Origin of the sequence: Methylobacter sp., from assembly GCF_023227905.1 — a bacterium.
GTDB lineage: Bacteria > Pseudomonadota > Gammaproteobacteria > Methylococcales > Methylomonadaceae > Methylobacter_A.
Genome location: NZ_JALOCF010000038.1, coordinates 1 through 45762 on the forward strand (window position 1 = coordinate 1; position 45762 = coordinate 45762).

At 48.7% G+C, this 45762-nt stretch carries 40 protein-coding genes; 25 read left to right on the top strand and 15 right to left on the bottom strand.

What is annotated here, in order from left to right; translation table 11 throughout:
- The first annotated feature begins 2 nt into the window (after positions 1 to 2).
- The 9 genes from M0R47_RS14590 (at position 3) to M0R47_RS14630 (ending at position 9225) form a co-directional block, all read left to right on the top strand.
- Complete coding sequence (locus M0R47_RS14590) at positions 3 to 476, top strand: F0F1 ATP synthase subunit B (protein ID WP_292556111.1); 474 nt, start codon at positions 3 to 5, stop codon at positions 474 to 476.
- A 5-nt stretch (positions 477 to 481) separates the two neighbouring features.
- Positions 482 to 1012: a F0F1 ATP synthase subunit delta gene (locus M0R47_RS14595; protein ID WP_292556113.1), complete on the top strand. Its 531-nt coding sequence runs from the start codon at positions 482 to 484 to the stop codon at positions 1010 to 1012.
- Between the two features lie 19 nt (positions 1013 to 1031).
- Positions 1032 to 2573 (top strand): F0F1 ATP synthase subunit alpha, encoded by a 1542-nt coding sequence (gene atpA / locus M0R47_RS14600; protein ID WP_292556115.1) that lies wholly within the window; start codon positions 1032 to 1034, stop codon positions 2571 to 2573.
- 35 nt (positions 2574 to 2608) lie between these two features.
- Positions 2609 to 3472, top strand: coding sequence for a F0F1 ATP synthase subunit gamma (gene atpG, locus M0R47_RS14605; protein ID WP_292556117.1), 864 nt, complete (start codon positions 2609 to 2611; stop codon positions 3470 to 3472).
- Positions 3473 to 3510: 38 nt separating this feature from the next.
- Positions 3511 to 4890 carry a F0F1 ATP synthase subunit beta gene (gene atpD / locus M0R47_RS14610; protein WP_292556119.1) on the top strand — a complete coding sequence of 460 codons (1380 nt, stop codon included), beginning with the start codon at positions 3511 to 3513 and terminating at the stop codon, positions 4888 to 4890.
- Between the two features lie 25 nt (positions 4891 to 4915).
- On the top strand, positions 4916 to 5338 hold the full coding sequence (locus tag M0R47_RS14615) for a F0F1 ATP synthase subunit epsilon (RefSeq protein ID WP_292556121.1): 423 nt from the start codon (positions 4916 to 4918) through the stop codon (positions 5336 to 5338).
- Positions 5339 to 5427: 89 nt separating this feature from the next.
- The gene (glmU, locus tag M0R47_RS14620; RefSeq protein ID WP_292556123.1) at positions 5428 to 6846 is read left to right on the top strand and encodes a bifunctional UDP-N-acetylglucosamine diphosphorylase/glucosamine-1-phosphate N-acetyltransferase GlmU; all 1419 of its coding nucleotides are present in this window, start codon (positions 5428 to 5430) and stop codon (positions 6844 to 6846) included.
- A 1-nt stretch (position 6847) separates the two neighbouring features.
- On the top strand, positions 6848 to 8677 hold the full coding sequence (glmS, locus tag M0R47_RS14625) for a glutamine--fructose-6-phosphate transaminase (isomerizing) (RefSeq protein WP_292556125.1): 1830 nt from the start codon (positions 6848 to 6850) through the stop codon (positions 8675 to 8677).
- A 2-nt stretch (positions 8678 to 8679) separates the two neighbouring features.
- Positions 8680 to 9225 carry a DUF2058 domain-containing protein gene (locus M0R47_RS14630; RefSeq protein ID WP_292556127.1) on the top strand — a complete coding sequence of 182 codons (546 nt, stop codon included), beginning with the start codon at positions 8680 to 8682 and terminating at the stop codon, positions 9223 to 9225.
- A 55-nt stretch (positions 9226 to 9280) separates the two neighbouring features.
- Here M0R47_RS14630 and M0R47_RS14635 read toward each other — a convergent pair whose 3' ends face one another.
- From M0R47_RS14635 to M0R47_RS14645, 3 genes are all read right to left on the bottom strand, one after another.
- Positions 9281 to 10819 carry a GGDEF domain-containing protein gene (locus tag M0R47_RS14635; RefSeq protein ID WP_292556129.1) on the bottom strand — a complete coding sequence of 513 codons (1539 nt, stop codon included), beginning with the start codon at positions 10817 to 10819 and terminating at the stop codon, positions 9281 to 9283.
- Between the two features lie 146 nt (positions 10820 to 10965).
- Positions 10966 to 11586: a thiol:disulfide interchange protein DsbA/DsbL gene (locus M0R47_RS14640; protein ID WP_292556130.1), complete on the bottom strand. Its 621-nt coding sequence runs from the start codon at positions 11584 to 11586 to the stop codon at positions 10966 to 10968.
- Between the two features lie 179 nt (positions 11587 to 11765).
- A complete protein-coding gene (locus tag M0R47_RS14645) occupies positions 11766 to 12431 on the bottom strand; it encodes a c-type cytochrome (protein ID WP_292556132.1) in 666 nt (221 codons plus the stop codon).
- A gap of 106 nt (positions 12432 to 12537) precedes the next feature.
- Here M0R47_RS14645 and yihA point away from each other — a divergent pair, with 106 nt between their 5' ends.
- Entirely contained in the window at positions 12538 to 13170 is a 633-nt protein-coding gene (gene yihA / locus M0R47_RS14650) for a ribosome biogenesis GTP-binding protein YihA/YsxC (protein ID WP_292556134.1), read from the top strand.
- Here the strand turns inward: yihA and M0R47_RS14655 are convergent.
- The 4 genes from M0R47_RS14655 to M0R47_RS14670 all read right to left on the bottom strand — a co-directional run bounded on the left by M0R47_RS14655 (position 13143) and on the right by M0R47_RS14670 (position 20148).
- A complete protein-coding gene (locus M0R47_RS14655; RefSeq protein ID WP_292556136.1) occupies positions 13143 to 14024 on the bottom strand; it encodes an MBL fold metallo-hydrolase in 882 nt (293 codons plus the stop codon). The two genes, yihA and M0R47_RS14655, sit on opposite strands and share 28 nt — an antisense overlap.
- Positions 14025 to 14089: 65 nt before the next feature.
- Entirely contained in the window at positions 14090 to 14938 is an 849-nt protein-coding gene (locus M0R47_RS14660; protein ID WP_292556137.1) for an HDOD domain-containing protein, read from the bottom strand.
- A gap of 132 nt (positions 14939 to 15070) precedes the next feature.
- A complete protein-coding gene (gene polA, locus M0R47_RS14665) occupies positions 15071 to 17857 on the bottom strand; it encodes a DNA polymerase I (protein ID WP_292556139.1) in 2787 nt (928 codons plus the stop codon).
- Between the two features lie 158 nt (positions 17858 to 18015).
- Positions 18016 to 20148, bottom strand: coding sequence for a bifunctional (p)ppGpp synthetase/guanosine-3',5'-bis(diphosphate) 3'-pyrophosphohydrolase (locus M0R47_RS14670; RefSeq protein WP_292556141.1), 2133 nt, complete (start codon positions 20146 to 20148; stop codon positions 18016 to 18018).
- Positions 20149 to 20418: 270 nt separating this feature from the next.
- On the opposite strand from M0R47_RS14670, the gene M0R47_RS14675 reads away from it, so the two are divergent.
- The 3 genes from M0R47_RS14675 to yjgA all read left to right on the top strand — a co-directional run bounded on the left by M0R47_RS14675 (position 20419) and on the right by yjgA (position 23283).
- Positions 20419 to 21738, top strand: coding sequence for a UDP-glucose/GDP-mannose dehydrogenase family protein (locus M0R47_RS14675; protein ID WP_292556143.1), 1320 nt, complete (start codon positions 20419 to 20421; stop codon positions 21736 to 21738).
- A 122-nt stretch (positions 21739 to 21860) separates the two neighbouring features.
- Positions 21861 to 22190 carry a helix-hairpin-helix domain-containing protein gene (locus M0R47_RS14680; RefSeq protein WP_292556145.1) on the top strand — a complete coding sequence of 110 codons (330 nt, stop codon included), beginning with the start codon at positions 21861 to 21863 and terminating at the stop codon, positions 22188 to 22190.
- A 508-nt stretch (positions 22191 to 22698) separates the two neighbouring features.
- The gene (yjgA, locus tag M0R47_RS14685; RefSeq protein ID WP_292556146.1) at positions 22699 to 23283 is read left to right on the top strand and encodes a ribosome biogenesis factor YjgA; all 585 of its coding nucleotides are present in this window, start codon (positions 22699 to 22701) and stop codon (positions 23281 to 23283) included.
- Positions 23284 to 23307: 24 nt separating this feature from the next.
- Here the strand turns inward: yjgA and dinB are convergent, their stop codons facing one another.
- From dinB to lysA, 7 genes are all read right to left on the bottom strand, one after another.
- Positions 23308 to 24390, bottom strand: coding sequence for a DNA polymerase IV (dinB, locus tag M0R47_RS14690; RefSeq protein ID WP_292556147.1), 1083 nt, complete (start codon positions 24388 to 24390; stop codon positions 23308 to 23310).
- A 6-nt stretch (positions 24391 to 24396) separates the two neighbouring features.
- Complete coding sequence (locus tag M0R47_RS14695; protein WP_292556149.1) at positions 24397 to 24711, bottom strand: DUF4389 domain-containing protein; 315 nt, start codon at positions 24709 to 24711, stop codon at positions 24397 to 24399.
- Positions 24712 to 24716: 5 nt separating this feature from the next.
- Complete coding sequence (locus M0R47_RS14700; protein ID WP_292556151.1) at positions 24717 to 25748, bottom strand: DUF2333 family protein; 1032 nt, start codon at positions 25746 to 25748, stop codon at positions 24717 to 24719.
- Positions 25749 to 25868: 120 nt separating this feature from the next.
- Positions 25869 to 26777: a tyrosine recombinase XerC gene (gene xerC / locus M0R47_RS14705; RefSeq protein ID WP_292556153.1), complete on the bottom strand. Its 909-nt coding sequence runs from the start codon at positions 26775 to 26777 to the stop codon at positions 25869 to 25871.
- A gap of 4 nt (positions 26778 to 26781) precedes the next feature.
- Positions 26782 to 27456 (bottom strand): DUF484 family protein, encoded by a 675-nt coding sequence (locus tag M0R47_RS14710; RefSeq protein WP_292556177.1) that lies wholly within the window; start codon positions 27454 to 27456, stop codon positions 26782 to 26784.
- A 77-nt stretch (positions 27457 to 27533) separates the two neighbouring features.
- Positions 27534 to 28361, bottom strand: a complete 828-nt coding sequence (gene dapF / locus M0R47_RS14715) for a diaminopimelate epimerase (RefSeq protein ID WP_366513229.1) — start codon at positions 28359 to 28361, stop codon at positions 27534 to 27536.
- Positions 28362 to 28406: 45 nt separating this feature from the next.
- A complete protein-coding gene (gene lysA, locus M0R47_RS14720) occupies positions 28407 to 29654 on the bottom strand; it encodes a diaminopimelate decarboxylase (RefSeq protein ID WP_292556155.1) in 1248 nt (415 codons plus the stop codon).
- 484 nt (positions 29655 to 30138) lie between these two features.
- On the opposite strand from lysA, the gene M0R47_RS14725 reads away from it, so the two are divergent.
- From M0R47_RS14725 to M0R47_RS14780, 12 genes are all read left to right on the top strand, one after another.
- On the top strand, positions 30139 to 30633 hold the full coding sequence (locus M0R47_RS14725; protein WP_292556156.1) for a cyclic nucleotide-binding domain-containing protein: 495 nt from the start codon (positions 30139 to 30141) through the stop codon (positions 30631 to 30633).
- A gap of 351 nt (positions 30634 to 30984) precedes the next feature.
- The gene (locus M0R47_RS14730; protein ID WP_292556181.1) at positions 30985 to 31119 is read left to right on the top strand and encodes a DUF2292 domain-containing protein; all 135 of its coding nucleotides are present in this window, start codon (positions 30985 to 30987) and stop codon (positions 31117 to 31119) included.
- A gap of 115 nt (positions 31120 to 31234) precedes the next feature.
- A complete protein-coding gene (locus M0R47_RS14735) occupies positions 31235 to 32755 on the top strand; it encodes an alginate export family protein (protein ID WP_292556158.1) in 1521 nt (506 codons plus the stop codon).
- A 401-nt stretch (positions 32756 to 33156) separates the two neighbouring features.
- Positions 33157 to 34161 (top strand): sulfate ABC transporter substrate-binding protein, encoded by a 1005-nt coding sequence (locus tag M0R47_RS14740; protein WP_292556160.1) that lies wholly within the window; start codon positions 33157 to 33159, stop codon positions 34159 to 34161.
- A gap of 131 nt (positions 34162 to 34292) precedes the next feature.
- Positions 34293 to 35120 carry a sulfate ABC transporter permease subunit CysT gene (cysT, locus tag M0R47_RS14745; protein WP_292556161.1) on the top strand — a complete coding sequence of 276 codons (828 nt, stop codon included), beginning with the start codon at positions 34293 to 34295 and terminating at the stop codon, positions 35118 to 35120.
- 10 nt (positions 35121 to 35130) lie between these two features.
- Positions 35131 to 36006, top strand: a complete 876-nt coding sequence (gene cysW, locus M0R47_RS14750; RefSeq protein WP_292556183.1) for a sulfate ABC transporter permease subunit CysW — start codon at positions 35131 to 35133, stop codon at positions 36004 to 36006.
- Positions 36007 to 36099: 93 nt separating this feature from the next.
- On the top strand, positions 36100 to 37137 hold the full coding sequence (locus M0R47_RS14755) for a sulfate/molybdate ABC transporter ATP-binding protein (protein WP_292556163.1): 1038 nt from the start codon (positions 36100 to 36102) through the stop codon (positions 37135 to 37137).
- A gap of 336 nt (positions 37138 to 37473) precedes the next feature.
- Positions 37474 to 38376: a LysR substrate-binding domain-containing protein gene (locus tag M0R47_RS14760; RefSeq protein ID WP_292556165.1), complete on the top strand. Its 903-nt coding sequence runs from the start codon at positions 37474 to 37476 to the stop codon at positions 38374 to 38376.
- 105 nt (positions 38377 to 38481) lie between these two features.
- A complete protein-coding gene (gene chrA / locus M0R47_RS14765) occupies positions 38482 to 39837 on the top strand; it encodes a chromate efflux transporter (protein ID WP_292556167.1) in 1356 nt (451 codons plus the stop codon).
- A gap of 360 nt (positions 39838 to 40197) precedes the next feature.
- Positions 40198 to 41556, top strand: a complete 1359-nt coding sequence (nhaD, locus tag M0R47_RS14770) for a sodium:proton antiporter NhaD (protein WP_292556169.1) — start codon at positions 40198 to 40200, stop codon at positions 41554 to 41556.
- Positions 41557 to 41753: 197 nt separating this feature from the next.
- The gene (locus M0R47_RS14775; protein WP_292556171.1) at positions 41754 to 43247 is read left to right on the top strand and encodes a SulP family inorganic anion transporter; all 1494 of its coding nucleotides are present in this window, start codon (positions 41754 to 41756) and stop codon (positions 43245 to 43247) included.
- Positions 43247 to 44116 (top strand): universal stress protein, encoded by an 870-nt coding sequence (locus M0R47_RS14780; protein ID WP_292556173.1) that lies wholly within the window; start codon positions 43247 to 43249, stop codon positions 44114 to 44116. The genes M0R47_RS14775 and M0R47_RS14780 overlap by 1 nt, the downstream gene beginning before the upstream one ends.
- A gap of 365 nt (positions 44117 to 44481) precedes the next feature.
- On the opposite strand, the gene M0R47_RS14785 is transcribed toward M0R47_RS14780, so the two are convergent.
- On the bottom strand, positions 44482 to 45762 hold a 1281-nt coding region (locus M0R47_RS14785; RefSeq protein ID WP_292556174.1), incomplete at its 5' end, for an alpha-amylase family glycosyl hydrolase.

Genomic DNA, 45762 nt, shown 5'->3' on the forward strand with positions numbered 1-45762 from the left:
TCGTGAGTATCAATGCTACTCTGATTGGGCAAATGATTACCTTTGCACTTCTGGTATGGTTTACCATGAAGTACATCTGGCCGCCTTTATTTGACTCTTTAGAAGAACGTAAAAAGAAAATTGCTGACGGTTTGGCTGCGGCTGAAAAAGGTCAGGAAGAAATGCAGTTGGCAGAGAAAAAAGCCAAGAGTGTTTTGAAAGAAGCCAAAGAGCAATCTTCCGAGATTGTAAATCTGGCTCAAAAACGCGCCAATGAAATTGTTGAAGCATCAAAAGACACCGCTAAAAAAGAAGGTGAGCGTTTGATTCTTGTGGCAAAGGCGCAAATTGAGCAAGAGAAACAGCAGGCTCAAGAAAATTTGCGTAAGGAAGTGTCAGCCTTGGCTTTGCGGGCAGCGGAACAGATTCTGAGTGCGGAAATCGATAAAACCAAGCACCAGGACCTCCTGAGCAGAATCTCTAATCAATTGGGTTAAGCGAAATGAGCGAACTGGCAACATTGGCAAGACCTTATGCAGCAGCGGTGTTCAAGCGATCCAAAGAAACTGGTACAACTGAAAAGTGGTCGAAAAGTTTGGCGTTTATCTCGGCTGTCCTGAAAGATAAAGAAATTTCTGTCGTAGTGGACAACCCGAAAGTAAGTAAAGAGCGGTTATCAGGGCTGCTGCTTGATATTTGCCAAGGGCAAGTAGATGACGAAGGTGCAAATTTTCTGAAATTACTGGTTCAAAATAACCGGCTAAACCTGGCTCCGGCTATTGCGGAGCAGTTCGAAGCCTATAAGGCGGAAAGTGAAGGTTATGTCGATGTCGAAGTGGCTACAGCCTATGCCTTCTCTAAAGAAGAAAAGCAAAGTTTCGCTTCAACGCTGGAAAAAACGCTAAGCAAAAAAGTCCATATGAATGTGACCGTGGATAAATCATTAATCGGTGGCGTACTGGTACGTGCAGGCGACAGAGTGATCGACGGTTCCATAAAAGGCCAGCTTCAACAATTAGCAAAACGACTCTAACCAGAGCGAGAAACAGAATATGCAATTAAACCCATCTGAAATAAGTGATCTGATTAAAAAGAAGATCGAAAACTTCGACCTGAGCGCCGAGGCCCATACAGAAGGTACCGTAGTTAGTGTGACTGATGGTATTGTTCGTGTACATGGTCTTTCGGAAGTTATGCAAGGGGAAATGCTGGAATTTCCCGGCAACACCTTTGGCATGGCGCTTAACCTTGAAAGAGATTCCGTGGGTGTGGTGGTATTAGGTTCATACCAACACATCTCTGAAGGCGACACTGTAAAATGCACCGGAAAAATTCTGGAAGTGCCTGTTGGCGAAGCGTTGCTGGGTCGTGTTGTTGACGCGCTGGGTAATCCTATTGACGGCAAGGGCGCTATCGAAGCAACTGAAACTTCACCCATTGAAAAAATTGCGCCCGGCGTAATTGCCCGTCAGTCAGTTGATCAACCTGTGCAATTGGGTTTGAAATCTATTGATGCGATGATTCCGGTAGGCCGTGGTCAGCGCGAGTTGATCATTGGCGACAGACAAACCGGTAAAACGGCTATTGCGATTGATGCGATTATCAATCAAAAAGGTACAGGCATTAAATGTATCTATGTGGCTATCGGTCAAAAACGTTCATCGATTGCCAACGTGGTGCGTAAGCTCGAAGAACACGGCGCGATGGCTCACACTATTATTGTGTCAGCATCAGCTTCAGAATCGGCGGCGTTACAGTTTATCGCGCCTTATACCGGTTGCTCAATGGGCGAGTTCTTTAGAGATCGCGGCGAAGATGCCTTGATTATTTATGATGACTTAACCAAACAAGCTTGGGCTTATCGCCAGATTTCCTTGTTATTACGTCGTCCACCAGGTCGTGAAGCATACCCCGGTGACGTGTTCTATTTGCATTCCCGTTTGCTGGAAAGAGCGGCGCGAATCAATGCGGCTGAAGTTGAAAAACTGACTGGCGGCAAAGTAAAAGGTAAAACAGGATCATTAACCGCATTGCCTATTATTGAAACCCAAGGCGGCGACGTATCAGCATTCGTACCAACTAACGTAATTTCTATTACCGATGGCCAGATATTTCTGGAAAGCAACTTGTTTAACTCCGGCATACGCCCAGCAGTGAACGCGGGTTTATCGGTATCGCGTGTAGGTGGTGCCGCTCAAACCAAGATCATCAAGAAATTAGGTGGCGGTACGCGTCTTGATTTGGCGCAATACCGTGAATTGGCGGCTTTTGCCCAGTTTGCATCCGACTTGGATGAAAACACTCGTAAGCAGATTGAGCGCGGTCAACGTGTAACCGAATTGATGAAGCAAAATCAATATTCACCAATGTCAGTCGCACAAATGTCGGTTTCCTTGTTTGCTGCCAATGAAGGTTTCTTGGATAGCGTGGAAGTTAACAAAGTACTTGATTTTGAGGCAGCCTTACAGTCGTACATGACGTCAGAACATTCTGAATTAATGAACAACATTAATGCAACAGGCGATTTCAGCGATGACATAAGAAAGGGTATGCTGACAGCAATCCAGACTTTCGTCAAAACTCATAGCTGGTAACCAAAAGTAGGCGCCTCTAGGCGAAGGGTCTTAAGATGGCTGTTGGTAAAGAAATACGCAGCAAGATCGGGAGTATTAAAAATACTCAAAAAATTACTCGCGCAATGGAAATGGTTGCTGCGAGTAAAATGCGCAAAACAAAAGACAGAATGATGGCGACACGCCCATACTCTAAAAAAATTGGCCGGATTATCAAGCATCTGGCTCAAGCAAATCCAGAGTATAAACATTCTTTTCTTATTGAACGTCCGGTCAAGCGGGTTGGTATTATTGTAATTAGTTCTGACCGAGGGTTGTGCGGAGGACTGAATTCAAACTTGTTCAGAAAAACGCTGATCCAGATGGCGCAATGGGATAAGACAAATATTGATGTGGATATTTGTACAATCGGCACCAAGGCGTTTGGCTTTTTTGGTAATCTGAAAGCTAATCTGGTTGGTCAGGTTTCAAAATTGGGCGATACCCCGCACCAGCATGACATTATCGGCATCATTAAAATCATGTTGGATGCATACGTACAAGGTCAAATCGATGAGTTGCATGTAGTCAGCAATGAGTTTGTTAATACCATGACTCAAAAGCCTACCATCGAAAAATTACTGCCTGTCGTAGCTGGTGAGCTCGAGGAAGGCCTGAGCGGTCATTGGGATTATATTTATGAACCTGATGCCAAGGAAGTCTTGGATCATCTGCTAACTCGATATGTCGAGTCCATTGTCTATCAGGGGTTGGTTGAAAATAATGCCTGTGAACAAGCGGCCAGAATGGTAGCCATGAAGAGCGCTTCGGATAATGCCGGAAATATTATCAACGAATTGCAGCTGGTCTATAACAAAGCTCGACAAGCCGCTATCACTCAGGAAATTTCAGAAATTGTTGCCGGTGCCGCAGCTGTTTAAGCCCAAGTAAAAATGACACAACACAAGAGGACAACTCAATGAGTTCGGGTAAAATCGTTCAGATTATCGGCGCGGTCGTTGACGTGGAATTCCCACGTGCAGACTTGCCCAAAGTATATGATGCCTTAAATGTAGAAGGCAAAGGCTTGGTGCTGGAAGTTCAGCAGCAATTAGGCGATGGTGTCGTCAGAACTATTGCTATGGGTACAACCGATGGCTTAAGCCGAGGCTTGGACGTCAGCAATACCAATGCACCTATTGCGGTACCGGTCGGACAGGAAACTTTAGGACGCATTATGAACGTGCTGGGCGAGCCTATCGATGAGAAAGGCCCTATCGGCGAAAAAGTAAAGTGGGGTATTCACCGTGAAGCGCCTAGCTATGCTGAGCAAGCTGCGGCAACCGAACTGCTGGAAACCGGTATCAAAGTTATCGATTTGGTCTGCCCGTTCACCAAGGGTGGTAAAGTCGGTTTGTTTGGCGGTGCGGGTGTAGGTAAAACCGTTAACATGATGGAACTGATCCGTAATATCGCAATCGAGCACAGTGGTTACTCAGTGTTTGCCGGTGTGGGTGAGCGTACTCGTGAGGGAAACGATTTCTATCACGAAATGACCGATTCAAACGTAATCGACAAAGTATCGCTGGTTTACGGTCAAATGAACGAGCCGCCAGGAAACAGATTGCGCGTTGCGTTGACCGGCTTGACCATGGCGGAATATTTCCGTGATGAAGGCCGTGACGTTCTGTTCTTCGTTGACAATATTTACCGTTACACTTTGGCAGGTACAGAAGTATCGGCATTGTTAGGCCGTATGCCTTCAGCGGTGGGTTACCAGCCTACGCTCGCTGAAGAAATGGGCGTGTTGCAGGAACGTATTACTTCAACAAAAACCGGTTCTATTACGTCTATCCAGGCTGTTTATGTACCAGCGGATGACTTGACCGATCCATCGCCTGCGACCACTTTTGCGCATTTGGATGCGACTGTTGTATTGTCTCGTCAAATTGCCGAATTAGGTATTTATCCTGCGATTGACCCTTTGGATTCTACCAGCCGTCAATTGGATCCGTTGGTAATTGGTCAGGAGCATTACGACGTGGCTCGTAAGGTTCAAGGTATCTTGCAACGCTACAAAGAATTGCGCGACATTATTGCGATTCTGGGTATGGATGAATTATCAGAAGAAGATAAATTGACCGTGTCGAGAGCGCGTAAAATGCAACGGTTCTTGTCTCAGCCTTTCTTCGTTGCCGAAGTATTTACCGGTTCACCTGGTAAATATGTATCTTTAAAAGATACGATTGCCGGATTTAAAGGCATTATCGACGGCGAATACGATGCTATTCCTGAGCAAGCTTTTTATATGGTAGGTACCATAGACGAAGCGCTTGAGAAAGCAAAAGGCATGAAATAAGTTATAAAACTGTTAGGTAATAATAATGACCATGACCGTACATGTAGACATCGTTAGTGCAGAAAAGGAAATATTTTCCGGATTAGCGGAAATGGTATTTGCTCCTGCTGAAATGGGTGAAGTAGGCATTTCGCCCCGGCATGCGCCATTAATATCCAGACTTAAGCCCGGAGAAGTCCGGGTAAAAGTCAGCGACAAGGAAGTATATCCGTTCTATGTGTCAGGAGGTATGCTGGAAATTCAACCGAATCAGGTTACCATTCTGGCAGACACGGCGATAAGAGCGAAGGATATTGACGAGGCGGCCGCAATTGAGGCCAAGACCAGAGCTGAAGAAGCGTTGACAGATAAGTCAGGCAAGATTGATCTTGCGACTGCTCAGGCACAATTGCAGGAAGCTATTATGCAATTAAGAACATTAGATAGATTTAGAAAACGCGGCGGGTAGTCAGATACACGGCACGTCTCTATCCCTTTTGAAAGCCCGATAACGTGTTAAAGCGCGCTATCGGGCTTTTTTGTTTAACGGAACACCAAATGAAAATAACAACCATTATTCTAGCAGCGGGCAAAGGAACGCGGATGCGATCAGAGTTGCCCAAAGTTTTGCATCAAATAGCCAATAGACCTCTGTTACGGCATGTCTATGACACAGCTAAGCATTTGGAAAACAATGTTATCAAGATTGTTGTCGGTCATGGGGCAGAGCTGGTCACAGAAGCGTTAAAGGATTTAGATGTCGATTGGATAGAACAAAAACAGCAGCTAGGTACAGGACATGCCGTGCAGCAGGTCAGCGACCAAATTGCCGATGCCGATACTGTCTTGATATTGTACGGCGACGTACCGTTGTTGAAATTGTCAACCGTTAGGCTGTTAATAAACAATGTTAATGACCAGTCTCTTGCTTTACTCACAGTGAACCTTGACAATCCAAGCGGTTACGGCAGAATTGTTAGAAATGCCACTGGCCAAGTGACTAAAATCGTAGAAGAAAAAGATGCGTCATCCAGTGAAAAGCAGATCAATGAAGTCAACACCGGTATTATGGCGGTGCAAGGCAAACAATTAAAAAAATGGTTGAGCCAATTAAGCAACAGCAACGTCCAGGGCGAATACTATTTAACTGATGTGATTGAAATGGCGGTTGCCGATCAAGTCAGCATCGTTACAAGTCAGCCGGAAACTGAGGATGAAGTGCTGGGCGTTAATAATCGCATACAGCTTAGTCATTTGGAGCGTGTCTATCAGTATGAGCAGGCCACCAGCTTGATGGAGCAGGGTGTTACCTTAAAAGATCCGATGCGCTTTGATCAAAGAGGCTCAATTGAAAGCCTGGGTCAAGACATCGAAATCGATATTAACGTGATACTTGAAGGAAAAAACAGTATTGGCAGCAACGTCAAAATAGGTGCTAATACTAATATAAAAAATTCAATCATTGGCGATAATGTAGAGATTCTTGCCAACTGCATCATAGAAGATGCGGTAATAGGACAGGATAGCAGAATTGGCCCTTATGCCAGACTAAGACCGGACAGTGTGTTGGCTAATGATGTCCATATCGGTAATTTTGTAGAAATCAAGAAATCATCAGTAGCGGCGGGCAGCAAAATTAATCACTTAAGTTATATCGGCGATACAACGGTGGGCAGTAAAGTCAATATTGGAGCAGGAACGATTACCTGTAATTATGATGGCGTTAACAAGTTCAGAACCGTTATCGGGGACGGCGCTTTTATTGGCTCGAACAGCCAGTTAGTGGCTCCGGTTACCATAGGCAAAAACGCTACAATAGGCGCAGGCTCAACCATCACCAAAGACAGTCCTGAAAATCAGCTGACTTTAAGCAGGGCCAAACAGATATCCCTTGCAGGATGGCAGCGGCCCGCTAAGCGCGACTGCATGGATGCAGGAGATAGCTCAATGTCGGGAACAATTGCCGAGGAGAAATAACATGTGTGGAATTGTAGGCGGTATCGCGCAACGAAATGTAGTGCCAATTTTACTTGAGGGGCTGAAGCGACTGGAATATCGCGGTTATGATTCGGCAGGACTGGCGGTCATAAACAAAGGGCAAATCTTCCGGAAACGAGAGCTGGGTAAAGTAAAAGGCCTTGAAGCGCTACTGGAGGCAGACCCGATCACAGGCCAGATCGGCATAGCGCATACCCGGTGGGCTACTCACGGTAAACCCAGTACAGCTAATGCGCATCCGCATATTTGTCGGCATAAAGTGGCTGTTGTCCATAACGGCATTATCGAGAACCATGAGAGCTTAAGAGAAACGCAGCTGCAACTGGGTTACGAATTCACTTCAGAAACCGATACCGAGGTTATCGTGCATGAAGTTTATCACGCCCTGGAAGTTAATGAAGGATTGCTGAGTGCCGTTAAAAAGACTGTCAAAAAGCTGGAGGGAGCTTATGCGCTAGGGATAATGAGCGTAGATGAGCCCGATACTCTGATAGCATGCAGAAAAGGCAGTCCGCTGGTGATCGGCGTCGGTATAGGCGAATACTTTATCGCTTCGGATGTAGCGGCATTGCTTCCGGTTACGCAACGCTTCATTTTTCTTGAAGACGGTGACATAGCCGCGATCACTATTAACGGCCTGACTATTTATGACCGGCATGATCAGGTGGTCAGTCGTTCGGTTATAGAGAGCAAGCTGACAGCAGATGCCGTCGATAAAGGCGACTATCGCCATTACATGCTGAAAGAAATTTATGAGCAGCCTTTTGCAATCTCACAAACCCTGGAAGGCCGGTTCATCAATAACCGCTTGCAGGAAAGCGCATTCGGGCATAATGCCGCCACAATATTCAATAGCATAAAAAGCATACAGATTTTAGCCTGTGGGACCAGTTACCATGCAGGGTTGGTGGCACGGTATTGGTTCGAAGAGCTAGCTCATGTCCCTTGCCATATCGAAGTGGCCAGCGAGTTTCGCTATAGAAGCCCGGTTTTAGCGCCAGATACTTTAGTTGTCACCATTTCGCAATCCGGCGAAACTGCCGACACTCTGGCAGCATTGCTGGAAGCCAAGAAGCTCGGGGCAAAACACTCGTTAGCCATCTGCAACGTGCCGGAAAGTTCTCTGGTTAGAGAATCCGATCTGGTCTTAATGACCCGCGCCGGTCCTGAAATTGGCGTTGCGTCAACCAAAGCATTCACTACGCAATTGGCAACATTAATGCTGCTGGTCATTGCTATCGGCAGACGCTTTCAACTGAACGAAATAGTGGAGCAAAAAATTACCTCGGAATTGTTCAGCTTGCCAGGAAAAATTGAAAAAACTTTGCTGATGGATGAGGAAATTAGAAATTTGTCCGAGCAATTTGCCGAAAAACAGCATGCCTTGTTTTTAGGCCGGGGCACTCATTATCCGATAGCGATGGAAGGCGCGTTAAAACTAAAGGAAATTTCCTATATTCATGCCGAGGCTTACCCGGCAGGCGAGTTAAAGCATGGCCCCTTGGCATTAATTGATGCCGACATGCCGGTTGTGACTGTAGCGCCGAACAACAGCCTGCTTGAAAAACTGAAATCGAATATGCAGGAAGTAAGCGCTAGAGGCGGTCAACTGATTGTTTTTATGGATGAAACATTAGCCACTGCAAACGATGAAAATGTACAGATCGTAAAAGTGCCTCAAGTCGGTAATGAGATCGCGCCTATTATTTATACCATCCCTTTGCAACTGCTGGCTTACCACGTCGCCGTTTTAAAGGGTACGGATGTGGATCAACCCAGAAATCTTGCGAAGTCAGTAACGGTGGAGTAATTGTGGCAAAATTATCACTACAAGAGCAATTGTTAAAGTCTGGATTAGTCAGCGCCGCTAAGGCTAAGAGCATTAAATCCGACAAGCGCAAGCAGACCCAGCAGCAGCGCAAGAATAAAGTCGAAGTGGTCGATGAGGCTAAGGAATTGGTTCAGAAGGCACAGGCTGAAAAAATCGAAAAGGACAGGGAGCTTAATCAGTTACGCAGGCAACAGGAAGAGCAAAAAGAGCTGGCCGCGCAAGTCAAACAGCTCATTGAACTCAACCGGCAGCCTCAAGATCCGGACGGCCTGGCCTATAATTTCACTGACAATAAAAAAGTCAAACGGTTGTATGTCTCAGAGGCAATGCGCGAGCAAATTGCCGAGGGACGGTCAGCCATTGTTAGGCTCGGCCAACAATATGAAGTGGTGCCCGCCGAAGCGGCGAAAAAAATACAATCGCGCGATGCCGCCAGTGTGATTGTGTTTAATGAACCCGACAAAGCAGCCAATGCGGCGGACGATCCCTATGCGGCGTACCAGGTCCCTGATGATTTGATCTGGTAGTGGGCAGGGATTTGACACTCTGTAATGAGGGGTAGTGTGCCCACGATTTGGGCCATCACAATACGTTGCACCGGTTACGGCCTTGCTGTTTAGCCTGATAAAGAGCCTGATCTGCGCGTTCGAACGCCGTTTCATCGGTGTCATTTGGGATAAACTCGGTAATGCCGCAGGAAATAGTAATGGCAACGGAGGTGCCGCTGGCATTAAAGCCCGTCTTTTCAATAACTTGACGAAGTTGATTGGCCCGCTCCAAAGCCGATTGGCTGTCGGTGTTAGGAAGCAGCATGGTGAATTCCTCACCACCAAAACGAGAAATAAAATCGGTCGTGTAGGAGTGATCGGATAATTGCTTCGCGATTAATAGCAGCACTTTATCGCCAGCCTTATGACCATATCTGTCATTGATAGTTTTGAAGTAATCAACGTCCCAAATGATAAGGCTTAATGGAGTACCGTAACGTTTCCAGCGAGCCAGTTCGGTTTCCAGGCGCTCGTTATAAGCGTTACGATTTGGCAGGCCTGTTAAAGTGTCGCGTAGTGCTTGGGTATTGGCAATTTTGAGCTTGGATTTAAGGTCGCAGGATTCTGACTCCATACTTTTTATTTTATCAATCAAGCCATCCAGTTGCTGCTGTGTTTTTTGGCGTTGAATTGCCTCTTTTTGGGTGTGTTCTTGAATTTCTTTGGCAATGCTTGCTAACCGGCTGCTGATAATCCCTTTCAGAGGTTCAAGTTTGGTAGCGTTGGTTGAACTTAACTGTAATTCTTTCATCTGTTCGGAAACGGACTGATCGAGCCTGCTTCTGTTTTCGGCCGACTCGATTGCGGCCGTACTGGCTCCCATCACACTGGCATCCAGTGTTGCCAGCTGTTCAGTAATATGGGAGAGAAACTTATCAATGTCTTGCTGCTCCGACTGGTTGTGCTGTTTGATTTTAAGCAGCAGTTTAAAGGATCTATCCAGAATGGATTCAAAAGCCAGTGTGGTTTGATTCGGAGTGGCAAGCAATTGTTTTGCGGTTTGCGCTTGTTGATTAAAAATGCTAGGTATTTCAATGCCTTCTAGAAATAACAACAACTGCCGGCTGACAATCTCTATATCGATTTGGCTGCTGATAGTCTTTGGCGCTGAGATGTCGGTGTCTGATTCTATGGCTTCAAGTATGGCGATGAATAATTGATTGGGAGTCTCAAGTTTTGCAGTCCGAGCCTTTTTCTTCAGTAGCTTTAGTATGCGTTGTTGTTTTTCAGTTGTGTACCGCTGAAGCAGAAAATCAAATAATGGCTCGATTTCCACTGATTGGTTCTGGGCTGGTATGTGCTTGATTTGAGTTACGGAAAGGGTAAATCTATCAAGCTCATCTTTAAGTGCGCGGCTATTGATGCCATTTTTTAATTGATCGCGGATGCTTAATAGATGCGGGTCCAAAAGGGGGTCCAGTCCTGTGGTTGCAATAGTCAGGCGAATTATTGTCTTACAAAGCAGGTCTTCTTTTTCTTTGCAGGAGGTTGCCGATTGTTCCTGTTCATCAAGTAGGTTTAAGTATTTCTTTCTCCATTCATCCTGATCAGTTGTCTTGCTAAAAAAATTCATGATTGACCTTGTCAATGAATAACGACAAAACTAAATAACATATGCTTAGAGTAATGGGTGGCCTTGCGAGCCGCCGCATCGTTATTATGTGTTCAAGTTATAAAACGTATATTAAGTCGACAGTAATCTGTCGATGCGCAATACAATTATTTTGCAGCGCTTTCCTTTTCAATCAGCTGATTAACAACATCGATCATTTTTTCTTGAGAACCCGCCAGAGGGCCGGTGGTTTTATATTTGCCGTTAATAATAATGGCGGGAACGCCGGTTACGCCGTAACGGCTTGCGGTAGTGGCGGCCTGGCGCATTTTGGAATCAACCAAAAATGAATTATAGGCGTTACGAAATTCGGTTTCGTTAACACCGCGCTCAACAAAGAATTTAGCCAGTTGATCTTCGGTTTCAAGATTCTGCTTTTTGTTTTGGATGGCATCGAAAAAGTCGGCATGAACTTTATCGACTACGCCCAGCGCTTCAGCAGTAAAATAAGCTTTGGCATGCTTGCCCCAAAGATCGCTGAATACAGCGGGCTGACGGATAAACTCGACGTTTTTAGGTAGCTTTTTTACCCATTGCTCCAGTAACGGTTCAAAACTGTAGCAATGCGGGCAGCCGTACCAAAAGAACTCAATGACTTCAATTTTGTCAGGGTTATGGGTGGGTTGTGCCGGCGACAGGGTTTCATAACCGACGGATTCGGCCTTTAACAAGGCTGAGAAGGAAAACAATAGGATTAGTAAGCTGGTTTGAGCGATTTTTTTAAGCATGGCTAAAGTTCTCTCTATTGGTTTTGTAGGCGGTTTTGCTAAAGCAAAATCGCCCAACTTTGGGTACGAACAGGCGGATTGCAGATAATGATTCCAACACAATCCATAGGAATGTAGGGATGCTGATTTGCATGGGACCAAATCAGCCTATGCAGCTGTAGCGCGAGTCTGACCTACACTTATTTCATCGTTGATATACGATATGAAACGGCTTTTATTTCTTCGTCCGTCATTTTCTTTGCAATCATGTGCATGATGTTATCCGGGTTATTGCTGCGTGCGCCGGACTTAAAGTCTGTGAGTGCTTTTATTAAATAGTCGGCGTGTTGCGATCTTAATGCCGGGAATGAAGCCGGTTTGTTACCCTCGCCAAAAGGACCGTGACAGGCGATGCAGGCGGAGACTTCGCTTTTCAGGTTGCCGTTGCGGTAAAGGTCGCTGCCTTGAGCAATGACGGCTTGGATATCATCTTTTTTGCCAGCCGGTTTTTCGTCTTCATCAGCAGGCGGCAAAGTTGGTAAGGCGTTTTCTGAAACCTTTTGTGTCGCGTAGTAAGCAGAAATGTCCGTTATATCTTCATTAGTTAATGCCAGTGCCATAGGTGACATCATAGGATCGTTACGGCTGCCGTCCTTAAATGCATGTAATTGCTGTGCCAAATATGAAGAATGTTGCTGTGCAAGCTTGGGGAATGTTGCTACCATGCTATTACCATCGTCTCCGTGACAACTGGAGCAGGACGCTGATTTTTCTTTTCCTGCGTTAATATTGCTTTCTGCATGTAGAATACTCGTAGCACTGGCCAACGCCAGAGAAATTGAAAGTACCTGCAATTTTTTCTTCATCAAATTCCCCTTCGGAATGGTTAATCATTATGCCAGTCTTTTAGTTGCTCAGGCTGCTGTGCACAACCGAATTTTACTCTAAATAGTAACGCTAAGCGAGACAACGATGAATCCAGTTTATCATCAAGCAAAATTTATTAACAGTTCGCCACATTTGAAGGACACGCCCCCTGATCAGGGCCTGGAAGTGGCATTTGCCGGGCGTTCGAATGCGGGTAAATCAAGCGCGATTAATACCCTAACCCGGCAAAATTCCTTGGCTCGTATCAGTAAAACACCAGGCAGAACGCAAATGCTCAATTTTTTTGAAATTGATGATCGGCAACGGTTTGTCGATTTGCCGGGTTATGGCTACGCCAAAGTGCCGTTAGAGGTGAAGAAGAAATGGCACGAGTTGATGGAAACTTATTTAACCAGTCGCAAATCATTGTGCGCCATTATTTTAGTGATGGATGTGCGCCATCCGTTAACCGAATTCGATTGGCAGATGGTAGAGTGGTGCGAGCATACCGGGTTGCCGTTACATGTGCTGTTGACCAAGGCCGACAAGTTGAATTACGGCGCAGCTAAAAATACCTTATTGCAGGTAGAAAAGGCCTTAAAGGATGCGAGTTTTCCAGTAACGATACAGCTGTTTTCGTCGCTGAAAAAAACCGGTATCGATGAGGTGCATGCTGCGCTCGACCGGTTGTTCAATCCTGTCGAACAGGGTCAGAGCGAGATATCGACGCCTTCCTGAGCAAGCAATAATTCGCAATGGGTGCCTGGATTGTTTTCTAATAAGTTCTGATAAATGGCATCAAGGCTTGCATCGCTGCGGGTCGGTTCATGGTGGGTGAAAAACAGTTTTTTTGCCTTTGCGGCGCTAGCCAGTTTTATTCCCGAATCATAAGTGCCGTGCCCCCAACCTTGCTTGGCGGCATATTCTTCGTTGGTATAGGATGAGTCGACAATCAACGCATCGACATCTTTCATGGCCAAAACGACTTCATCCCATTTAGCATCGACAAAAGACTGGAATTCGGCGTATTCATCATCTTCTGGATCATAGATGTTGAGCTGCGGTTCGTAATCGCCGGTAAAAAAAACCGATTGCCCGTCGCAATCGATGCGATAGCCGAAATTTAATACCGGATGACTGAGCACAATGGGCGTGATGGTGGCGCTGCCTACCTTGACCGGTATGCCGGGTTTGACGGTGACATACTCAATCCGGGCATTCAGTTGTGCTTCCCGTATCGGAAAGAAGCTGTATTGCAACTGCACGGAGAGCGCCCGATTAATGGTTTCGTTGGTTACCGGATCGATTCCGCCGTAAATTTTAATCTGATTGCCCGGGATGAATATCGGTATAAAGAAAGGCAGGCCTTGGATATGATCCCAATGGGTATGGGTGATGAAGATATGCGCCTGGATAGGCATTTCTTTCAGCAGATTTTGCGCAAGCGTGTGGATGCCTGTACCCGCGTCAAGGATGATCAAATCATTGTCATCAGTCCTGATTTCAATGCAGGTGGTATTGCCGCCGTATTTGACAGTATTGGGCCCCGGTGTGGGTATGGACCCTCTAACGCCCCAGAACTTGATTCTCATTGTTGACCTTCGGGTTACATGAATGGAAGAGGTAAGGCGTCAACAGTAGGAACACAAACTGAGCGCTATGCATTAATAAAAGATTGGGCTTCTGTCTTGATGGATTGTAAATCCCCCAAAGCGTCGCAAATGGCAGGAAGCGTTGAGCCGAAGCGGGTAGCAATGGGCTGCGGGAAGGCTTCTATCATAGGATTGCCGCCATCGCCGAATTGCAGGTGCTTACTGATTTGATTCGCGGCAAAAACGCAGTCTCGCAAAACGTTTTGGCTGCGCTCAAGTTCATGATGATGCGCGATGGCATCAATTAACGCGCCTGACAGTTCCCATTTCTCGGCGAGTATTTTGCCGGCCTGCGAATGATTAAGACCTATAAATTCGAGTTCGGTTTGATGCAAGGGCAGCTGATGTTCTTTGCTCTTTTCCAGCGCGAGTTTGAATTGGTCAGGCATAAATTCAGCAAATACCACTTTCCCAAAGTCATGCAGTAGCCCGGCAACGAAACAATCACTGCATTCCACCGAAGATAAACCTATGCGTTCGGCAAGCAACTTGCTGATTGCCGCAGTAGTCAAAGAGTGCAGCAGGAAATTGGAAGTATTGAAGTTGGCCTTGTTATTGGGATTCAGCATACCCATTGCGGCAACGCCCAAGGCAATATTTTTAATGGTATTAAGGCCAATATGTACGACAGCCCTCTGCACTGACGTGATTTTTTGGGGCAGTCCGTAAAAAGACGAATTAATGGCTTTAAGAATTTTAACGGTCATGACCGGGTCGCATTCGATAACACGGACAATATCTTTTGCCGAGGCGTTAATATCTGACGTTAATTGCACTACCTGTTGCACGCTTTTTGGAAAGGCGGGCATTTTCTCAACGAGGACGATGAGTTTTTCGTTTTTTGAGTTTTGCATTTAATAAATTTGGTTAGGCAGTATTAGAGCATAGCAGAGAGAAATATTTGCCAGTCGTTAATGGCATAAGACCCGCGTGACGCAATTACTATAATACAATACTGCCATATTGCCGAAAAATAATGCTAACGGTTAATGGGCTTCGTCCCAATTATTGCCTATGCCTATATCGACAATCAGCGGCACCTCAAGCTCGACGGCTGCACACATAATGGACCGGATCTCTGCGGCGCAATCGTCCACTTGATCTTGTGCAATTTCAAATACCAGTTCGTCATGCACCTGCATAATCATTTTGGCGTCCGGGTTTTCCAGGTACAGCCACCGGTCGACGGCAATCATGGCGCGTTTGATGATATCGGCCGCAGTTCCCTGCATCGGTGCATTGATAGCGGTGCGTTCGGCGTATTGGCGCCGCGCCGCATTACGTGAATTAATTTCCGGCAAATACAGCCGTCTGCCGAATAATGTTTCAATATAGCCTTGTTCGCGGGCTTGCTCCCTGATACGGTCCATATAGTTTTTAACACCCGGATAACGGGCAAAATACAGATCGATGTAAGATTGCGCCTGATTGCGAGACAAGCCCAGCTGTTGCGCCAGTCCAAAGGACGACATCCCGTAAATCAGCCCGAAATTGATGGCTTTGGCGGAACGGCGCAAATCAGTGGTGACTCGCTCCGGAGCCACGCCAAATACCTCAGCCGCAGTGGCCCGATGTACGTCTTCTCCGTCGGTAAAGGCTTTTAACAGGCCTTCATCAGCCGATAAATGCGCCATGATGCGCAGCTCGATTTGAGAATAATCGGCGGCGACTATTTTTCTGCCCTCGGGAGCGATAAATGCCTGCCGGATTCTCCGGCCTTCCTTGCTGCGTATCGGAATATTTTGCAGGTTAGGGTCTGAAGAAGACAGTCGGCCGGTTGCGGCTATCGCCTGATGGTAAGACGTATGAATCCGGCCCGTTTGCCCATCAACCTGCTGCGGCAGTTTGTCGATATAGGTTGATTTAAGTTTGCTCAGGCTACGATGCTCCAGAATCAGCTTGGGCAACGGGTAGGTGAGGGCCAACTCCTGCAACACCGATTCTTCCGTCGACGGCTGGCCTTTCGGGGTTTTCTTTAAGACCGGCAGTTTTTGCCGATCGTAGAGGATATCCTGGATCTGTTTCGGCGAACCCAGGTTGAATGCCTGTCCGGCCAGGTCGTGGGCGAGTTGTTCAAGCGAGCTAATCTGGCTGGAAAGCTCAAGGCTTTGTTGCGCGAGCATGTCGGTGTCGATGAGTACGCCATTATTTTCAATACGGGCCAGTACGCTAATCAGCGGGACTTCCATTTCCGTATACAGCTTGAGCAATTTCGGCTGCTGCATAAGCTTTCCATACAGCACTTGATGCAGCTGCAAGGTAATGTCGGCATCTTCCGCAGCATAAGGCGCGGCTTGTTCTATCGGCACTTCCTGAAAGCCTATTTGCTTGGCGCCTTTGCCAGCCACGTCCTCATAATGGATGGTTTCTACGCCCAGATATTCCTTAGCCAAGTCATCCATATTATGCTTGGTTGCTGTGCTGTTGAGCACATAGGATTCGAGCATGGTGTCGTGCGCAATGCCGTCTAATGCGATGCCGTGATTAGCCAGGACATGCATATCGTATTTCAGGTTTTGCCCGAGCTTGGGCTGGTACGGGTTTTCCAGCAGAGGCCGCAGCTTTTCCAGCACTTCCAGCCGGTTCAGCTGGTCCGGCACGCCGGGATAATCATGGGCCAAAGGCACATAGGCGGCTGTGCCTGGAACGACCGCAAAGGATACGCCGACAATCTGCGCCTTGCTGTAATCCAGGCTGGTGGTTTCGGTATCAAAGGCAAACAGCTCGGCTTTATGAAGTTGCTCAAGCCAGTCGTTAAAGTGTTGTTTGGTTAATATGGTTTCATAAGTGGAATCGATTTTGGCTGGAGCATTTTCGATTTTTGCAAGCGCCGTTTCAACCGGGAATGTCTTGAGCGTAGCCGAAGGGGCTGTCCTGGGTTCAGGCGAAGGAGCATCCAGCATTTTTAACCAGGACGTAAATCCCAGATCGGTCAATAGATTTCTCAGTTCCGCCTTGTCCATCGGCTGCTGTTTTAAGTCTTCGATGCTGTAAGGCAAATCGAGGTCGCATTTAATGGTGGTCAGTTGTTTAGATAACGGCAGTTGATCCAAACTGGCGCGCAGGTTTTCGCCGATTTTGCCGGTGATTTCATTAGCGTGGGCGATCAGGTTTTCCAAGGACTGATATTGCTCCAACCATTTTGCCGCAGTCTTGGGGCCGACTTTGGGCACGCCGGGAATATTGTCGACGCTGTCGCCTATCAACGCCAGGTAATCGATAATCTGTTCCGGCCTGACCCCGAATTTGTCGATAACGCCCTGAATATCCATGCGGGTATTGGACATGGTGTTTTCCAGGATAATGTGCTCGGTAACCAGCTGCGCCATATCCTTATCGCCGGTGGAAATAATAACGTCGTAACCTTGTTGCTCAGCATGTTGAGCCAACACTCCCAGCACATCGTCGGCTTCCACGTCGGATTCGATAATCAGCGGCAAGCCCATGGCCCGAATCAGGTTATGCAGCGGGGCGATCTGAACCCGCAAATCATCAGGCATTGGCGGGCGATGGGCTTTGTATTGATCGTAAAGATCATTGCGGAATGTTTTGCCCGAGGCATCGAACACCACCGTGATGTAGTCACTGTGATAGTCGGCGATCAGTTTACGCAGCATATTGCTGACGCCGTAAACGGCGTTGGTGGGTTCGCCTTTTGCGTTGGTCAGCGGCGGGATGGCATGGTAAGCGCGAAATAAGAAAGACGAGCCGTCAACCAGGATCAGGCGTTCCCTTCGGCCGGGTTCGGGACAGGTTTGTGCTTGTTGGGACATAGAATTTAGATGCAAGGTTAAAGATTAAAAATACACGCCACGAAGACAACACGAAAGGCACGAAGTCTTCGCATCTTCCGGGTATGTAATCAATATGTCTACTATACAGATTTTTTGCTTAAGTTGATGCGTACGACAGCGAATTGCTTGCCTTTGCGTCAGGTTTTACGCTTAGCCTCGACGATATTAGGCAATTGGCTTATTTTATTAAGCACTTGGCTTAGCTGGTCGGTATTTTCAATTTGAATGGTCAAATTAAGCAACGCTGAAAAATCGGGATGCGTCTCCAGCGCGGCGTTGGAAATATGGATTTTAGCCTGGGCTAAAATCTGGGTAACGTCACTGAGCAAGTTTTGCGGGTTAAAGGCATGAATAACAATAGGCACTGCATAGCTGGCTTTTTTTGCCCCCCAGTTAACCGAAATAAGCTGGGCCTGTTTTTCGGGGCCAAGATGCATGATATTTTCGCAGTCTTTGCGGTGGATAGTAATGCCTTTCTTATGGGAGATATAGCCAATGATGTCATTGCCCTGAACTGGAGAGCAACAATGCGCTAGAGAGGTCAGAACGTTATCAATGCCTTCTACGACGATTGCCGATTTAATTTCGGGCTTTTTACGTTGAATGGGCGCCGGCGGGGCTTCCAGTTCAGGAATCTTGAAAAACGCCGCAAGCTGGCGGCTATTAATGTCGCTACGGCCTATCGCCTCAAGTAACTTATCGGTATCAGGCTGATTAAAATGCTTGGCCAGCTCCGCTAAACTTATCATTTTCAACCCCAGCCGCTGGCTTTCCTTGTCCAGGATAGCCTTGCCGGTCGCAATATTCTGGGCTTGTTGCTGATTTTTAAACCAGCTTTTAACTTTGCTGATCGCTGCCGATGTCTTTAGATAGCCTAAGTTCAGATCAATCCAGTTGTGGTTGGGACCGCCATCTTTTGCCGTTAGAATTTTTACCTGATCGCCGGATTTTAAGGTATAGGTTAACGGCGCAATACGACCGTTAACTTTTGCCCCGCGGCAACGGTGTCCTATTTCGGTATGAATGGCATAGGCAAAGTCCAGAGGCGTAGAGCCTTTAACCAGGTCGATTATTTTACCGGCCGGCGTTAAAACGTAGACCCGGTCATTGAATAGTTCACTACGGAAATTTTCGGACAGCGCTTCATCGCTATCTTCTTTACGATCACGCTCAGGACCGGTTTCTTTCAACAGCTTGCGCAAAGAGGCGATATTTTTTGCTATGGCCGTGTCATGTTTGCCGCCTTCTTTATAAGACCAGTGTGCGGCAACCCCGAGTTCGGCAAAGTCGTGCATTTGTTGGGTGCGGATTTGCACCTCAATCCGGTTGCCGTCGGAGTCGATAACGACGGTATGCAAAGACTGGTAGCCGTTTTCCTTGGGATTGGCGATGTAATCGTCAAACTCCTTCGGAATGGTTTGCCAAAGGCTATGCACAACACCTAGCGTGGCGTAACAGGCGGTCAGACTGTCGACAATAATGCGCACCGCTAACAAATCATAAAGTTCGTCTATATCCAGTTGCTTGCGGAGCATCTTTTTCCAGATGCTGTAAATATGCTTAGGACGGCCGTAAATTTTGGCGGAAATCCCCTCGGCGGCGAGCTTTTCCTGTAACAGGGCAATAAATTTATTGACGCAGTTTTCCCGCTGCGCACGGCTATCGCTTAGTGACTTGGCGATACGAAGATAGGATTTGGGTTCTAGATAACGGAAGGCCATGTCCTCCAGTTCCCATTTTAATTGATGGATACCCATGCGATTGGCAATCGGTGCATAAATATCCAGGGTTTCCTGGGCAATAAACCGTCTGAGCTCGTAAGATTCCTTGGGCAAAACCTTAAGCCGTTGAACGCGGTAGGCCAGTTTTATCAACACGGCGCGGACATCCTGCGTCATGGACAGTAACATGCGGCGCAAGGTTTCCGTTTGGCGAGGCTGATCCGTCATTTCCAGGGAATAAACGGTTAGCTTGTTCAGCCAGTTAACGTCCTTAACCAGCGCGGCAACCGTTTCGCCAAATTGTTCTTTAATATCAGGTAAGGGATCTAAATGGGCTAAGCGCGGATCGCTCAATATCGCGGCGAGGATAGTATTCAGATCGACATTAAATTCCATTAAAATTGCCGCCACCTCAATTCCTCTGGGACGGAAATAATGCGGATCATCAGGAATTTGCGCGATAATCGCCAGCGCCCGATTGATTTGTTCGGTGTCGGGAACGGAAAATCCGTTAAAAAGGTGTTTATTGGGTTTGGTGGTTTTTTGCATCAAACGACAGTCGATAATTTGAAAGCTTGACGATTATGATAGGTCAATGCCGGTAAATGTAACAAGCAATCATTGCTTGTCAGGATATAGTCACAGGAGCGCGGCCTTAAAGAATGTAAGGCTCCAAAAACAGGATAGCCAGTCCGCTAAATATGTATTTTAACCTATTGAAATGCAATGAGATAAATTTATGATAAGTGTGGCCGATAATGGCAGCGTTACAGTTGCGGCAACAGCATCATATTTTTAACAAATAACTAAAATTAAAAAATGAAAATTACAATATTTGGAAGTGGTTATGTAGGATTGGTCACAGGCACTTGTCTCGCGGAAGTCGGTAATGATGTTGTCTGTGTTGATATTGATGAAGCAAAAATTGCCAAGCTGCAACAGGGCATTATTCCGATCTATGAGCCGGGGCTTGAAGCCATGGTCAAAGAAAATCAATCGGAAGGACGGTTGATATTTACTACCGACATTAAGCAAGCCGTGGATCATGGCGTGTTTCAATTCATAGCCGTTGGTACGCCGCCGGATGATGACGGCTCGGCAGATTTGCAGTACGTGTTGGCGGTTGCCAAAAGCATTGCCGAGAATATGGACGAGTATCGGGTGGTGGTTGGCAAGTCGACAGTGCCGGTAGGCACGGCGGATAAAGTTAAGGCGGCGATGCAACAGATTTTGGCAAACCGAGGTAAGGACCTGGAGTTTGATGTGGTCTCGAATCCAGAGTTCCTGAAAGAAGGCGCCGCGGTGGAAGATTTTATGAAGCCGGACCGTATCATAATCGGCACCGATAATCCCAGAACGGCGGAATTGCTCAAGGCGCTTTATGCGCCGTTTAACCGTAGCGTTGACCGGGTCATCACGATGGATATCCGTTCAGCCGAATTAACCAAGTATGCCGCGAACGCGATGCTGGCGACTAAAATCAGCTTCATGAACGAGCTGGCCAATCTGGCCGAGCATTTGGGAGCGGATATTGAGCACGTCAGGCATGGCATAGGCTCCGATAGTCGCATCGGCTACAGCTTTATTTACCCCGGGTGCGGTTATGGCGGTTCCTGTTTTCCCAAGGACGTGAAAGCGCTGGAAAGAACGGCAAAGGAACAGGGCTATCATGCCGAGCTGCTTAATGCGGTAGAGAATGTCAATAACCGGCAAAAGCATCGTTTATTTGCCAAGATTACTGAACATTACCAAAGCGATTTAACAGGCAAAGTATTCGCGCTGTGGGGACTGGCGTTTAAGCCCAATACCGATGACATGCGCGATGCGCCAAGCCGGATTGTGCTGGAAGCATTGATCGAGGCAGGCGCAACGATTCAGGCCTTTGACCCTGAGGCGCAGAAAGAAGCGAAGCGAATTTATGGCGATAAGCCGGGTTTAAGTTATTGCGACTCGCCAAAGGCGGCCTTAAACCAAGCCGATGCGTTGGTTATTGTTACGGAATGGAAGCAGTTTCGTAGTCCCGATTTTGATGAGTTGAGTCAGCAGCTGCGTGACAAGGTGATTTTTGACGGCCGTAATATGTATGAGCCGAGCAGAGTGAAGCGTAGCGGCTTAGCCTATTACGCGATAGGCAGATAAAAGTTGTATTTATAAGGCAAACGTCTAAACTAAGTCGCGAATGGTTCATAATAATTTGGTTGGCATGTATAAGACTATTCTCAAATCATAAGTCGTATAATTTTTAAAATAGGAAATTAAAAATGAAAAGATTATTAGTCGTAGTATTTGCCGCTTTCTGCTCATTTAGTGCCATTGCCTCACCCGTAAATATTAATACCGCCGATGCAAAAACAATAGGAGACGCCTTGTCAGGCATAGGCTTGAAAAAAGCCGAAGCCATTGTCAAGTACAGGGAAGCGAAAGGTGGATTCAAAACAGCGGAAGATTTGGTTAATGTTGATGGAATCGGTGCGAAAACTGTCGAAAAAATCAAAAGCGATATCCTGTTAACTGATGCGGCAATTGCTGATCAAAAGGCAGACAAAAAAGTAGAAGAAAACATTGAGAAAAAAACCGAAAAAACCAAATAAATCATTAACAGCAATTCCACATGACCGGCAGTTTCTGATGAGAGACTGCCGGTTTTTTCGTTTGTGGCTCATGGTTTTATGCGATTATTTCAACTTGTATATTCGATTTATAGCATCACAATAAAATTCCACCGCAAAAACGCTAACATGAGTTGCCGCATTCATCTCTCAAGGCGTTTGTGCTTGAGGATAGAGTCTGAGGGACGATAAAACCGTAATCATTGCCACACAAAACAGGCCGATTAAAAATACTGTAAAATAACCCAGCAAGCTTGGCGGAATCTACCGGTTTTGCCGATGATCTTCTGGATGTGGTTTTAGAGGCTGCAATGGAATAATCAGAATAGCAAAATTGAATTGAACACGACCAGAAGGTAGAGTACCAACAGTAGGCGCTTTACGGCTGTATAATCCACATCCCTATGATGTTATGCAGAAGCAGTGTAGCGGCGTGCCGAGGAATATTGGTTTTATTTGTTGTTTTTTAATTGCAATGGTTTGATATGAAATGAGTGAAGAATACGAGTACGAATACGATGATGAGGAAGTCGAATATTACGCAATCCGGCCTAATAAAACACAGATAAAAAAAGATATGGCGGCGCTTTTTGCTATAAGCGAAGAGATGTCTGAGTTATCGCCAGGGCAATTAAAAACCCTTGAGCTTCCTGACGTCATTCATAAAGCCGTTGTAGAAGTATCCGGAATGCCTCATAAGGGCGCAAGAAAACGGCTGCTGAAATTTATTGCCGGCCAGCTCCATAAGATAGAGGTGGAGCCTATTTTAGAGAAGCTGGCGCGAATCAAAAATAAAAGCGCCCACGCCGTCAGGGAGCATCATACTGCTGAACGTTGGCGGGATCGGCTGATTGCCGAGGGTAATGACGCTTTGACGGAATTACTGGATGAACAGCCTCATGCCGACAGGCAGCTATTAAGACAATTATTGCGCAATGCTCAAAAAGAAGCCGAAGCCAATAAACCGCCCAAATCTTCCCGCCTGTTATATCGTCAGCTGAAAGAGTTATTTAAGGTTGAAGGCGAGGCGGATGATGACGCAGAGTTTGACGATGAACAGGAAAACGACGATTAACTGCCGGTTACTCTATCCTGCTTATCAATCGCTAAATAAATCCATTTGCCGGAAATGAGTCTGGCCGGACTTACTTGCCAGAGATGACAAGGTAACGCCCAATAAGCGGATATTGCGCCTGCCAACCTCGGTGTCTTTCAATAAGTCTTCAAATATAACGCTTAGGGCCGGTTCCGCCGTGATGAGATGCGGCAGTGTCCGGCTGCGGGTGATTTGCACAAAATTGTGATATTTGATTTTTACGGTCAGGGTGTGGGCGGCCAATTGTTTTTCGGCGACTTTGCTTAATGCCTTTTCCAGCAGGGTTTGTAAATGCGCAATGACATCCTGTTTAACCTTAATATCCTGTTGAAAAGTAATTTCCACGCCTACCGATTTTCTGATCCGGTAATTATTGACGGGGCGATTGTCTATACCCCTTGAAATACTGTAGTAATGTAGCCCAGCCTTCCCGAAATGGTGCTGCAACATTTCCAGCGGCAGTTCCTTTAAGTCCTTGCCGGTCTTGATGCCCAGCGAGTGCATTTTTAGCGAAGTTGCCTTGCCTATGCCATGGAACCTTTCTACCGGAAGTTGCGCGACAAAGTCTGCGCCTTGTTCAGGGGGGATTAAATAAAGGCCGTCCGGTTTATTGATATCCGAGGCAATTTTAGCGAGGAATTTGTTATAAGAGACGCCCGCCGAAGCGATCAGCTGGGTTTCCTGCTTGATCGCCGCTTTAATGGCTTTGGCGATTAATGTGGCAGAGCCTTGGTGTAAATTGACATGGCTGACATCCAGATAAGCTTCGTCCAGCGACAAGGGTTCAAAAAGCTCGGTATATTCGGCAAAAATTCTTCGAATGGCCATTGACGCGTTTTGATAAGCCTCAAAACGGGGCTTTACAAAGATAGCCTGGGGGCATAAACGGTAAGCATGAGCCGAAGGCATTGCCGAATGGATACCGTATTTTCTCGCTTCATAGCTGCAGGTCGCCACTACGCCGCGAGAGTCCGGGGTGCCGCCGACGATCAGCGGCTTGTTGCGGTATTGTGGAAAATCGCGTTGCTCTATGGCCGCAAAAAAGGCATCCATATCAATATGAATGATTTTGCGGGTAGAGTTCATTCTGTGTTATTTTGCGGGGTCTTTCGATTCCGGCAATTCCAATTCTGCGGTCATATTCCAGTCGGAAAAAGGAAAGGGCAGGGTTTCGGTATTGAAAGTCAGGAACAGCAGAATATGGTAGGTATAAACGGAAAGGCTGCGTCCGAAATTAAGAATGTTGACGTTAGCTTTGCCGGTCAGCAGCGTTGATGCTACCTGCAGGATAATAACGGCCCACAGCAGCATTCTGACCAGTCCGCCGATAGCCGCAAAAATCAGCATGAAGAAAATTCTTTTCCAGGTGCTGATTTGTGTCAAGTTGTAGTTGATTTGTTCATCCATCGTAATTAACCTCGGTTCATAATGTCGCGCAAGTCAAGTGCCGCGGCATTTGCGCGAGCGATATAATTTGCCATCGACAAGGAATAGTTGGCGAAAAGGCCGTAGCCGCTACCGTTTAAAATCATCGGGCTTAAAATAGGGGTTAAGGCATTTTCCAGCGCCTTGATCATGATATCGACGGTTCGCATCGCGCGCTTATCCAATAAGATATCTTCGAAGTCATGTTTGACGGCTCTAAGGATATGCAGCAACGCCCAGCTTGCACCGCGCGCTTCATAAAACACGTCGTCAATCTCCAGCCAGGATACCGGCGCGATGGCGGTGCCTTTCTCGTCGGCGGCTTCCCGCTCAAGCTCAGTTAATCCGGGGCCGTAGTTGCCGCTGCCGCTGGTGCTGTTTGCCGTCAAACGGGTGGAAAGCCCGCCCAGACGTTTAATCACAACTTCAGTGTATTGCCATAGGTTATCGGCGCGGGAATAAAATTGCGCTTTTTTGATTGGGCCTCCGTATTTTTGCAGACGTTCCATGTACTTATGCAGGGCCTCGACGCCTTTTTGATATTCGGCTTCCGTTGACGGCAGAGCCCATGAGTCGTTTTCGTAATAGAAATAGGGTTCGGCGACCGCCAGATCCGGGTCTTCAGCCGATTGCGACTGGTCCCGGGCAAAATGGTTTCTTAATGCCGACGTGGCGTCGCGCAGCATGACTAATGCGCCATATTCCCAGTTGGAAATGTTGTCGAGAAGTACGCCCGGAGGCGCGACGTCGTTAGTGATATAACCACCACTTTTATGCAACAGAACCTCGGCGATATGGGCCAGGGTATTGGTATAGACATAGCCGACGGGCATATTCTCAGTGGAGTGGGTTTCTTCTGCGCGTTTGACGGCTTCGTCTAGAACATTAAACTGATCCGGTTCTCTGCCCCACCAAGTGCCCAAGAACACCAGAATGACTATTACAGTAAGAGCGAAAACGCTAAAGCCCCAGAGTATTCCTTTTGATTTTATATCGTTCAGTGTATCGTTTGCCGCCATTTTCGAAGTCCCGTAAAGAGGTTTTTTGCGGAGGCGAACAATATTTCCCCCGCTGCTTTCATATGAAAAATTAGCTACATGGTAGCAGGTTTTTTTATTATTTGCTTATGGCGCAAGCTGTTATAAAGGTTTTTTTTTGGCTCTTGGATGCGCTTTATCATAGATTTCAGCCAGATGCTGAAAGTCCAGATGAGTGTAGATCTGGGTCGTGCTGATATTGCTGTGTCCGAGCAGTTCCTGAACGGCTCTCAAGTCCTGGCTGGATTCAAGTAAATGGCTGGCGAAGGAGTGTCTTAGCATGTGCGGATGGATATGTTCGGCAATGCCTTTTTTCTTGCACCACTGTTCCAGCCTTAATTCAATGCTGCGCTGGCCGAGCCGGGTTCCGCGCGTTGAAACAAACAAAGCGGGCTCAGTGGCGGCGGTTGTTACGGCCCGCTGTTGCAGCCAGTTCTTGATAGCTGTAACGGCTTTGCTGCCTATCGGCAATACTCTCGATTTACCGCCCTTGCCGATGCGCACAGTCAAGGTGCTGTCCGGCAAGTCAAGGTCGGTTAAATCGAGCGCCGACAATTCGCTCAGCCGCAGGCCGGATGAATAGAATAATTCGAACATGGCCAAGTCGCGGATTTCAAGAGGTGAGCTTGCCCCGGCTTCCAGCAAGCCGGACAACTGATCGACATCCAGCGTTTTAGGCAGTTTTCTGGCTTGTTTGGGCGCTTGGATATGTTGGGCCGGATTGATGCTGACATGGCCTTGTTTTAACAGGTAGTTATAGAAACTGCGAATAGCGGACAGCTCGCGTTGCAGGCTTTTGCTGCTCAGGCCTTTTCTGTGTCGGCCGGCTATGTAGGAGCGAATATCCGTGTGCGTCAGGTCGGCCCAGTGAGATATGGCCTTGTCTGTACAGTAGCGGGATAGCTGCTTAATATCCCGCTGATAACTTTTTACGGTATGTTCCGAGGCGCGAACTTCAAAGGTGAGCTGCTTGAAAAAATCAGCCAGCATAAGTTCAGCATCAGGATGCATGCTGCTAACGTTGTTGCAACAAGGTGATCAGCCGGGTACCTATGATTTCACTCATTTGGTTTAAAAACAGGTTGCCCATGCTGTAATGGAACCGGCCTTCTTCCCGGCTGCCGATTGCCAGAATGCCGTCCAGTTCGGTAAAGGCCAGGGGGATAATGGCGCAGGATTTTACTTCAAACGCCAACTCGCCGAATAAGACTCTGGCCTGGGCTATAGTGGGTCGACCGCATTTGGGCTTATGGCTGGCCAGTTCGCTGGCAAACGGTTCCAGATCCTTGCTGTCCGGTTCAATAAACAGATTGGTAATGGCGGTATCCGGATTGTATTTAATGATGCGTACCGCAACAAAATCGATCAAAAAATATTCCGATAGCACGGCATCAAGGTTGGCAACGGCTTCTTCCAGCGTTGTCGCATCCAGCAGCGCCAGAGTCAGTTTGTGCATACGGTTGTGAGAGGTATCGTTATCTCTGGCGATTTCTATCAGCGCAGTGAGTTGGTTTTCCATATCATGATGGCGGCTTCTAAACAGTTCCAGCTGTTTGGAAATCAGGGAAACCGCACTGCCGGTAGGATGAGGAATGCTCATGTGCTCCAGCAAACTCAAGTGTTCATGGAAGAATTCGGGGTGCTTTCGCAGATAATCTGCGACCTGGCTTGAAGTGAGTTCCGACGGCATGGCCGCGCTTGTTTCCGGTATTCCTTCCGGATCAGAAAGAAGAGTTAGGTTGGGAGCAATTACCGGAGGATGTTCGTTCATAGCGTTATTTGTCCTTCAAAAACAGAAATGGCAGGTCCTGTCATTAACACCGGTTCGCCGCGGCCAGTCCAGTTGATGGTTAGCGTTCCGCCAGGCAGATCAACGCTGACAGTAGGATCCAGCAGATGGTGTTCAATGCCGACGACCACGGCGGCACAAGCGCCGCTGCCGCAAGCCAGGGTTTCGGCAGCGCCGCGTTCGTAAACGCGCAATTTTATATGTTGACGATCCACAACCTGCATAAAACCGATATTCGCCCGTTCCGGGAAAAAAGCATGGCTTTCCAATGCCTTGCCCAGTTCAGCTACCGGCGCGGTTTTAACATCCGAGACTTGAAGAACGGCGTGTGGATTGCCCATTGAAACGGCGCCAAAGGCTTTTTCAGTATCGTTAACCAGCACTGTATAAAACCGGGATTCTTCCTCCGCCAGCAAGGGGATTTCAGCGGGTGCGTGCCTTGGAACGCCCATATTGACGGTGATCAGGTTGTCGGCATCAAAACGCAGCACTAATTGGCCTGAATTGGTATCGACGCGGATTTCATTCTTGGTCGATAATTTTTTATCGCGTACAAAGCGAGCAAAGCAGCGTGCGCCGTTGCCGCATTGAGCGACTTCTCCGCCATCCGCATTAAAAATCCGGTATTTGAAGTCGGCATTGGCGTTTATCGCTTTTTCGACCAACAGCAGTTGATCAAAGCCTATGCCGAAGTGCCGGTCAGATAGTTGCCGGATTTGTTCGGGTGCTAAGGCTATCTGCTGATTGATGGCGTCAATGACCACAAAATCATTGCCGAGGCCGTGCATTTTAGTGAAGTTGATCATTTAGTCGGTGCTTATTTGGGGTAAATGTAATTGTTTTATAAAGCCTTAGGGCAACAAATGCTCACCGGCCCAAAGTTGAGCAATCGTTTCTCTTTCCCTGATGACATGCAGGTTGTTGCCGTCAACAATCAGCTCGGCCAGTCTCGGTCTGGAATTATAGTTCGAACTCATGGTAAAGCCATAGGCGCCGGACGAACGGATCGCCAGCAAATCGCCCTCAGCGATTTTAAGCGGCCGTTCTTTACCCAGAAAATCGCCGGTTTCGCAGACCGGCCCGACGATGTCCCAGGTCGTTTCTGCCGCGTTACTTTTCAGGTTGACCGGGATAATATTCTGCCAAGAACTATATAAAGAAGGACGCACCAGGTCATTCATGGCCGCATCGACGATGGCAAAATTCTTATGATCGGTCGGTTTAAGGTATTCAACCTGGGTCACCAGAATGCCGGCATTGCCGACGATAGCGCGGCCCGGTTCCAATAAAATCTCGAAATCGGTTTTGCCAAGGCGCGCCAAAATCGCCTGAATATATTCGGCCGGTTCAGGCGGCCGTTCATCCTTGTAACAAATGCCGAGGCCCCCGCCCAGGTCCAGGTGATGCAGCTTAATGCCTTCGGCTTCAAGCGCTGAGACCAGATCCAGAATCTTATCCAGCGCATCCAGAAAAGGCCGGGTTTCGGTCAGTTGCGAACCGATATGGCAGTCTATGCCGGTCACGTTGATATGGGGCATGGCTGCCGCGCGGCGATATTCGGTCAGGGCCTGCTGAATGTCTATGCCGAACTTATTTTCCTTCAATCCCGTGGAAATATAGGGGTGGGTCTTGGCATCGACATTGGGGTTTACCCGAAAAGACACCGGCGCAATAACACCCAACTGTCTCGCCAGCCTGTTAATACGGTCCAGCTCTCCGCTGACTTCAATATTAAAACAGCGTATGCCGATTTTTAAGGCCGCCAGAATTTCATCTTCGCGCTTGCCGACGCCGGAAAACACGATTTTTTTAGGATCGCCGCCGGCGGTAATAACCCGTTCCAACTCACCCAGAGACACAATATCAAAGCCCGAGCCTAAACGCGCCAGCAGATTAAGTATCGCAATATTGGAATTAGCCTTTACGGCATAACAGATTAAATGCGGCTGTTCGCCAAAAGCCCGGTCAAAAGCATTCCAATGCCGCTCCAGCGTAGCTCTTGAATAGATGTAGCAAGGGCTGCCGTATTTATAAACGATATCCTGCACGGCGACGTCTTCGGCGAAAAGCTCGTCGTTTCGGTAATTAAAATAATCCATGGCTATTTGTTTTCTTCGGGCTTAGGTTGGGGCTTTTGAGCGGGTTCCGGTTCTACATGAATCGGCGCCGGTTGTCCCGGCAAATAAAGAGGGCCAGGCTGCCCGCAGCCTAAGATGACTGGATTTAGCAGCAAAAGCAGTAATAATTTATAAGGTTTCATCGGTGTTATCATAAATCATTGTGTTAAGCATGAGCAGATGGAGCCTCATGGCAATAATAGCCGATATAATAAGCTCAATTGTGAGAAAAGGCACCAGAAATGCGGACAGCCGCGCATTTTAAGGCATGAATTCAAACTGATTAGCGAATGAGGTCTCGTTAATTAACAGTATCGTGTGAAGGCTATGGTCAACCTGGCGGTGAGCTGGCGAGCATGCATTTATCAGCGAGTAGCCTATTTGGCTAAAGCCGTGTGTTTTTATAAAATTTGCAAGGCTTAGATGCTATCATTTTGTAAAGTGTAACCGGACAACCCGTGTAAGTATGATTGAATCCAACGCTCCAAAATTGATAGCCATTGAAAATACGCTGGAATCCAATGCGCATATATTAGATGCTTCACATTGGGGAGAGGATTTTTCATGGGAGCAGCTGCAAGCCATCAGCTATTATTTTAAGCCTTACGCCGCAGCCAAAGGCACGGTGATTTATAAAGAAGGTGAAATGGGCTCTTCGATGGGAATTATTATCAAGGGTGCGATTGGCGTTTATAAAAATAATAAACTGATTTCCACCCTGCGAGTCGGACGTACGTTCGGCGAAATGTCAGTCATTGACACACAGCCCCGATCGGCGACTGCCCGCGCAGAAAAGGAAACGGTTTTCTTGTCATTAGACAAATCGAGCATGCTGATTTTGGCTGACAAGCATCCTTCCCTGGCGTTTAAAATTATCTGGAATATCTCCCGTGCCCTGAGTCAGCGGCTTAGGCTTACCAGCGCGCAATTGGCGGAGTTTCTGGAATCCAATACAATCTGATCGGATTGCATCACAGGCATGGCTGATCTTAGCCGATGTTGCTGATTTAACTCGTTTGTGCGAGCCGATTCATCGCTAGCACAAACAACGTTTTTACCTCCCATCAAGCCAAATTACGAAATTTTTATTTCGGCTTTGCTTCGTATTCTTTCCCATGCTGCGCCTTATGGCAGATTCAAGAGCGATTCAGAGGCAATCCAAATATCTTTTTATTAGATATGTGCATCTAATAATGTCGTTTTATTAAATATTAAATCCTCCTTAAAATTTCCGCCAACATAAACGACAAGTTTTACCATCAGGAGCATTGGCATGGCGCTTAAATTGGAAAGTACGCACCGAGAACCGAGAATGTCTGAAATTGCAACTCAGATTTCCGATATTTTGCAGGACATTAGGTTTGGTTCGATTGAAATTATTATTCACGAAGGCAAGGTTGTACAAATCGAGCGTAAGGAGAAATTGCGCTTTGATAATAAAAAATAGTTATAAATTTCTACCGTAAAAAACGGCGAAGACATTACTACAACATAAATACAAACCGACCGGATCACCGGAAGTTACTGTAACTGACAGAGATAATAAAACTTTAGGTGAACATATGAAGCGCAATTTCGTTAATACCGTGTCGGCAACCGGCGCTCTGGGCCTGCTGCTGGCGTTGCCCGGCCTGGCAAGCGCCGAGGATTATTACCGCAAAACCAAAGGCTATCGCGTCGAACCGGACACCGATCCGCCGGCTTATGTGCGGAATTTGAGCAAGACCCAGTTCGAGCAGTTCCGCGATGTGGAATGGTTGGATGTGGGCCTGGATTTTCGTACCCGCTATGAGTACCGGGAAAACGATTACCGGCGCAGAACCGATCCCACAACCGGCGCTACGCTGACGACTTTTCGCAACGATCCTGACAATCTGTGGCTGTTGAGAACCCGAGGTTATATCGGGGTAAAAGATATTCTTGACCCCTTGCGCTTTGCGGTGGAGTTTGAAGACGCTCGCAGTTACAACGGCCTGTATGAAAGGACTGATGCCGATATCAACGAATTTGAATTGATCCAGGGCTACGCCGAGTTGTATTTCGACAATGTGCTCGGGCATAACCGGCCGTTAAGCATCCGCGCCGGTCGCCAAGCTTTGGAATTGCTGGATCGGCGTCTGGTGGGCAACAACCAGTTCCGTAACACCACCAACAACTTCGAGGGTTTTCGTGTCCAATTTGGCAAAAAGCAAAACAACTGGCATTTGGATACCTTCGCATTACAACCAGTTGAACGGCGGAAATATGATTTCGACCGACCCGATGAGGATACCTGGATTTATGGGGGCGTACTGAATCTGCGCCAGTGGTCGGATTTTATCACCATCCAGCCATACTTTATCGGTCGCAAGACCAATGGTGATCCTTATAACAGTGTTGCTGCCAACCGCAAGAATGATATGGATATATATGCGCCGGGCTTGCGGGTTTACGGTTTGTTCGGCGACAGCGGCTTTGATTTCGATGCCGACATCAACAAACAGTTTGGCCGGTTTGGTTACACCAGAGCGGGCGTACCGACGCAGCTTAATCTTCAGCATGATGCCCTGGCTTACTCGCTGGAATCCGGTTATACCTTTGACCATGACTGGAAGCCACGCGCCAGTCTGTATTACGGCTTCGGTACCGGTGATAAGGATCCCAACAGAAATGCTTCCAGCGGTTCAAACGAACGTTTCGATGCGTTTTACGGCTTCAACCAGCCGTGGTCGCGCAACGATTATTTCTCCTGGGATAACGTACATGCGCCCAAAGCCAGGTTGGAATTTACCCCGTATAACGAAGTCCGCCTCGACGTCGGTTATGGCGCGTTCTGGCTGGAAAGCGAAACCGAGGCCTGGAACAGGGCTAACCTGAGGGATACCACGGGCAGGAGCGGCAGTTTCCTGGGACATGAGCTCGACATCCGTATGCGCCACAAGATTAATCCGTATGTCGATTGGAGTTTGAGTTATGCCCGTTTTGAGCCGGGTGATTTTACCAAGTCTCAGGCGAGAGCCAGCGGCCCTTTCACCAGCGAGGCCAGCAACTTCTTCTACTTCGAAGTGAACCTGAATGCGTTTGGCGACGGCAAGCCAAAGTAAACCTGAAAACGGCAATTTTTCCACAAAAATCACGAAAGCCAAAAGTAGGCGACACGAAACAATTCAAAATGTTGTGTTGATTTAGTTATTCACCGCTTGGCTGGGAATCACGTTGCGAATCGTCATCCAAGCGATGTGACTATTGTAGGGGCGACCGGCCGGTCGCCCTTTATGCCTCTGTCTGAAAATATCAACCCCGACTGATTTTGAGCCTGTTCCAGATGTCAGACGGGAGAGAGTTTTTCAAGCATTAATGTATCTAATTTTTAGATAATGCTATCTAAATATATCGTTTTTATTGTCCAGTTAATTTGACTACCATGACAGTCATGCGAATCGGTATGACGCCTATTAAATCGATGCGGCAACACCAATAAAACATCTTCCATTAAGGAGAAACCATGAAATTCACCAAACCCTTAAAACACCTGCTGTTCGCACTAACCCTGCTTTCAAGCGGCGCAGTCTTGGCGGACAGAACCATTCTCAACGTGTCATACGACCCGACCAGGGAACTGTATCAAGACTTCAATAAAGAGTTTATTAAATACTGGAAAGACAAAACCGGGGAAGACGTTAATGTTCAGCAATCTCATGGCGGCGCAGGTAAGCAGACCCGGGCGGTAATCGACGGATTGGAAGCCGACGTAGTTACTCTGGCGTTGTCCTACGACATCGATCAAATTGCCGAACGGGCTCGCGTGTTGCCTAAAGATTGGCAGAGCCGTTTGCCAAACAACAGTTTGCCTTACACCTCGACCATTGTGTTTTTGGTGCGCCACGGCAATCCCAAGGCAGCTAAAAATTGGGACGATCTGGCCAAAGAAGGCGTCTCGGTAATTACCCCCAACCCTAAAACCTCGGGCGGCGCGCGTTACAACTATCTGGCGGCCTGGGCGTTCGGAGAAAAGGCTTACGGCAGCAAGGATGCCGCCAAGGAGTTTGTGAAGAAAATTTTCAAGAATGTGCCGGTCTTGGATTCGGGCGCACGCGGTTCCACGACCACCTTTATCCAGCGCGGTATCGGCGACGTGCTGATTACCTGGGAAAACGAAGCGTTTTTGGCGCTTAAGGAATACGGTGCCGGTGAGTTTGAGATCGTGGTGCCGCCGGTCAGCATTAAAGCGGAAACCCCGGTAACCGTTGTCGACAAAATTGTCAAAAAGAATGGCACCCAGGATTTAGCGGAAGCCTATTTACAATATTTGTATACGCCGGTTGGGCAAAAACTGGTTGCTAAGCATTTTTACCGTCCTTATCAACCTGAACACGCCGATCCTGAAGACTTGAAACGTTTTCCAAAATTGGAATTGTTCACCGTCAATGAACGATTCGGCGGTTGGGCGCAAGTTCAAAAAGAGCATTTCAATGACGGCGGCTATTTCGATCAAATTTACGCGCCTTAAAACTGCGTGCAGATGGGTTGACGACTTTTGCGTTAACCCATCGGGTAACAGGAGTGCAAGCTTTGCATAGCAGGCGAAGCCTGCACTCCAAATTCTAAAGATGCAGGTCAACCTAATAAAAGATAATTGATATGCCGCAAAGTAACATCATGCCGGGATTTCGCCCGGCCATCAGTTTTACCCTGGTCTATCTGGCGCTGATCGTGCTGATTCCGCTCAGCGCGATGCTGCTGAAAACGTTCCAGCTGAGCCTCGACGAGTACTGGGCGATACTGACTAATCAGCGTGTACTGGCTTCGTTTCGGCTCAGCTTCGGCGCATCGCTGATTGCCGCCGCCGTGGCTGCGGTGTTCGGCTTTATCATCGCCTGGTCGCTGGTGCGCTATACGTTTCCCGGCAAGCGTCTGTTCGACGCGCTGATCGATCTGCCGTTTGCCTTGCCGACCGCCGTGGCCGGTATCGTGCTGGCAGCGATCTACGAACCCAACGGTTGGGTCGGCAAGCTGGTGATGGACGGCACCGGAATACAAATTGCTTACAAGCCGCTGGGCATCGTGTTCGCGTTGATTTTCATCGGCTTACCGTTTGTGGTGCGCACCATCGAGCCGGTGTTGCAGGAATTCGACACCACGATGGAAGAAGCCGCCGCCAGTCTTGGCGCGACGCGTTTGCAAGCGTTTGTCAAAGTGATTCTGCCCAATATCCTGCCGGCCACCATTACCGGCTTTGCGCTGGCATTTGCGCGTGGCGTCGGCGAGTACGGCTCGGTGATCTTTATTGCCGGCAATATGCCGTATATCTCTGAAATCGTGCCGCTTTTAATTATCACCAAACTGGAACAATACGATTATCCCGGAGCAACCGCGATCGGCTTGACCATGCTGATTTTGTCGTTTCTGTTGCTGTTACTGATTAACGGACTGCAATGGTGGGTACGCCGCCGTTCGGGACAACTATGAGAGCTTTGTGATGAATGCCATTTCCGCCCCTTCTTTTATCGCTTCAAAAAAGCTGACGCTGTCGGATCCAGACTGGGTTCGATACGCCTTGATCGGACTCACGCTGGGCATTATCGGCTTGTTTCTGGTGTTGCCGCTGCTGACCGTGCTGGTTGAGGCTTTTGCCAAGGGTTGGACGGCCTACAGTTACAGCCTTATGCACCCCGACGCGCTGGCATCGATGAGGCTGACGCTGTTGATTGCATTAATCACGGTGCCGCTGACCACCGTGTTTGGCGTTTCCGCCGCTTGGGCGATAGCCCGTTTCGACTTTCGCGGCAAAAGCCTGCTGACCACGCTGATCGATCTGCCGTTTTCGGTATCGCCGGTGATTGCCGGTTTGATTTATGTGCTGATTTTCGGGGCGCAAGGCTGGCTGGGGCCTTGGTTTTCCGAGCATGACATCAAGATCATTTTCGCGGTGCCGGGGATTATTTTGGCAACCTTGTTTGTGACCTTCCCGTTCGTTGCCAGAGAGCTGATTCCGCTGATGCAGGAAATCGGCCATGAAGAAGAGGAAGCGGCTTTATCGCTAGGCGCCAGCGGCTGGCAAACCTTTTTCAAAGTCACTATCCCGAACGTCAAATGGGGCCTGCTGAATGGCGTGTTGCTGTGTAACGCCAGGGCGATGGGCGAGTTCGGCGCCGTCTCGGTGGTGTCCGGCCATATCCGCGGACTGACCAACACGCTGCCGCTGCATGTCGAAGTCAGTTACAACGAATACGATTTTGTCGGCTCCTTCGCGGGCGCTTCGCTACTGGCAGCCTTGGCCGTGGTGACGCTGGTGTTTAAGACCGTGCTGGAATGGAAGCAAAATCAAGATAAAAAGCTAAAGGCACAAGGCTAAAGAGGTGAGCGGGACAGAGAATGTTTTCCTCTTTCGCCTTTAACCTTGTGCCTTTCATCGTTCAACTGAATTTAAAATATTTAGAGAAATCCCATGAGCATTAGCGTAAATCACCTCAGTAAATATTTTGGCGCGTTTACCGCGCTGGACAATATCAACCTTGACATTCCAGAAGGCGAATTAGTCGCCTTATTGGGGCCTTCCGGCTGCGGCAAAACCACTTTGCTGCGCATTATTGCCGGTCTGGAACAGGCCGATCAGGGCGATGTCTTCTTGAAAGGCGATAAGGTCACCGACAAACCGGTCAAAAACCGCCAGATCGGTTTTGTGTTCCAGCATTACGCCTTGTTCCGGCATATGAGCGTATTTGAGAACGTGGCGTTCGGCTTAAGAGTCAAGCCTAGACGGGAGAGGCTCAGTGATGCGGACATAACAAAAAAAGTCCATGCGTTATTGGAGCTGGTGCAACTGGACTGGCTGCATGACCGTTATCCCGATCAACTGTCCGGCGGCCAGCGTCAGCGTATTGCCTTGGCACGCGCCCTGGCCGTGGAACCTTCCGTGCTGTTGCTGGACGAACCGTTCGGCGCGCTGGATGCCAGTGTGCGCAAGGATTTGCGCCAATGGCTGCGTAATTTGCATCACGACTTGAACGTCACCAGTATTTTTGTCACCCATGACCAGGAAGAAGCCATGGAAGTCGCCAGCCAGGTTGTGGTGCTCAACCACGGACGCATCGAACAGCAAGGTTCGCCCAGCGATATTTACGATCATCCGGCCAATGCTTTCGTGTCCCGTTTTATCGGGCAGACCAATATCTTTGATCTGGGCCAGCAAGATAACGACTGGCTGCAAACAGCGGGACTGTTGACGCCGCAGCAAGGCAAAATCGCCCATGTCCGCCCTCATGACATCGTCATTGAGAAGCCGACGGCTGACAGCGACGCGTTTGTAACGCTAAAAGACTGGCAGCATCTGGGCTCCCTGATCCGCATCGAGCTGGTCAACAGCGCCAGTAATCCGGCGGTGAGCGTTTATGCAGAGATGCCCAATGACCAGTTCAAGCGCTTGCACCTGAACAGAGGCGACAAGGTGGATCTGCGCATACGCCATGCACATTGGTTTCATTAGCCGAGGTTGCCGGGCTACATTACGCACCCGCTTAGACGGAAAGTCCGTAAACAATTAACTACGAAGAGCACGAAGGTAAAAAATTCATCTCGTTTCCACGCACTGCGTGGAAACGAGGGTAATTATCAGGTCAAAAAACAATAGTCAGCGTAAGGCGCGCAGCACGCCCACTCTAATCAACGTGCATGACAGAGCAAATAACAAATCACCGTATTTAATCCCCTCTAAAACGCCGTGTTCTTCGTGTCTTCGTGGTTTTATGCTTTAATTCGATGCCGATGAGAAATCGTACTGCTCCACGCTATCTGATATTTTAAACAAGGAACGCCCCATTAAATGAACTTAAGCCAAATCGAACTGCTTCGCGTGCTTCAGGAAAACGATTTCAGCCTTTCAAAAGCGGCAGAGAAAATGCACATCGTGCAGTCGGCGGTCAGCCGGCAGTTGCAACTGTTTGAGGCGGAGCTGGGTTCGCCGATCTATGAACGCCAAGGCAAAAAACTGATAGGTTTGACTTCCTTGGGGCAGCGCATCATGGAAGAAGTCGCAACCATTAACATGGCCAAAAAAAATATTCAGACCATCGCGGCCGATTATGTCGACAGCAATCAGGGCGTGCTGCACATTGCGACCACGCACACCCAGGCCAAGTATTTTTTACCGAAGCCTATCCTGCGCTTCAGGGAAAAATATCCCGGTGTCAGGATTTATATGATTGAAGCGTCGCCCGAGCAGTTGATTGATAAACTGCACGCCCGGAAAGCGGATATTGCCATCTGCACTGAAAAAATCGGCGAGGATGCCGACCTGGTCGTCAAACCCTGTTATGAATGGCATCATTCGGCGGTAGTGACGCAAAACCATGCGTTAAGCGAGGGCGACATTTCTCTTGAACGGCTCGCCTCATATCCGATACTCACCTACAGTTTCGGTTTTACCGGACGCTCAAATATCGAGACCGCGTTTAAAAACACCAGCATGGAACTGGATATTATCCTGGCCGCCGCCGATACCGACGTGATCAAGACCTACGTCCGCTTGGGGATGGGCGTCGGCATTATTGCCGGTATGGCCTATGACCAGGCGATGGATCAGGATCTGGTGGCGCGGGATTTATCGCATCTGATCCCCAGCTCAAGAACCAAAATCGCTTATCTGAAAAACAACTACCTGCCTTTATACACGCAGCACTTTATCGACGAGCTGCTGATTGCGGCTAAAGAGCTTAATCTCCATTAACCGGAGGCGAATCTAGTACTCAGTCAATCTTGTTTCTTTCTCGTTCCCGCGCAGCGCGTGGGAACGAGGTAAAATCCCATCCACACCTGATCGAAGGAAAATCCCATGGAACGACCGCAACCCGTGAGCTTCGGCGAAGCTTTCCGCTTCTGGCTCAAACTCGGCTTTATTAGCTTCGGCGGCCCTGCCGGACAGATCGCGATCATGCATCAGGAATTGGTCGAGCGGCGGCGCTGGATCTCGGAAAAGCGCTTCCTGCATGCGCTGAATTACTGCATGTTGTTGCCAGGCCCTGAAGCGCAGCAACTTGCGGTTTATCTCGGCTGGCTGATGCATCGCACTTGGGGCGGCGTAATTGCGGGACTGTTGTTTATCCTGCCGTCGCTGTTCCTGCTGATCCTGCTCAGCTGGGTTTACCTGAGCTTCGGTCAGGTTTCGGCGGTGGCCGGCGCGCTTTACGGTATCAAACCCGCCGTCACCGCCATCGTGCTGTTCGCAGCTTATCGCATCGGCTCGCGCGCTTTAAAAAACAGCTTGCTGTGGACGCTTGCGGCGTTGGCTTTTGTCGCCATTTTCGCATTGCATGCACCGTTCCCGTTGATCGTATTGATCGCGGCCTGTCTCGGAGCCATCGGCGGGCGAATCGTCCCCGACAAATTTGCGGTCGGCGGCGGCCATGGAGCGGCCAAGCAAAGCTTTGGCCCTGCTCTGATTGATGACGATACGCCGACGCCGGATCATGCCCGGTTCTGTTGGCTTCACCTGGTTAAAATCGCGGCAACCGGGTTGATTTTGTGGGGCGGCGTGATGGGCTTGCTGTGCGGGCAATATGGCTGGAACGGCGCGCTGACGCAGATGGGCTGGTTTTTCACCAAAGCCGCGCTGCTGACTTTCGGCGGCGCTTATGCGGTCTTGCCCTATGTCTACCAGGGCGCGGTCGAACATTACCATTGGCTGAGCGCGACGCAAATGATCGACGGTTTGGCGCTCGGCGAAACCACGCCCGGCCCGCTGATCATGATCGTCACTTTCGTCGGGTTCCTGGGCGGCTGGAGCCAGTTGCCGTTCGGCCCCGATGCGTTATTAACAGGCGGTGTGGCCGCGGCCGCTGTCGTGACTTATTTCACGTTCCTGCCCAGTTTCCTGTTCATCCTGGCAGGCGGCCCGCTGGTCGAATCGACCCACGGCAATTTAAAATTCACCGCGCCGCTGTCGGCAATTACCGCTGCCGTAGTCGGCGTGATTTTGAATCTCGCGGTGTTCTTTGCCTGGCATGTGTTTTGGCCGCAAGGTTTTGAAGGCCGTTTCGACGGTATTGCCGCGTTGATCGGGACGGGTGCGTTGCTGGCATTGCTCCGTTACAAGGCGGGTGTGATTCCGGTCATCGCTGCTTGCGGCGCGGCCGGGCTGTTATTTTTGTTCGTTAAACCCTGGCTTGCCATGCAAGGGATTTTCCTATGAACAGGATAGGGCAATTGACCCGGCAAAAAGGCTTAAGCTTGCACTGCTTCCCAATTTTCAAATGAGTCCGCCGAGGGCGAAGTTTTAGCTTCACAAAACGGGTATTGGCGCTTATCAATTAGATACAAGATTCTATGAGGGAGGCGCTGATTAAATCCTTCGGCAGGCTCATGACGAACGGTAAGTTGTTGGTTTAGTTCATTGAGAGCTTAGCGAACCATGAGCGAAATCGATTTGTTCAGCGCTTCCTTAGCGAACGTTACCGGTTGACAGTAAAATGAAAGTAATTATCGACTAATATAGCCGGTATTATCCGCTTTCAATTTTGGCTTTTTCCGACAATAACTTGTGAACAACTCAATGCATAAACTATCTATTGCTTTATTGCTTTTTTTCACTTTACCCGCCCAAGCCGCTGAGTTAACCCCGATGCTCGGGCAGACCGGCTCAATGATCGGTATCGTTTGTTTGGCGATGTTCGTTATTTCTTACGGTTTCGTGATGACCGAGGAATTTACCGGCCTAAGAAAATCCAAACCGGTCATCATGGCGTCGGGGTTTATCTGGATATTGGCCGCTTACCTGGCGATTCAAAACGGCTATGATCGCGAAGCCATCAGAGGCAGACTGATGCACGATTTGATGAACTATGCGGAGCTGTTGTTATTCTTGCTGGTGTCGATGACCTACACCAATGCGATGACGGAAAGGAACGTCTTCGAAGTATTGCGAAGCTGGTTAAGCAACAAACATTTCAGCTATCGGCAACTGTTCTGGATTACCGGCATCATCGCCTTTTTCCTGTCTTCTTTTGCCAATAACATGACCACGGCCTTATTGGTCGGGGCAGTGGTGATGGCATTCGCCGATAAAGATGCCAAAAATTTTGTTAATCTCAGTTTCATCAATATTGTCGTGGCGGCCAATGCGGGCGGGGCGTTCAGTCCCTTCGGCGACATTACCACGCTGATGGTCTGGCAGTCGGGCCGTGTGCCTTTCATCGAATTCTTCCAGCTGTTTATCCCTGCTTTACTGAATTTCGCCGTACCTGCGCTCTGCATGCAATTTTTTGTACCTAACACATTGCCACCGGTCGCTAAACAAAAAGAAAAGGTTCGGCTTAAAACGGGCGCCAAGCGAATCATGGCTTTCTTTATCCTGACGATTGTTTTCGCGATTCTCGGGGAGCAGTATTTATTTATCCCGCCTTTTATGGGCATGATGGTCGGGCTGTCATTTTTAATGATGTTGAGTTACCACTTTTCAATATCGAATGCATTTGAAGGCCATTACGACATTTTCAATTGCGTGCGCGATTCGGAGTGGGATACGTTACTGTTTTTCTTTGGCGTGGTGTTCGCGGTCGGCGGGCTCCAATTCATCGGTTACCTCGACCTGATGTCGCACACGCTGTACGTCGATATGGGGCCGACCCAGGCCAATATCATATTAGGCATTTTATCTTCGGTTATCGATAACATTCCGGTGATGTTTTCGGTGCTGAGCATGCATCCTGAAATGAATACCGCCCAATGGCAGTTGATTACCCTGACCACCGGTGTCGGCGGCTCGTTGCTATCGGTCGGCTCGGCCGCCGGCGTTGCGTTAATGGGACAAGGCAAAGGCTTTTATACGTTTGTGGGCCATCTTAAGTGGATGCCGGTTATCTTGCTGGGTTATATCATCAGTATTTATGCCCATTTGATGCTCAATGGGTAAGGGTATCTCTTTTTTAATCACAAAGCCGATTCTGTGAGTATCCAAAGCCAGCTTTGAACTCCCGAAAGCGTGTTATCGAAGTTCAAAGCTGGCTTTGAACATTAGATGAGTGGGCACCAATAGGCTGAATAGTTATATAATTTTTGACACTCTCCGGCTATGTTCCCACATGGCCGTTTTTAATTTACTGGACTGAAATGCTCTTTTTATCGAAAAAACAGGACTGGCTCGGCAACATCCGAGGCGATGTGTTGGCCGGTCTGGTCGTTGCCCTTGCGCTGATTCCCGAAGCCATTGCCTTTTCGATTATTGCCGGGGTCGATCCCAAAGTCGGGCTTTATGCCTCGTTCTGCATTGCGGTGATTACCGCGTTTGTCGGCGGCAGGCCGGGCATGATTTCGGCGGCGACCGGGGCGATGGCCTTGTTGATGGTGACGCTGGTCAAGGAGCACGGCCTGCAATATTTGCTGGCGGCCACGCTGCTGACCGGGATGCTGCAAATCATCGCCGGTTACCTGAAGCTCGGCAGCCTGATGAGCTTCGTGTCCCGCTCGGTGGTCACGGGTTTCGTCAATGCCCTGGCGATACTAATCTTCATGGCGCAGCTGCCGGAACTGACTAACGTGACTTGGCATGTGTACGCGATGACCGCGGGCGGACTGGGGATCATTTACCTGTTTCCGTATCTTCCGGTGATCGGTAAATCCCTGCCTTCGCCGCTGGTCTGCATTATCGTTTTGACTGGGATCGCCCTTTATTGGCAGCTGGACATCCGCACGGTCGGCGACATGGGCGAGTTGCCCGACACGCTGCCGGTATTTTTATGGCCCGAGGTGCCGTTGACGCTGGAAACCTTAAAAATCATTGCCCCTTATTCGATTCCGATGGCCGTCGTCGGCATGCTGGAATCGTTGATGACCGCGACCATCGTCGATGAATTAACCGACACGACCAGCGACAAAAACCGCGAGTGCAAAGGCCAGGGACTTGCCAATATCGGCGCCGGATTGCTCGGCGGCATGGCCGGTTGCGCGATGATCGGGCAATCCGTTATTAATATCAAATCCGGCGGACGCGGACGCTTGTCCACCTTAATTGCCGGAAGCTTTTTGTTGATCATGGTGGTGTTCCTGGACGAATGGATTTCCAAAATCCCGATGGCCGCCTTGGTCTCGGTGATGATCATGGTCTCGATCGGCACGTTCAGCTGGAGTTCTATCGTCAACCTCAAGCAATACCCGATCTCCACCAATATAGTGATGCTGGCGACCGTGATTGTTGTGGTCTGGACGCATAACCTGGCGTTCGGTGTTTTCGTCGGCGTGCTGCTGGCGTCGTTATTCTTCGCCAACAAAATCAGCCATTTCATGTATGTCGAGTCTGAGTTGGACCAAGCGAACAGCACCCGGACTTATCGCGTCGTCGGGCAAATCTTCTTCAATTCGTCGGGCAAGTTCATTGCGGCTTTCGATTTTAAGGAAGCCGTCGATAAAGTGGTGATCGACCTGCACCGCGCCCATTTTTGGGATATCACCTCGGTGACTGCCTTGGATAAGGCCGTGATCAAGTTCCGGCGCGAAGGCGCGGACGTAGAGGTAATCGGCATGAACGAAGCCACTGCCACCATCGTCGACCGCTTCGGCATACACGATAAACCCGAAGAAATTGAAAAAGTTATGGGAGGCCATTAATGACGACTGATACCAATAGAGTTCTGGCATGCATCGACGGTTCGATTCTCAGTGAAGCGGTCTGCGATTACGCCGCCTGGATAGCGCAACGCGTCGATGCGCCATTAAAGCTGCTGCATGTCATCGATCACCATCCCGAGACTGCCGCAACCATGGATTTGTCCGGCAACATCGGCTTGGGCAGCCAGGAGCAGTTGCTTGAAGAACTGACTGCCGTCGAACAGCAGCGCAGCAAGTTGCGATTACAGCAAGGCAAGCTGTTGCTGCAAGCCGCCAAAGACCGGGTTATCCAGGCCGGCATCGCCAACCCCGACAGCAACCAGCGCCACGGCAGCCTGGTTGAATCGCTGATCGAGCTTGAAGAGAGCATCCGCGTGCTGGTCATCGGTATTCGGGGCAAAGTACATGAAAACCAGCCGGACAAAATAGGCGCAAAACTTGAGTCCATCATCCGCTCATTGCATAAACCTATCCTGGTGGTTAATGAAGCCTTCAAAGCGCCGCAGCGCATCATGATTGCTTACGACGGCAGTAAAGCGGCGGACAAAGCTATCGACATGGTCGCTACCAGCCCGCTGTATAAAGGCCTGACCTGCCATCTGGTTTATGTCAGCAAAGACGCGACAGCGACCGAACAATTACTTCAGCCGGTTGCCGACAAACTGACAAACGCCGGCGGCATTGAAGTAATTAGCAAAATATTACTGGGCAAACCCGATCAACTGCTTTGTGAATATCAGGACAAACACGCTATCGATATGATCGTGATGGGTGCCTTCAGTCACACCCGCCTTCATGACCTGTTGCTCGGCAGCTTTACCGCCAAGATGCTGACGACCACCAAAAAGCCGCTGCTGTTGCTGCGCTGAGTCGAGCGACGCAGGGAGCGGTTGCCGACAACTGCATGCGTTGCGTCACTGCTATTAAAGTTAAGCCCAAATGGAGTACAAGGCTGGCCTTGTACTAACCGCACCACAGTGCAAGGCCAGCCTTGCACTCCAACCGCTGGAAATGCACAACCGTTAGCTTGATAGTCATAACTTGGCGAGACTGTGAAAGTATTCGTTTTAGAACAAAAGCAAAAGCATTCACCACGAAGGCACGAAGGACACGAAGAAATAAAACTTCGTGTCCTTCGTGCCTTCGTGGTGAATAGGTTTTTAAACTGATTTTGATAATACTTTCACAGTCTCTGGCGCGTGGGACTAAACAAATCCGGGGCGGACCAATCAGCTCATATTTCCGTTAACCAATAAAATTGATAAGCCTGCAAAACGATCCGACGATCGTACTGGGTGGGACTTCTGCCGCTGTATAAATCGACGAACTGGCCGTAAAGATTAATGCCCCGGCCACTGATGACATCCAGGTCAAGATACTGGGGGTTGGCGTCGAAATTGGCAACCACCAGGACTCTTTCCGACGGCCGCAAATGATTGAAGCGGATAAAACAGAGCAAATGCTCATTATCGACGTCAAGTAATTCGCGGTTGTTGAAATCGGCGAACGCAGTCGTTTCCTTGCGGATAGCGATCATTTTTTTCAACGCGCTGAACAGACTGTATTCCACCGTGCCTTGTTTTTTTCGCAATTCGGCCCTTTCCCAATTGATCTTGGGCCGGTGAATCCAGCGATTGTCGCCGCTTTTACTGGGGTCGTCGCGATAACTGTAGTCGTTGACGACGCCCAGCGCATCGCCGTTGTAAAGCAGCGGAATGCCGCCGAAAGACAAAATCACGCTATGCAGTAACAGGATTTTATTGACCGCGGCTAATATCAGGGCCGAATCGCCGCTTTCCGCAGCTGCTTCCAGTCCCGCCAAGGACGCCAGCGAACCGCAAATACGCGCGTCTCCGGTTACGTCGTTGCACATGAACGCCATCCCCCTGGCCGGAGATTCTTTAAATTGACCGCTGAAATAATCGACCAGAAATTTTCGGTGCGCGAAAGGCTCATAGCCGGCCGCCCGGACATCGTTGTCATCGAAACCGAAGCCGATATCGTCATGGCAGCGCACATAATTTAGCCAGGTTGCCCGTTCCAGTTTGGCGGGCAGGTTTTGCAGTCCTTGATAAAGCAGTTTGGCATTTTTGGTGGCAATGCCGTCCCACAGCAAGGCCATTAACGTGGCGTTGTAGGCGATTTCGCATTCCTTAGCGATAATGGCGTCTTCGCCGAAATACTTGATGACCTCAACCGGCGCGACGATCGCTTCGGCAATAAACAACACGCCGGGAGCGCTTACCTGGCAGCAGTCCTTCATCAATTGGAGAATCAGATGCGCATTGCGCTCGTTCTGGCAGGAGCTGCCGATTTTTTTCCACAGGAAGGCGACAGCGTCGAGACGCAGCACATCGACGCCCTGATTGGCCCAAAACAGGATAATGTCGAGCATTTCAATGAACACCTCGGGATTGCTGTAATTCAAATCCCACTGGTAATCGTGGAAGACGGTCATCACCCATTTTTGCATGTCGGCATTCCAGGTGAAATTGCCCGGCGCGCTTTCGGGAAA

Excerpts from the sequence above, each read along its gene's own strand:
- atpG (WP_292556117.1), top strand. The coding sequence starts at position 2,609 with ATGGCTGTTGGTAAAGAAATACGCAGCAAGATCGGGAGTATTAAAAAT.
- M0R47_RS14700 (WP_292556151.1), bottom strand. The coding sequence starts at position 25,748 with ATGGCGGCAAACGATACACTGAACGATATAAAATCAAAAGGAATACTC.
- M0R47_RS14695 (WP_292556149.1), bottom strand. The coding sequence starts at position 24,711 with ATGGATGAACAAATCAACTACAACTTGACACAAATCAGCACCTGGAAA.
- M0R47_RS14780 (WP_292556173.1), top strand. The coding sequence starts at position 43,247 with ATGACGACTGATACCAATAGAGTTCTGGCATGCATCGACGGTTCGATT.
- M0R47_RS14645 (WP_292556132.1), bottom strand. The coding sequence starts at position 12,431 with ATGAAGAAAAAATTGCAGGTACTTTCAATTTCTCTGGCGTTGGCCAGT.
- yjgA (WP_292556146.1), top strand. The coding sequence starts at position 22,699 with ATGAGTGAAGAATACGAGTACGAATACGATGATGAGGAAGTCGAATAT.
- M0R47_RS14655 (WP_292556136.1), bottom strand. The coding sequence starts at position 14,024 with ATGAGAATCAAGTTCTGGGGCGTTAGAGGGTCCATACCCACACCGGGG.
- M0R47_RS14740 (WP_292556160.1), top strand. The coding sequence starts at position 33,157 with ATGAAATTCACCAAACCCTTAAAACACCTGCTGTTCGCACTAACCCTG.
- yihA (WP_292556134.1), top strand. The coding sequence starts at position 12,538 with ATGAATCCAGTTTATCATCAAGCAAAATTTATTAACAGTTCGCCACAT.
- M0R47_RS14635 (WP_292556129.1), bottom strand. The coding sequence starts at position 10,819 with ATGAATTTTTTTAGCAAGACAACTGATCAGGATGAATGGAGAAAGAAA.
- M0R47_RS14760 (WP_292556165.1), top strand. The coding sequence starts at position 37,474 with ATGAACTTAAGCCAAATCGAACTGCTTCGCGTGCTTCAGGAAAACGAT.
- glmU (WP_292556123.1), top strand. The coding sequence starts at position 5,428 with ATGAAAATAACAACCATTATTCTAGCAGCGGGCAAAGGAACGCGGATG.
- M0R47_RS14775 (WP_292556171.1), top strand. The coding sequence starts at position 41,754 with ATGCTCTTTTTATCGAAAAAACAGGACTGGCTCGGCAACATCCGAGGC.
- nhaD (WP_292556169.1), top strand. The coding sequence starts at position 40,198 with ATGCATAAACTATCTATTGCTTTATTGCTTTTTTTCACTTTACCCGCC.
- M0R47_RS14670 (WP_292556141.1), bottom strand. The coding sequence starts at position 20,148 with ATGCAAAAAACCACCAAACCCAATAAACACCTTTTTAACGGATTTTCC.
- glmS (WP_292556125.1), top strand. The coding sequence starts at position 6,848 with ATGTGTGGAATTGTAGGCGGTATCGCGCAACGAAATGTAGTGCCAATT.
- polA (WP_292556139.1), bottom strand. The coding sequence starts at position 17,857 with ATGTCCCAACAAGCACAAACCTGTCCCGAACCCGGCCGAAGGGAACGC.
- M0R47_RS14755 (WP_292556163.1), top strand. The coding sequence starts at position 36,100 with ATGAGCATTAGCGTAAATCACCTCAGTAAATATTTTGGCGCGTTTACC.
- M0R47_RS14615 (WP_292556121.1), top strand. The coding sequence starts at position 4,916 with ATGACCATGACCGTACATGTAGACATCGTTAGTGCAGAAAAGGAAATA.
- M0R47_RS14735 (WP_292556158.1), top strand. The coding sequence starts at position 31,235 with ATGAAGCGCAATTTCGTTAATACCGTGTCGGCAACCGGCGCTCTGGGC.
- cysW (WP_292556183.1), top strand. The coding sequence starts at position 35,131 with ATGAATGCCATTTCCGCCCCTTCTTTTATCGCTTCAAAAAAGCTGACG.
- M0R47_RS14640 (WP_292556130.1), bottom strand. The coding sequence starts at position 11,586 with ATGCTTAAAAAAATCGCTCAAACCAGCTTACTAATCCTATTGTTTTCC.
- M0R47_RS14710 (WP_292556177.1), bottom strand. The coding sequence starts at position 27,456 with ATGCCGTCGGAACTCACTTCAAGCCAGGTCGCAGATTATCTGCGAAAG.
- atpD (WP_292556119.1), top strand. The coding sequence starts at position 3,511 with ATGAGTTCGGGTAAAATCGTTCAGATTATCGGCGCGGTCGTTGACGTG.
- atpA (WP_292556115.1), top strand. The coding sequence starts at position 1,032 with ATGCAATTAAACCCATCTGAAATAAGTGATCTGATTAAAAAGAAGATC.
- lysA (WP_292556155.1), bottom strand. The coding sequence starts at position 29,654 with ATGGATTATTTTAATTACCGAAACGACGAGCTTTTCGCCGAAGACGTC.
- dinB (WP_292556147.1), bottom strand. The coding sequence starts at position 24,390 with ATGAACTCTACCCGCAAAATCATTCATATTGATATGGATGCCTTTTTT.
- xerC (WP_292556153.1), bottom strand. The coding sequence starts at position 26,777 with ATGCATCCTGATGCTGAACTTATGCTGGCTGATTTTTTCAAGCAGCTC.
- dapF (WP_366513229.1), bottom strand. The coding sequence starts at position 28,361 with ATGATCAACTTCACTAAAATGCACGGCCTCGGCAATGATTTTGTGGTC.
- cysT (WP_292556161.1), top strand. The coding sequence starts at position 34,293 with ATGCCGCAAAGTAACATCATGCCGGGATTTCGCCCGGCCATCAGTTTT.
- M0R47_RS14675 (WP_292556143.1), top strand. The coding sequence starts at position 20,419 with ATGAAAATTACAATATTTGGAAGTGGTTATGTAGGATTGGTCACAGGC.
- M0R47_RS14660 (WP_292556137.1), bottom strand. The coding sequence starts at position 14,938 with ATGCAAAACTCAAAAAACGAAAAACTCATCGTCCTCGTTGAGAAAATG.
- M0R47_RS14725 (WP_292556156.1), top strand. The coding sequence starts at position 30,139 with ATGATTGAATCCAACGCTCCAAAATTGATAGCCATTGAAAATACGCTG.
- M0R47_RS14730 (WP_292556181.1), top strand. The coding sequence starts at position 30,985 with ATGTCTGAAATTGCAACTCAGATTTCCGATATTTTGCAGGACATTAGG.
- chrA (WP_292556167.1), top strand. The coding sequence starts at position 38,482 with ATGGAACGACCGCAACCCGTGAGCTTCGGCGAAGCTTTCCGCTTCTGG.
- M0R47_RS14680 (WP_292556145.1), top strand. The coding sequence starts at position 21,861 with ATGAAAAGATTATTAGTCGTAGTATTTGCCGCTTTCTGCTCATTTAGT.
- M0R47_RS14595 (WP_292556113.1), top strand. The coding sequence starts at position 482 with ATGAGCGAACTGGCAACATTGGCAAGACCTTATGCAGCAGCGGTGTTC.